The organism is Paraburkholderia sp. SIMBA_027 (genome assembly GCF_046535315.1).
GTDB lineage: Bacteria > Pseudomonadota > Gammaproteobacteria > Burkholderiales > Burkholderiaceae > Paraburkholderia > Paraburkholderia tropica.
The window spans coordinates 56,687-114,357 of sequence record NZ_JAWRWY010000018.1 but is presented as its reverse complement, the minus strand read 5'-3'; the positions used below and the strand labels follow the sequence as shown (position 1 = coordinate 114,357).

Annotated in this window: 45 protein-coding genes (2 of these 45 running past the window's edge); 21 read left to right on the top strand and 24 right to left on the bottom strand. The window is 67.6% G+C overall.

The window, feature by feature from the left end; all coding sequences use genetic code 11:
* The 3 genes from SB764_RS29895 to ribA form a co-directional block, all read right to left on the bottom strand.
* Positions 1-1,289 carry the beginning of an ESPR-type extended signal peptide-containing protein gene (locus tag SB764_RS29895; protein WP_410865860.1) on the bottom strand. It extends 2,245 nt beyond the left edge of the window, so 1,289 of the gene's 3,534 nt are visible here — the first part of the coding sequence; it begins with the start codon at positions 1,287-1,289; its stop codon lies beyond the left edge, outside the window.
* Positions 1,290-1,816: 527 nt separating this feature from the next.
* Positions 1,817-2,740 carry an SH3 domain-containing protein gene (locus SB764_RS29890; RefSeq protein ID WP_311682637.1) on the bottom strand — a complete coding sequence of 308 codons (924 nt, stop codon included), beginning with the start codon at positions 2,738-2,740 and terminating at the stop codon, positions 1,817-1,819.
* Between the two features lie 65 nt (positions 2,741-2,805).
* On the bottom strand, positions 2,806-3,453 hold the full coding sequence (gene ribA / locus SB764_RS29885) for a GTP cyclohydrolase II (RefSeq protein WP_065059486.1): 648 nt from the start codon (positions 3,451-3,453) through the stop codon (positions 2,806-2,808).
* 410 nt (positions 3,454-3,863) lie between these two features.
* Between ribA and SB764_RS29880 the strand changes: the two genes are divergently transcribed.
* Positions 3,864-4,307 (top strand): CBS domain-containing protein, encoded by a 444-nt coding sequence (locus SB764_RS29880; protein ID WP_065059485.1) that lies wholly within the window; start codon positions 3,864-3,866, stop codon positions 4,305-4,307.
* Between the two features lie 379 nt (positions 4,308-4,686).
* Here SB764_RS29880 and SB764_RS29875 read toward each other — a convergent pair whose 3' ends face one another.
* The 5 genes from SB764_RS29875 to SB764_RS29855 form a co-directional block, all read right to left on the bottom strand.
* Positions 4,687-5,031, bottom strand: a complete 345-nt coding sequence (locus SB764_RS29875; RefSeq protein ID WP_183039393.1) for a DUF4148 domain-containing protein — start codon at positions 5,029-5,031, stop codon at positions 4,687-4,689.
* Between the two features lie 224 nt (positions 5,032-5,255).
* Entirely contained in the window at positions 5,256-5,918 is a 663-nt protein-coding gene (locus SB764_RS29870) for a DNA-3-methyladenine glycosylase (RefSeq protein ID WP_074986670.1), read from the bottom strand.
* Positions 5,915-7,195: a c-type cytochrome gene (locus SB764_RS29865; RefSeq protein ID WP_110328444.1), complete on the bottom strand. Its 1,281-nt coding sequence runs from the start codon at positions 7,193-7,195 to the stop codon at positions 5,915-5,917. Before SB764_RS29865 ends, SB764_RS29870 begins: the two co-directional genes overlap by 4 nt.
* Positions 7,196-7,286: 91 nt before the next feature.
* Positions 7,287-9,533 (bottom strand): xanthine dehydrogenase family protein molybdopterin-binding subunit, encoded by a 2,247-nt coding sequence (locus SB764_RS29860; RefSeq protein ID WP_065059481.1) that lies wholly within the window; start codon positions 9,531-9,533, stop codon positions 7,287-7,289.
* Between the two features lies 1 nt (position 9,534).
* Positions 9,535-9,990 (bottom strand): (2Fe-2S)-binding protein, encoded by a 456-nt coding sequence (locus SB764_RS29855; protein WP_065059480.1) that lies wholly within the window; start codon positions 9,988-9,990, stop codon positions 9,535-9,537.
* Between the two features lie 334 nt (positions 9,991-10,324).
* Between SB764_RS29855 and SB764_RS29850 the strand changes: the two genes are divergently transcribed.
* Positions 10,325-10,717 carry a hypothetical protein gene (locus SB764_RS29850; RefSeq protein ID WP_065059479.1) on the top strand — a complete coding sequence of 131 codons (393 nt, stop codon included), beginning with the start codon at positions 10,325-10,327 and terminating at the stop codon, positions 10,715-10,717.
* 46 nt (positions 10,718-10,763) lie between these two features.
* On the opposite strand, the gene prpR is transcribed toward SB764_RS29850, so the two are convergent.
* Complete coding sequence (gene prpR / locus SB764_RS29845; protein WP_410865859.1) at positions 10,764-12,761, bottom strand: propionate catabolism operon regulatory protein PrpR; 1,998 nt, start codon at positions 12,759-12,761, stop codon at positions 10,764-10,766.
* A gap of 200 nt (positions 12,762-12,961) precedes the next feature.
* Here prpR and prpB point away from each other — a divergent pair, with 200 nt between their 5' ends.
* The 4 genes from prpB (at position 12,962) to prpF (ending at position 19,069) form a co-directional block, all read left to right on the top strand.
* Positions 12,962-13,852 (top strand): methylisocitrate lyase, encoded by an 891-nt coding sequence (prpB, locus tag SB764_RS29840; protein WP_065059477.1) that lies wholly within the window; start codon positions 12,962-12,964, stop codon positions 13,850-13,852.
* Positions 13,853-13,904: 52 nt separating this feature from the next.
* On the top strand, positions 13,905-15,071 hold the full coding sequence (gene prpC / locus SB764_RS29835; protein WP_065059476.1) for a 2-methylcitrate synthase: 1,167 nt from the start codon (positions 13,905-13,907) through the stop codon (positions 15,069-15,071).
* Between the two features lie 151 nt (positions 15,072-15,222).
* Positions 15,223-17,814: a Fe/S-dependent 2-methylisocitrate dehydratase AcnD gene (gene acnD, locus SB764_RS29830; RefSeq protein ID WP_074986673.1), complete on the top strand. Its 2,592-nt coding sequence runs from the start codon at positions 15,223-15,225 to the stop codon at positions 17,812-17,814.
* A gap of 64 nt (positions 17,815-17,878) precedes the next feature.
* Entirely contained in the window at positions 17,879-19,069 is a 1,191-nt protein-coding gene (gene prpF / locus SB764_RS29825; protein ID WP_065059474.1) for a 2-methylaconitate cis-trans isomerase PrpF, read from the top strand.
* 106 nt (positions 19,070-19,175) lie between these two features.
* On the opposite strand, the gene SB764_RS29820 is transcribed toward prpF, so the two are convergent.
* Complete coding sequence (locus tag SB764_RS29820) at positions 19,176-20,039, bottom strand: peptidoglycan DD-metalloendopeptidase family protein (protein WP_410865858.1); 864 nt, start codon at positions 20,037-20,039, stop codon at positions 19,176-19,178.
* An 855-nt stretch (positions 20,040-20,894) separates the two neighbouring features.
* Between SB764_RS29820 and SB764_RS29815 the strand changes: the two genes are divergently transcribed.
* Complete coding sequence (locus SB764_RS29815) at positions 20,895-21,995, top strand: OpgC domain-containing protein (protein WP_065059615.1); 1,101 nt, start codon at positions 20,895-20,897, stop codon at positions 21,993-21,995.
* 360 nt (positions 21,996-22,355) lie between these two features.
* Positions 22,356-23,183: an alpha/beta hydrolase gene (locus tag SB764_RS29810; protein ID WP_065059614.1), complete on the top strand. Its 828-nt coding sequence runs from the start codon at positions 22,356-22,358 to the stop codon at positions 23,181-23,183.
* Positions 23,184-23,265: 82 nt separating this feature from the next.
* On the opposite strand, the gene SB764_RS29805 is transcribed toward SB764_RS29810, so the two are convergent.
* Positions 23,266-24,333: an AI-2E family transporter gene (locus SB764_RS29805; RefSeq protein WP_065059472.1), complete on the bottom strand. Its 1,068-nt coding sequence runs from the start codon at positions 24,331-24,333 to the stop codon at positions 23,266-23,268.
* A gap of 482 nt (positions 24,334-24,815) precedes the next feature.
* On the opposite strand from SB764_RS29805, the gene SB764_RS29800 reads away from it, so the two are divergent.
* The gene (locus SB764_RS29800; protein WP_065059471.1) at positions 24,816-25,124 is read left to right on the top strand and encodes a DUF3331 domain-containing protein; all 309 of its coding nucleotides are present in this window, start codon (positions 24,816-24,818) and stop codon (positions 25,122-25,124) included.
* A 233-nt stretch (positions 25,125-25,357) separates the two neighbouring features.
* Here the strand turns inward: SB764_RS29800 and SB764_RS29795 are convergent, their stop codons facing one another.
* The gene (locus SB764_RS29795; RefSeq protein ID WP_183716652.1) at positions 25,358-25,864 is read right to left on the bottom strand and encodes a thioesterase family protein; all 507 of its coding nucleotides are present in this window, start codon (positions 25,862-25,864) and stop codon (positions 25,358-25,360) included.
* Between the two features lie 271 nt (positions 25,865-26,135).
* Here SB764_RS29795 and SB764_RS29790 point away from each other — a divergent pair, with 271 nt between their 5' ends.
* A complete protein-coding gene (locus SB764_RS29790) occupies positions 26,136-28,739 on the top strand; it encodes an adenosylcobalamin-dependent ribonucleoside-diphosphate reductase (protein ID WP_183716629.1) in 2,604 nt (867 codons plus the stop codon).
* 27 nt (positions 28,740-28,766) lie between these two features.
* On the opposite strand, the gene SB764_RS29785 is transcribed toward SB764_RS29790, so the two are convergent.
* Positions 28,767-29,678, bottom strand: a complete 912-nt coding sequence (locus SB764_RS29785; protein WP_074986677.1) for a LysR family transcriptional regulator — start codon at positions 29,676-29,678, stop codon at positions 28,767-28,769.
* 148 nt (positions 29,679-29,826) lie between these two features.
* Here SB764_RS29785 and SB764_RS29780 point away from each other — a divergent pair, with 148 nt between their 5' ends.
* The 3 genes from SB764_RS29780 (at position 29,827) to SB764_RS29770 (ending at position 34,217) form a co-directional block, all read left to right on the top strand.
* A complete protein-coding gene (locus tag SB764_RS29780) occupies positions 29,827-31,590 on the top strand; it encodes an acyl-CoA dehydrogenase family protein (RefSeq protein WP_410865857.1) in 1,764 nt (587 codons plus the stop codon).
* A 10-nt stretch (positions 31,591-31,600) separates the two neighbouring features.
* Positions 31,601-32,797, top strand: coding sequence for a CaiB/BaiF CoA-transferase family protein (locus tag SB764_RS29775; protein ID WP_321870496.1), 1,197 nt, complete (start codon positions 31,601-31,603; stop codon positions 32,795-32,797).
* Positions 32,798-32,909: 112 nt separating this feature from the next.
* Positions 32,910-34,217: an MFS transporter gene (locus SB764_RS29770; protein ID WP_065059613.1), complete on the top strand. Its 1,308-nt coding sequence runs from the start codon at positions 32,910-32,912 to the stop codon at positions 34,215-34,217.
* A gap of 20 nt (positions 34,218-34,237) precedes the next feature.
* Here SB764_RS29770 and SB764_RS29765 read toward each other — a convergent pair whose 3' ends face one another.
* The 4 genes from SB764_RS29765 to SB764_RS29750 all read right to left on the bottom strand — a co-directional run bounded on the left by SB764_RS29765 (position 34,238) and on the right by SB764_RS29750 (position 39,797).
* The gene (locus SB764_RS29765; RefSeq protein ID WP_410865856.1) at positions 34,238-36,268 is read right to left on the bottom strand and encodes an EAL domain-containing protein; all 2,031 of its coding nucleotides are present in this window, start codon (positions 36,266-36,268) and stop codon (positions 34,238-34,240) included.
* Positions 36,269-36,519: 251 nt separating this feature from the next.
* On the bottom strand, positions 36,520-37,383 hold the full coding sequence (locus SB764_RS29760) for a hypothetical protein (protein ID WP_410865855.1): 864 nt from the start codon (positions 37,381-37,383) through the stop codon (positions 36,520-36,522).
* A 475-nt stretch (positions 37,384-37,858) separates the two neighbouring features.
* Positions 37,859-38,803, bottom strand: a complete 945-nt coding sequence (locus tag SB764_RS29755; protein ID WP_410865854.1) for a 2-hydroxyacid dehydrogenase — start codon at positions 38,801-38,803, stop codon at positions 37,859-37,861.
* A 91-nt stretch (positions 38,804-38,894) separates the two neighbouring features.
* A complete protein-coding gene (locus SB764_RS29750) occupies positions 38,895-39,797 on the bottom strand; it encodes an AraC family transcriptional regulator (RefSeq protein ID WP_234775109.1) in 903 nt (300 codons plus the stop codon).
* Positions 39,798-40,172: 375 nt separating this feature from the next.
* Between SB764_RS29750 and SB764_RS29745 the strand changes: the two genes are divergently transcribed.
* Together SB764_RS29745 and SB764_RS29740 are read left to right on the top strand one after the other, a co-directional pair.
* Positions 40,173-41,225, top strand: a complete 1,053-nt coding sequence (locus SB764_RS29745) for an NAD(P)-dependent alcohol dehydrogenase (protein ID WP_065059463.1) — start codon at positions 40,173-40,175, stop codon at positions 41,223-41,225.
* 307 nt (positions 41,226-41,532) lie between these two features.
* Entirely contained in the window at positions 41,533-42,489 is a 957-nt protein-coding gene (locus tag SB764_RS29740) for a LysR family transcriptional regulator (protein WP_080180686.1), read from the top strand.
* Between the two features lie 85 nt (positions 42,490-42,574).
* On the opposite strand, the gene SB764_RS29735 is transcribed toward SB764_RS29740, so the two are convergent.
* Positions 42,575-43,363, bottom strand: a complete 789-nt coding sequence (locus tag SB764_RS29735; protein ID WP_410865853.1) for a C39 family peptidase — start codon at positions 43,361-43,363, stop codon at positions 42,575-42,577.
* Positions 43,364-43,655: 292 nt separating this feature from the next.
* Here SB764_RS29735 and SB764_RS29730 point away from each other — a divergent pair, with 292 nt between their 5' ends.
* On the top strand, positions 43,656-44,510 hold the full coding sequence (locus SB764_RS29730; protein ID WP_065059462.1) for a helix-turn-helix domain-containing protein: 855 nt from the start codon (positions 43,656-43,658) through the stop codon (positions 44,508-44,510).
* Here the strand turns inward: SB764_RS29730 and SB764_RS29725 are convergent.
* Together SB764_RS29725 and SB764_RS29720 are read right to left on the bottom strand one after the other, a co-directional pair.
* Entirely contained in the window at positions 44,507-46,375 is a 1,869-nt protein-coding gene (locus SB764_RS29725; protein WP_183716626.1) for a hybrid sensor histidine kinase/response regulator, read from the bottom strand. The two genes, SB764_RS29730 and SB764_RS29725, sit on opposite strands and share 4 nt — an antisense overlap.
* A gap of 7 nt (positions 46,376-46,382) precedes the next feature.
* Complete coding sequence (locus SB764_RS29720) at positions 46,383-46,952, bottom strand: molybdopterin-dependent oxidoreductase (RefSeq protein WP_082991861.1); 570 nt, start codon at positions 46,950-46,952, stop codon at positions 46,383-46,385.
* A gap of 378 nt (positions 46,953-47,330) precedes the next feature.
* Here SB764_RS29720 and SB764_RS29715 point away from each other — a divergent pair, with 378 nt between their 5' ends.
* On the top strand, positions 47,331-48,278 hold the full coding sequence (locus SB764_RS29715) for a phosphoribosyltransferase (RefSeq protein ID WP_074986683.1): 948 nt from the start codon (positions 47,331-47,333) through the stop codon (positions 48,276-48,278).
* A 9-nt stretch (positions 48,279-48,287) separates the two neighbouring features.
* Here SB764_RS29715 and SB764_RS29710 read toward each other — a convergent pair whose 3' ends face one another.
* On the bottom strand, positions 48,288-50,003 hold the full coding sequence (locus tag SB764_RS29710) for an ATP-dependent helicase (RefSeq protein ID WP_074986684.1): 1,716 nt from the start codon (positions 50,001-50,003) through the stop codon (positions 48,288-48,290).
* A 187-nt stretch (positions 50,004-50,190) separates the two neighbouring features.
* Here SB764_RS29710 and SB764_RS29705 point away from each other — a divergent pair, with 187 nt between their 5' ends.
* Together SB764_RS29705 and SB764_RS29700 are read left to right on the top strand one after the other, a co-directional pair.
* Positions 50,191-50,817: a glutathione S-transferase family protein gene (locus SB764_RS29705; RefSeq protein ID WP_074986685.1), complete on the top strand. Its 627-nt coding sequence runs from the start codon at positions 50,191-50,193 to the stop codon at positions 50,815-50,817.
* Positions 50,818-50,884: 67 nt separating this feature from the next.
* Positions 50,885-51,511: a Fur family transcriptional regulator gene (locus SB764_RS29700; RefSeq protein WP_410865852.1), complete on the top strand. Its 627-nt coding sequence runs from the start codon at positions 50,885-50,887 to the stop codon at positions 51,509-51,511.
* 169 nt (positions 51,512-51,680) lie between these two features.
* Here the strand turns inward: SB764_RS29700 and SB764_RS29695 are convergent, their stop codons facing one another.
* The 3 genes from SB764_RS29695 to SB764_RS29685 all read right to left on the bottom strand — a co-directional run bounded on the left by SB764_RS29695 (position 51,681) and on the right by SB764_RS29685 (position 54,865).
* Positions 51,681-52,094 (bottom strand): response regulator, encoded by a 414-nt coding sequence (locus tag SB764_RS29695; RefSeq protein WP_074986687.1) that lies wholly within the window; start codon positions 52,092-52,094, stop codon positions 51,681-51,683.
* 286 nt (positions 52,095-52,380) lie between these two features.
* Positions 52,381-53,931 (bottom strand): cryptochrome/photolyase family protein, encoded by a 1,551-nt coding sequence (locus tag SB764_RS29690; protein ID WP_244145821.1) that lies wholly within the window; start codon positions 53,929-53,931, stop codon positions 52,381-52,383.
* A 223-nt stretch (positions 53,932-54,154) separates the two neighbouring features.
* Entirely contained in the window at positions 54,155-54,865 is a 711-nt protein-coding gene (locus SB764_RS29685) for a TetR/AcrR family transcriptional regulator (RefSeq protein WP_176081492.1), read from the bottom strand.
* 219 nt (positions 54,866-55,084) lie between these two features.
* Here SB764_RS29685 and SB764_RS29680 point away from each other — a divergent pair, with 219 nt between their 5' ends.
* Together SB764_RS29680 and SB764_RS29675 are read left to right on the top strand one after the other, a co-directional pair.
* Complete coding sequence (locus SB764_RS29680; RefSeq protein ID WP_183039456.1) at positions 55,085-56,611, top strand: MDR family MFS transporter; 1,527 nt, start codon at positions 55,085-55,087, stop codon at positions 56,609-56,611.
* Between the two features lie 299 nt (positions 56,612-56,910).
* Positions 56,911-57,671: the 5' portion of an MFS family transporter gene (locus tag SB764_RS29675; protein ID WP_065059453.1), read on the top strand. It continues 544 nt past the right edge of the window; only the first 761 of its 1,305 coding nucleotides appear in the window; its start codon is at positions 56,911-56,913; the stop codon falls past the right edge of the window.

Here is a 57,671-nt window from a genome sequence, read left to right as displayed (position 1 = left end):
GCGTCGCTGCTGCCCGCCGCCACGTTGCCGGCGACGAGATTCGTGATGCGCGTGCCGCTCGCGCCGCCGAGCGTGACCGTGGCGCGCGACGTGTCGTCGTAAGCAACGAAGCTGTTCGTGGCGTTGCCGTTGCCGTCGACGTCGAGGCCCGCCGCCTTCAACTGGCCGAGGTTGATCGCGTCGCGGTCCGCCTTGCCATTGGCGACGTTCGACAACACCGTGCCCGCGTCGGCGCTATCGAACGTAATGCGCGTATGCGCGGACGTGTCGTATTTCACGCCGTCCACCGAACCCGTGATCGCCGTGCTTTCCACCGCCTTCAACGCCGTGCCGACGTCGCCATAGGTCTGGTTGCCCAGTACATAGCTCGGCGCCATGACCGAGCCGTCGCCGCCCACGCCCGCGCCGCCGCCGAGCGCGCTCGTCACGCCCTTGAGCTGCGCGACGTTCACGGCGTCCGTGTCGCTCTGGCCCGCCGCCATGTTCACGATGCGGCGCGTGTTCGCGAGGCTCGGCAGCGTGGTCGCAACATTGTCCGCGTCGTAGACGACGTGCGTTTGCGTACCGTCACTGCCAACCGATACGGTATTGGCCTGATTCGCCACGGAGCCCGCGCCCAGCGCCACCGAATCGTTGCCCATCGCACGCGACTGAATGCCCAGCGCGAGGCTGGCGTTGCCGTCGGATTGCGTGTTCGAGCCCATGGCGATACTGCCTGCGCCATTCGCCCGCGCCATATCGGTTGGCCCCGTCGACCCTGACGCATTGGCAATACCCCTGACCTGCGCGTACCAGGCGGCGGTCCTGAATGCGGTGGTCAGGCCGGTCGTGTCGACGCCGGAATTGGCGGCCGTTGCCATCAGCGAAGCGCCTTGCGGAGCGGCCGCGGCCATTTCGACCGGGCTCGCAGGAGCCGACGACGACGCAGCGGCCAACGCGGCAGCCCCTGTGCCCTGAACGCCCAGCGAGGCGAGCAGCAGGGCGTTCTGCACGTCGCTCGTGCCAGCGGGCGCGAGCGCGCCGAAGTTCGAACTGATGTTCGCGTTCTCGCTCCCCCTCGCGGCCTGCTCGTTCGCCGCCATGCCGAGCAGCGCCGTGGCGCCTTCCGGCTGCGCGTCCGCAGCGTTCGCCGCGAGCGCGATGCCACCCAGCCCGAGCAACGCAACGGCCTGCGCCGCGTTCACCACGCCTGCCTTCACGCCGCCGCTGCCATGACTGCGTGCGTTTTCCTGCACGGCCACCCACGCGCCAGCCGACTCGTTCCAGACAGATCGATAAGCCTTGTTCATACGCTTCCTTGGTCGTTTCAATGGGGCTGACGTGGAACCGCCTCAATCGGGCAACTCCACGCTTCTTTACTTCGGAATCCAAAACGTATAGCTGTGACCTGGCCGCACACGACGAACCGACGTGTGCCAGACACTCTCATTCTTGCTTCAACCGACGCGGGAAATCACCTGGCCGAATGGCTAATGTTGCCGACACCCTGAGCACGAACACGCGAACGGCCAATCAGGCTCGACGAGGGAAACGTCGCCGGACAGGCCATTCAACGGTTGCCGGATCAAGCCAGATCAATCCAGATCAATCGCATGCCTAACTGATTTGACTTGAATCCGGACACCGGCGACTTCGTGCACCGCCAGCGTATGAGATAAAAATCACCCGTCTAAGGTATTCGGCCCCAATCGGGCGGGCCACACGAAAACTCTTAAAAAGCATCTCGAACGAGATAAAACGCGCCCCGCCTTGCGCCGATAAAGCAAAACGGGCGCTCACATCGAGCGCCCGTTGCAGGGTGGAAAGCGTTGGCGGATCAGTTCTGCTTGCGTTCGTCGCCGTGTCCGCCGCCCTGGCCGGACGGATGACCGCCTTGCGGCGCTTCGGGCCGGCCGGCGGGCGGACCGGACGGACGGCCCCCGCCCTGCGGCGGACCGCCGGGACCCGGCGCGCGATTGAACGCAGGCTCGGGCGGACGCCCCGCATTGGGCTGCTGCATTTGCGGACGCGGCGGCTCGGCCGGACGCGCTTGCGCGGGACGCGGCGCTTGCGGAGGCATCTGCGGCGCCTGCTGAGGCGCCCGCGGCGCTTCGGTGCGCTCGCCCCCGTTCATGGGCGGACGGCCGGCATTCTCCGGCGGGCGCGCATTCCCTGGCGGCGGGCCGCCTTGCGGACGGCCACCGCCCTCGGGCATGCCACCCGGCGGCCTGGCTCCCGGCGGCGGACCGCCGTTGCCGGGCGGACGCCCCCCGCCAGCCTGCGGCGGCGGCAACGGCCGCGCGGGGCCGCCATGCCAGTTCGGCGCAGGCGGACGCGGACCATAGCCCGGCGGCCGCGCATGCGTCCAGCGATCGCGCTCGCCGTACCACGGACGGTCGCGATAGAAGCTGCCCCAGTACGCGCCAATCGAAAAACTCACGATCGGCAGCCCGATGGCCGCGCCATAACCGGCGAGCGGCACGTAGCTGCCCTGATACGGATATGTCAGATAGCCGCCGTAGACCCAGCCACGCACGCCCTCGGCGCCGATATCGCACCAGGAGTAATCGCTTACGCAGCCGAACACCACGACCGGCTCGCTCGGCCCGACTTCGCTCACGACGGGATAGTCGCCGGACGGCCCCGCGTAGAGATCGACCGGCTCGCTGGTGTAGGCCTGGGACTGCGCCTGGGCGGCGGGCGCCGCGATCGCGAGGCCGGCGGCCACGCACAGCGCCATCTTCATTGGAATGGTGGACATGCTCCCCCCTTTTTGTTTCGACTCATGCCGAGCGGATAGCATATTCCGTTCCTGAAATTCGTGCCTTACTCGTTTTCTTCGAAGTAATGCCCGAATTTCACCTGCTTCGTGCGGATATAGCGCTCGTTTTCCTCGCGCATCGGAATCGCCAGCGCGACGCGTTCGATCGTCGGAATACCGTGCTTCGAGAGCGTGTCGAACTTGTTCGGATTGTTGCTCATCAGGCGCACCGACTTGACCTTCAGCAGGCGCAGGATCGCCGCCGCCGAATCGTATTCGCGCGCGTCGTCGGGCAGGCCGAGATCGAGGTTCGCTTCCACCGTATCGCGGCCCTGCTGTTGCAGCTGATACGCGCGGATCTTGTTCGACAGGCCGATGCCGCGCCCTTCGTGGCCACGCAGATACAGCAGCACGCCGCGGCCTTCCGCCGCGATGTAGCGCAGCGCGAGATCGAGCTGTTCGCCGCAGTCGCAGCGGTAGGAACCGAACACGTCGCCGGTCAGACATTCGGAATGCAGGCGGGCGAGCACCGGCTCGCCGCTGCCCACGTCGCCCATCACGAGCGCAACGTGCTCGGCGCCGCCATCCTTTACCCGATAGACGTAGGACTCGAAGGTGCCGTAACGGGTCGGCAGGGTCGCGCTCGCGTCAAGCACGACGCATTCGTTGGCGTTATCGCCGTCCGCGCAGGACGGCTCTTGAAGCGTAGGCATGATGTGGAACAGAGGTCTGGCAAAAACCGGCGCGAAGCCGGACTGGAGTTAGGAACCGGAGTGTACCGCCAATTGCGGCGCGCCGCCCCGCATGGCCGCGCCCGCGCCAGTCGGCTGAAGGGCTCGCCTGCGGGCGGCATCCGTGCGTGCGCCGGGCCGTCCGCGCGAACGGAGGCGCGCAAGGCGCCGCAAAACGCTCTGCGCCCTGCCTCAATCCGTCGCGCATCGCCGCCGGGCCGCACGGCGGGCGGGCGCACACTTCGCGCATACCCCGACGGCTCCGCCGCGCCCATCCGCCTATACTGGAATGGCTTTCATGGCTTTCGACGAAGGCACGCACGGCGCAGCTCTCTCGCCTGCGCCGCACCAGGCAATGACCGAAGACAAGAAGGACGAACTGGAGTCGCCCTATGACGAGCGTTGCACAGGTACTCAAATCCAAGCCGGAACAGGTGGTCTACACGATTGCCGCTGACGATTCCGTCTACGACGCCATCCGCCTGATGGCCGACAAGCAGATTGGCGCGCTGGTCGTCACCGACGGCCCCGATATCGTCGGCATCGTCACGGAGCGCGACTACGCGCGCAAGATCGTGCTGATGGACCGCTCGTCAAAGACGACGGCCGTGCGCGACATCATGAGCCCGCACGTGCGATTCGTGGAACTCGATCAGACCACCTACGACTGCATGGCGCTGATGACACAGCGACGCATGCGCCACCTGCCGGTGTTGGCGGACGGCGAGCTCGTGGGCATGGTGTCGATCGGCGACCTCGTGAAGGAGATCATCGCCGAGCAGCAGTTCACCATCGAGCAGCTCGAGCACTACATCACCGGCGGTCCCGGCACCTGACGCCTTACAGCGCTTCACCCCGCCCTTGCGCGCAAACGCACGCAAACGCGCACGCGCACGCGCACGCGCACGCAAACGCAGGCGAACGCACACCGACGCACGCAGCAAAAAAAGCCCAATCCTTCGCGGGTTGGGCATAAGCCACCTTGCGGCGGCGGAGGTTCCACGCATGAAAAAACGCGCGATCTCTCGCGGGTCGGCGCGGCGGCTCGTTGCGCCGCGCCGGCTCGCCGGATAGGGGTGCTGGACACTTATCCAGTCATGCGGCTCGACGCACCACCGCGCGCCGGATCAATCCCGACGCCGCGGCGTGGCGATCTGAACGGCTTGCGTCGATGAATCGACGTGACTGAGCGGAGGTTTACCGCTCAGTTGCAACTCAATTCCCGAAGTAAATCGACTGCGACGGCGCCAGATGGGCCGGTTGACCCGACTGCGTCGAACCCGCGGGGGCGCCGCCATAGCTGGTATCGGCAACCGGCTGCTGAGTCCGGGCCACATCCTGCTGCTGCGCGACGCGCGCTTCGGCCGCCTGAATGTCACGCGGATAAGTGGCGTCGTTCGACGTCGCCGGGTTATAGCCTGCCTGCTCGATCTGGATGAGTTCCTGACGGACTTCCGCGCGCGTCTTCGGCGCGTTGGTCTGGTCTTGAGCGAACGAGAGTGCCGGAGCGGCGAGAAGCGCGGCGATAGCCGCGGCTTGAATGAGCGTACGGGTATTCATGGTTACTAACCTCCATCACTTGTTTTCAGGTCGGCGTCTAACGGCACATCTGGCGTTCGCCGACCAGTGACTTCAGTTTATTGAGACAGCAGATCAGGGGAAATACCTATTTCCCCAAAATACAGTTTCGTTCTTGACAACAATACAGGCCGCGCAACAATCCTCGAAAACGGGGTGGAATCCTATCTTTCCGGTCCGACTTTCGGATTCCATACGGAACCGCGTCACGCCGGTACGAGCAGCTTGCGCGGCCCGCTCACATACGGGCTGCCGATGGCATAAAAGCGCAGCGGAAGGTGCATCTCGCGCGACAGCCCGATGCGCGTCGTCGCACCGATGGCGAGCGATGCAGCCGCGTGCGCCGCGTCGCGGTCGCGGCCGATCCACAGCCCCTTGCCGCCGCACAGATCGACGCCGTCGAACGCCGCGCCGACGCCGAACGCCTGCGTGAGCCGTCCCGGCCCGCGCGCGAGTTCGCGCAGCGGCGCATCGGCGCGCCGCGCGGCCATCGACGCCAGCCCTTCGAGGGGCTCCACGGCGCGAAACAGCACGCCCGCGCCCACGCCGGCCGCCTCGCTCGACATGTTGAGCATCCACGAGACGCCGTACGTGAGCCGCACGTACGCGTGCCCGCGCGCGAGAAACAGCGACGCGTTCCAGCCGCGCGGACCGATGAACGCGTGCCCCGTCGAATCGCCGACCGGATACGCCTCCACTTCCACGAGCCGTCCGCTCACTCGGCCTTCGGGCAGATCGTGGACCAGATACTTGCCGACCATGAAACGCGCGAGCGCCACGGTATCCACCGGCAGTTCGTCGCGCGCGAGCGCCACGATGGAACGCGCGGGCGGCGCGGCGTCGCTGACACCGCCCGCGCGCCGCGTCACCGCGCCGCCTCGCTCGACTGCGTCGCGCCGCGCAATTTCGCGACATCCGCCGCGCCCACCGCACCGCGCTTGTTGTTCCAGCCCGCGCGGATAAAGCTCAGCACGTCGGCGATCTGCTGGTCGCTGAGCTGGTCGCGATACGCGGGCATCGGATACGGCGCCGGGATGCCCTGGATCACGAGGTCGCCGGTGCCGTTGAGCGTGACATTGATGAGCGACGACGCGTCCTTTTCCAGCACGTTCGGATTGCCCGCCAGCGGCGCGAACATCGGCGCGAAACCGCGTCCGTCGGCGCCGTGGCAGTGCATGCAGAACGCCGTGTAGACGCGCGCGCCCGCATCGTTCGCGGGGCGTCCGAGCGACACCTTCGTCGCCTGCGGATCGTACGCATAGGCGGGCGCGCCGTCGCCGCCCGCGGGCGGCAGCGATTTCAGATACGCGGACATCGCCTGCACATCCGCGTCGTTCATTGCCTGCGTGCTGTTGTTGATGACGCTCGTCATCGCGCCGAACGCCGACGCGTGCTGGTTCGCACCCGTCTTGAGGAACTGCGCGAGATCGGCCTCGCTCCAGCGCCCGAGCCCGGTGTTGTGCTCGCCCGTCAGATTCGACGCGTACCAGTTGTCGAGCAGCGCGCCGGTAAGGAACGCGTTGCCGCTCTCGTCGAGCGCCTGCTCGTTGAAGCCGACGCCGCGCGGCGTGTGGCACGAGCCGCAATGGCCGAGCCCTTGCACGAGATACGCGCCGCGATTCCATGCGGCGTCCTTGCCCGGCTTGTCCTGGTACGGGCCCTTCTTGAGGAAGAACACGTTCCAGATCTTGAGCGGCCAGCGCATGTTCATCGGCCACTTGATGTCGCTGTCGCGGTTGTCCTGCTTCACGGGCTGCACGCCGTGCATGAAGTACGCGTAGAGCGCGGCCACGTCGTCGTCGCGCACCTTCGCATAGGACGGATACGGCATCGCCGGATAGAGATTGTGGCCGTCCTTCGCCACGCCCTCGCGCAGCGCGCGCGCGAAATCTTCCTGCGTATAACCGCCGATGCCCGTATCCGGATCGGGCGTGATGTTGGTCGTGTAGATGTGGCCGAGCGGCGTGCTCATCGGCAGGCCGCCCGCGAACGGCTTGCCGTGCGGCGCGGTGTGGCAGGCCGCGCAGTCGCCGGCCGCGGCGAGGTAAGCGCCGCGCTGGATCAGCGCGCTGTCCGCGGACGTGGCGTTGTCCTGCGCATGCGCGAACTGCGGCGCGAGCGTGCAGGCGAGCGCGGCAAAGGCCATGCGCGCGACGGAGCGCACGGTCGAACGGACAGCGGAGCGCACGACGGGCGTCATCGAGGCGGTGTGGATCGTTTTCATCGTCGTCGCCTCCTCAAGCCGTTTTCGTGTTCATGAGCTGACGGCCCACCGGCAGCTTGCGCAGCCGCGTGCCGGTCGCCGCATAGATCGCGTTCGTGACCGCGGGCGCGAGCGCCGCCGTGCCCGGTTCGCCGATCCCGCCCGGCGCTTCCGTGCTCGGCACGATATGCACCTCGATCACGGGCGATTCGTCGATGCGCAGAATCCGGTAGTCGGTGAAATTGGTCTGCGTGACGCGGCCGCGCTCGATCGTGATCTCGCCATACAGCGCCGCCGTGATGCCGAACACGATGCCGCCCTGCACCTGCGCCTCGATCGTGGTCGGGTTCACGACCATGCCGCAATCGACGGCCGCGACCACGCGATTCACGCGCACCTCGCCGTCGGTCACGGTCACGTCGGCGACCATCGCGAAGAAGCTGCCGAACGCGTGCATCACCGAGACGCCGCGCCCTTGCCCCTTCGGCATCGGCGGTCCCCAGTTGGCCGCGCGCGTGGCGACGTCGAGCACGCCCAGCGCGCGCGGCGACTTGCCGAGCAGATTGCGCCGATAGGTCACGGGATCGGTTTTCGCGGCCGCCGCGCATTCGTCGACGAAGCTCTCGACCACGAAGGTGCCGCGCGTCGGGCCAACGCCGCGCCAGAACGCGGTCGGCACCGTATGCGGCTCCTGGCGCACGTATTCGATCAGCTGATTCGGCAGGTCGTACGGCAGATCGACGGCCACTTCCACCGCGTCGGGATCGACGCCGTTCTTGAACGCGGGCGGCGCGAAACGCGCCATGATCGACGAGCCGACGATGCGGTGCTGCCACGCCGCCGGCTTGCCGTTCGCGTCGAGCCCCGCCGAGATGCGGTCGTAGTAATACGGCCGGTACATATCGTGCTGGATGTCCTCCTCGCGCGTCCAGAATACCTTGACCGGCGTGCTCACCTGCTTGCCGACCTTGAGCGCCTGGGTGATCGCATCGACTTCCAGACGCCGCCCGAAACCGCCGCCGAGCAGATAGTTGTGCAGCACGATCTGCTCGGGCTTGAGACCGGTGACGGCCACGCCCGCATCGACCGCGCGCGTGGGCACCTGGGTGCCGACCCAGATCTCGCAGGCATCGGCGCGCACGTGCACGGTGCAGTTGATCGGCTCCATCGTGGCGTGCGCGAGAAACGGCTGCTCGTACACGGCGTCGACGCGCGTTTTCGCGCCGTTGAACGCCTGCTGCACGTCGCCGTCCTTGCGCGCGACCGCGCCCGGCTGCTGCTGCGCCGCGTTCGCCAGATCGCCGACGATCTGCCGCATCGACAGATTCGCCGCCGCGCCTTCGCTCCATTCGATCACGAGCGCCGCCGCGCCGCGCTTGGCGGCCCACGTGTGCGCGCCGATCACGGCCACGCCGTTGTCGATCTTGACGATCTGCGTGACGCCCGGAATCTTGCGCGCGTGCGTGTCGTCCACGCGCACGAGCGTGCCGCCGAACACCGGACAATTGACGATGGCCGCGTAGACCATGCCGGGCAGCCGCACGTCGAGGCCGAACAGCGCCGAGCCGTCCACCTTCTCGGGTGAGTCGAGGCGTCGGGTCGGCTTGCCGATCAGCGTGAAATCCTTCGGGCTCTTGAGCGCCACGTTCTGCGGCGCCGGCAGCTTCGCGGCGGCGTCCACGAGTTCGCCGTAGGCGGCGCGGCGGCCGCTCGCGTCGTGCAGCACCTGGCCGCTCTTCGCGTGGCAACTGGCCGGATCGACCTGCCATTGCTGCGCCGCCGCCGCGATCAGCGCGGCGCGCGCGGTCGCGCCCGCCTGGCGCATCGGCTCCCACGCATAGCGGATCGAGGTCGAGCCGCCGGTGAGCTGACCGCCGAGCAGCGGATCGGTGAACAGTTTCGCGTCGGGCGGCGCGTGATCGAGCGTCACGCTGTCGAGCGGCACTTCGAGTTCTTCGGCGATCAGCATCGGAATCGACGTGTACACGCCCTGCCCCATCTCCACCTTCGGGATGATCAGCGTGACCTTGCCCGCGCGGTCGATCTGGATGAACGCGTTCGGCTCGAACACGCCCGACTGCGGCGTCTCGTTGCCGTCGCCGCCGACCACCGAGCGGCGCGCGGCGCTATCGCCCTGCGCGCCCGCCGAGAAGCTGAAACCGAGCAGCAGACCGCCGCCCGCCGCCGCGCCGAGCTTGAGAAACGCGCGGCGCGAAACCTGCGATTGAGCGGCGCGCGCGTGCGCCACGCCGTTTTGCGCGTCGAGAAGACCTTGTGACATCTCAGGCCTCCTTCGCGGCTTGTTTGATCGCCGCGCGGATGCGGCTATAGGTGCCGCAGCGGCAGATGTTGCCGGTCATGGCGGCGTCGATGTCGGCATCGCTCGGGTTGGGATTCGCCGCCAGCAGCGCCGCCGCCGACATCACCTGCCCGGACTGGCAGTAGCCGCACTGCACCACGTCGATCACGCGCCACGCCTTCTGCACTTTCTGGCCCGCGGGCGTCGCGCCCACGGCTTCGATCGTCGTGATCTTGCGGCCTTCGAGCGCCGCGACGGGCAGCACGCACGAGCGCACCGCGACGCCGTCGAGATGCACGGTGCACGCGCCGCATTGCGCGATGCCGCAACCGAACTTCGTGCCGGTCAGGCCGACGATGTCGCGCAGCACCCAGAGCAGCGGCATGTCGGGTGGCGCGTCGATCGTGTGGGTTTCGCCGTTAATGGTTAACGTCGTCATGGGGGCGGCTCTCCGGTGTGGGGATTTGTCGGTTATCGTCGATCAATCGAAGGCCTGGCGCGCGCGTTGTTCCGGTGCGCCGCGCAAATCGCGCGGACGTGGCACCGAATGCACGCCCTGCGGCCTGGCGAGGATTCGCGGAGTGTAGCGCCGACTTTAAAGACCTGCCGACAAGCGTGTCGTCGAGACGTCGGAGCACCGGCGGCCGGCAAGCGTCGGCGCATGCGCGCCGCATCATCACGACACGCAGGCGGCCCTTGCGCTACCATCGATTAATTCAAGATTGCGACGGCGCCTGCGCGCCGTGTCGCCCACTTTCGAAGGAGCCGCCACGATGGACGAAGCCCGCGCGATTCAATTTCTCAACGAGATCCGCAAGCCCCTGCTCACGCTGCACAAGGCCATCCTCGACCACGAGCGCGCCGAGTACGAACGCGAGTTCGGCGCGACCACGCCCGCGGCCTTCTTGCAGGCGCTGATCAACGGGACGGGCTATCGCTGGCTGACGCCGTTCTCCACGGTGATCGCCAACGTGGACGAAACGCTCGACGCCAAGGACGCCAAGCCCGAGGACCGCGTGGGCGCGGTGGAAGGCGTGTCCGGGCTGTTCTCGGGCGAGGAATCGAAGGAGTTCTACGAGCGCTATCAGGCGCTGCTGCAAAAGAGCCCCGAGGTGCTGCATCTGCACGGCGCGGTCGCGCAACTGCTCAACGGCATCAAGAACTGAGGCCGCGCGGCGCGCCTGGGTTGCGCGCGTCAGTTAGCGCACACGATCAGCGCTTCGCGGCCCGCAAGCGCCGCCACAGCGTGGTCTTGCTGATGCCGAGCTGTTCGCACACGCGCTCGCGATCGCCGTCGCAAGCGTCGAGCGCCGCGCGAATTTCGTCGGCCTGCGCGCTCAGGGTGCGCTCGCGCAGCGTCGGCGGCGCGTCGCCGGATTCAGGCGGCGTATCGATGCCGACGTCGCGCGACGCATCGCCCGCCGACGCCTCGCGCGGCGCGGCCAACACTTCCGGCGCGATCGCGCGCAACACCTCGGGCGTGATCACGTCCACATCGGAATCCGCGAGTTCCACCACGATCCGCTCGACCACGTTCTGCAACTCGCGCACATTGCCGGGCCACGCATGGCGTTCGAGCGCGCCGCCGATCGGCGCCAGCGCTCGCGCCGCATCGTCCTGGGTGCGGATTCTGAGCGCCACGCGCGGTTCGCGTCGCGCCGATTGCAGCAGCAGTTCGGCGGCGAGCGGCTCGATATCGGCATGCCGTTCGCGCAGCGGCGGAATCGCCAGATTCAGAATGTTCAGCCGATAAAACAGGTCCGCGCGAAACGCGCCGGTCTCGATCTGCTCGGTCAGCGCGCGATGCGTCGCGGCCACCACGCGCACGTCGACGCGCGTCGGTTCCGTCGCGCCCAGCCGCACCACTTCGCGCTCCTGCAACACGCGCAGCAAGCGGCTCTGCAATGGCAACGGCATCTCGCCGATCTCGTCGAGAAACAGCGTGCCGCGATGCGCCGCCTCGATCAGCCCGACCTTGCCGCCGCGCCGCGCGCCCGTGAACGCGCCCTCCTCGTAGCCGAACAGCTCGCTCTCCAGCAGCGCCTCCGGAAACGCGCCGCAATTGATCGCGACGAACGGAAAATCGCGCCGCGCGCTTTCGCGATGCAGCCCCTGCGCGACCACCTCCTTGCCGGTGCCGCTTTCGCCGCGGATCAGCACGGTCGCATCCGATTTCGCGTAACGCTGCGCCAGTTGCCGCACGCGCGCGATGCCGGGCGTCGCGCCGCTCAGATCGGCGATGCGCCAGCGCGCCACGAACTGCTGCGTGCGCTGCCGCGAGCGCAGCGTGCGGTCGAGCCGCTCCACCGCGCGCGATTCCTGGAACGTCAGCACCGCGCCCGTGGTCACGCCGTTGTCGACCAGCGGCCCGCGATGCACGACATAGCTCACGCCGCGCACGGTTTCGAGCGATTCGCCGTCGGCGTCGGGCAGCGTGAAGGCGATGTCGGGCGCGAGCGCGGCGAGCGGCTGCCCCGCCGCCGCCGACGGATCGATGCCCAGCACGCCCGCGAGACGCTGATTGATCGCCTCCACGCGGCCGCGCGCGTCGAGCGCGACCACGCCGTCGCGCAGATGCTGCAACACGCTGTCGAGCCGCTGACGCCGCTGCGTCTCGCGCCACGTGGCCTGCACGACTTCGAGCGCGTTACCGAACGCCGCATGCACCGACGAGCGCGAATAGACGAAGAACGGCACCAGCCCGAGCCGCGCCGCGAGATCGTTGACGAGACCCGGCCCGACCACCGCGCCCACGCCGCGGTCACGCAGATCGAGCACGCAGGCCTCGGCGTCCTGCACAGTGCGATACGAGGCGAACACCACGTCGATGCCATAGGCGCTCGCGAAACGCCGCACCTCGCTGGGCGTCTCGCCATACGTGACGAGCGCGACCAGATCGGCCTCGCGGCGCGCGCGGGCGAGCGCCTGCATCACGTCGAAACCGGTGGGTTGCACGAGCACGACGGGCAAATCGACGCGCGACTTCAGATACGTGCCGTTCGAGCCGGCCGCCACCACTACGTCGGGGCGCTGGCCCGGAGCGGCGGCGGCGATCTCGGCGGCGGCCTCCTCGAAGCCGCGCGGCACCACGCGCAGGTCGGCGCGGTCGTCGTATTCGCGCGCGATGTCGCGGAACAGGTCGCGCAGGCGGCTGATGCCCATCGCCCAGACGCGCGGGCGGAATTCCGAAGGTGCGGGAAAGCGGTTCATGAGTGGGTTGCGGCGGATTTCACGAGATTCTTTTCATTATTGCGCTTCTATTTCAAATTTGAAATCGACATTTCACTTGTGAAATCGGGGCGTGAGCGACACGCGCCGCGATCCGGCGCAAAATCAACGCGTTAGCGGCAGGCCTTCGCGCTGGCACGGTATCTGCAGTATCTGCGCCCGTTCCCTCGGAGAATCAACACATGAACAGCAAATCCCCCTCGAGCGCCGGCGCGAAATTCCGCGCCGCCGTGGCTACCGAACACCCGCTGCAAGTCGTCGGCGCGATCACCGCCTACGCCGCGAAGCTCGCCGAGCAGACCGGCTTCAAGGCCGTCTATCTGTCCGGCGGCGGCGTGGCCGCGAACTCGCTGGGCGTACCGGACCTCGGCATCAGCACGATGGACGACGTGCTCATCGACGCGCGCCGCATCACCGACGCGGTCGACATTCCGCTGATGGTCGACATCGACACGGGCTGGGGCGGCGCCTTCAACATCGCGCGCACGATCAAGTCGTTCATCAAGGCGGGCGTGGCGGCCGTGCACCTCGAAGACCAGGTGGGCCAGAAGCGCTGCGGTCATCGCCCGGGCAAGGAAGTCGTTTCCACCGACGAAATGGTCGACCGCGTGAAGGCCGCCGTGGACGCGCGCACCGACGACCAGTTCGTGATCATGGCGCGCACCGACGCGGCCGCCGTGGAAGGCATCGACGCCGCAATCGAGCGCGCCATCGCCTACGTGGAAGCGGGCGCGGACATGATCTTCCCCGAAGCGATGAAGACGCTCGACGACTACCGCCGCTTCCGCGCGGCCGTGAAGGTGCCGATCCTCGCGAATTTGACCGAGTTCGGCTCGACGCCGTTTTTCACGACCGACGAGCTCAACAGTGCGAACGTGGACATCGCGCTCTACTGCTGCGGCGCGTATCGTGCGATGAACGCGGCGGCGCTGAACTTCTACGAGACGGTCAAGCGCGACGGCACGCAAAAAGCCGCCGTGTCGACCATGCAGACGCGCGAGGATCTCTATAAGTACCTCGGCTATCACGCTTACGAAGACAAGCTCGACGCGCTGTTCGCGGCGAAGAAGTAAGCGGCGCGCGCCGCCCCCAATCATTCGAGACATCCAGAAAGAGGAAGACATCATGAGCGAAACGGACAACACCACGCAGGCCGCAGGCGGTTTCAAGCCCAAGAAGTCGGTCGCGCTTTCGGGCGTGGCGGCGGGCAACACGGCGCTGTGCACGGTCGGCCGCACCGGTAACGACCTGCACTATCGCGGCTACGACATTCTCGACCTCGCCACCGCGTGCGAGTTCGAGGAAGTCGCGTATCTGCTGGTGCACGGCAAGCTGCCGAACACGGCCGAACTCGCCGCGTACAAGACGAAGCTCAAGGCGCTGCGCGGCCTGCCCGCGAACGTGAAGGCGGCGCTCGAATGGGTGCCGGCCTCCGCGCATCCGATGGACGTGATGCGCACGGGCGTCTCCGTGCTCGGCACGGTGCTGCCCGAAAAGGACGATCACAACCTGCCGGGCGCGCGCGATATCGCCGACCGCCTGATGGCCTCGCTCGGCTCGATGCTGCTGTACTGGTATCACTATTCGCACAACGGCAAGCGCATCGAAGTGGAAACCGACGACGACTCGATCGGCGGCCATTTCCTGCATCTGCTGCACGGCGTGGAGCCGTCGAAGTCGTGGGTCGATGCGATGCACGTCTCGCTCAATCTGTACGCCGAGCACGAGTTCAACGCCTCGACCTTCACGAGCCGCGTGATCGCGGGCACGGGCGCGGACATCTACTCGGCCATCACGGGCGCGATCGGCGCGCTGCGCGGTCCGAAGCACGGCGGCGCGAACGAAGTGGCGTTCGAGATCCAGTCGCGCTACGACGACGCCGATCAGGCTGAAGCCGACATTCGCGCGCGCGTCGAGAAGAAGGAGGTCGTGATCGGCTTCGGCCATCCGGTCTATACGATCTCGGACCCGCGCAACAAGGTGATCAAGGAAGTCGCGAAGAAGCTCTCGAAGGAGCAGTCGAATCTCAAGCTGTTCGAAATCGCCGAGCGCCTCGAATCGACGATGTGGGACGTCAAGAAGATGTTCCCGAACCTCGACTGGTTCAGCGCCGTCTCGTACCACATGATGGGCGTGCCGACCGCGATGTTCACGCCGCTGTTCGTGATCGCGCGCACCGCAGGCTGGAGCGCGCACATCATCGAGCAACGCATCGACAACAAGATCATCCGTCCGAGCGCCAACTACACCGGCCCGGAAAACCTGAAGTTCGTGCCGATCGGCAAGCGCTGATCCGCTCCGCCAGTCGTCCGGACGGCATAGACCATACGGACGACTGCACGACGGCGGCGCGCATGCGTAGAGTGATGGCGTGAAGTCGTCGCCTGCGCCGCGCGCCGCGGCAATCCGCTGCAACCCTACTCAAACCATTGGTCCCCAAGCCGTGAATACCGCCCATCGCAAAGCCCTGCCCGGCACCCGGCTCGATTACTTCGACGCGCGCGAAGCCGTCGAGGCCATCCAGCCCGGCGCCTGGGACACGCTGCCGTACACCTCGCGCGTGCTCGCCGAAAATCTCGTGCGCCGCTGCGACCCGGCCACCCTCAACGCCTCGCTCGCGCAGCTCGTCGAACGCAAGCGCGACCTCGATTTCCCGTGGTATCCGGCGCGCGTCGTCTGCCACGACATTCTCGGCCAGACCGCGCTCGTCGACCTCGCCGGCCTGCGCGACGCCATCGCCGATCAAGGCGGCGACCCCGCCAAGGTGAATCCGGTCGTGCCGGTGCAGCTGATCGTCGATCACTCGCTCGCCGTGGAGTGCGGCGGCTTCGACCCGGACGCGTTCAAGAAGAACCGCGCGATCGAAGACCGCCGCAACGAAGACCGCTTCGACTTCATCAACTGGACGAAGAAGGCCTTCAAGAACGTCGACGTGATCCCGCCCGGCAACGGCATCATGCACCAGATCAATCTGGAGAAGATGTCGCCGGTGATCGGCACCCACGACGGCGTGGCCTATCCGGACACCTGCGTGGGCACCGACAGCCACACGCCGCACGTGGACGCGCTCGGCGTGATCGCCATCGGCGTCGGCGGCCTCGAAGCCGAGAATGTCATGCTCGGCCGCGCCTCGTGGATGCGCCTGCCCGACATCGTCGGCGTGGAGCTCACGGGCAAGCGCCAGCCCGGCATCACGGCCACCGACATCGTGCTCGCACTGACCGAATTCCTGCGCAAGGAAAAGGTCGTGGGCGCGTATCTGGAATTCCGCGGCGCGGGCGCGTCGAGCCTCACGCTCGGCGACCGCGCGACCATCTCGAACATGGCGCCCGAGTACGGCGCCACGGCCGCGATGTTCTTCATCGACGACCAGACGCTTGCGTATCTGCGCCTCACGGGCCGCGATGAAGAACAGGTGAAGCTGGTCGAGACTTACGCGAAAACGGCGGGCCTGTGGGCCGATTCGCTCGCGCACGCGCGGTACGAGCGCACGCTCACGTTCGATCTGTCGAGCGTGGTGCGCAACATGGCGGGGCCGTCGAATCCGCACAAGCGCCTGCCCACGTCCGACCTCGCGGCACGCGGCATCGCCGGACAATGGGAAGAAACGCCGGGCCAGATGCCCGACGGCGCGGTGATCATCGCGGCCATTACGAGCTGCACGAACACCAGCAATCCGCGCAACGTGATTGCGGCGGCGCTGCTCGCGCGCAATGCGAACGCGCGCGGCCTCACGCGCAAGCCGTGGGTCAAGAGCTCGCTCGCGCCGGGATCGAAGGCCGTGGAGCTGTATCTGGAAGAAGCGAAGCTGCTGCCGGATCTGGAGAAGCTGGGCTTTGGCATCGTCGCGTTCGCGTGTACCACGTGCAACGGCATGTCGGGCGCGCTCGATCCGAAGATCCAGCAGGAGATCGTCGACCGCGATCTGTACGCGACCGCCGTGCTGTCGGGCAACCGCAATTTCGACGGCCGCATTCATCCGTACGCGAAGCAGGCGTTTCTCGCCTCGCCGCCGCTCGTGGTGGCGTATGCGATCGCGGGCACGATCCGCTTCGACATCGAGAAAGACGTACTCGGCACCGACCCGCAAGGTCAGCCGGTGTTTCTGAAGGACCTCTGGCCGAGCGACGAGGAAATCGACGCCATCGTGGCGCAGAGTGTGAAGCCCGAGCAGTTCCGCAAGGTCTACGAACCGATGTTCGCGGTCACGGCGGCGAGCGGCGAAACCACCGACCCGCTTTACGACTGGCGCGCGCAAAGCACCTACATCCGCCGTCCGCCGTACTGGGAAGGCGCGCTCGCGGGCGAACGCACGCTGCGCGGCCTGCGTCCGCTCGCGGTGCTCGGCGACAACATCACGACCGACCACCTGTCGCCGTCGAACGCGATTCTGCCGAATAGCGCGGCGGGCGAATACCTCGCGAAAATGGGCTTGCCCGAAGAGGATTTCAACTCGTACGCGACGCACCGTGGCGATCACCTGACGGCGCAGCGCGCGACGTTCGCGAATCCCACGCTCGTCAACGAAATGGCCGTGGTCGACGGCGCGGTGAAGAAAGGTTCGCTGGCGCGCATCGAGCCGGAAGGCCAGGTCGTGCGCATGTGGGAAGCAATCGAAACCTACATGGACCGCAAGCAGCCGCTCATCATCATCGCGGGTGCGGATTACGGCCAGGGATCGTCGCGCGACTGGGCGGCCAAGGGCGTGCGCCTTGCGGGCGTGGAGGTGATCGTGGCGGAAGGCTTCGAGCGCATTCACCGCACCAACCTGATCGGCATGGGCGTGCTGCCGCTGGAGTTCAAGGCGGGCACGAACCGCACGACGCTCGGTATCGACGGCACGGAGACGTTCGACGTGCGCGGCGAGCGCACGCCGCGCGCCGAGCTGACGCTGGTGATCAACCGCAAGAACGGCGAGCGCGTGGAGGTGCCGGTGACGTGCCGCCTGGACACGGCGGAGGAAGTCTCGATTTACGAAGCGGGCGGTGTACTGCAACGCTTTGCGCAAGACTTCCTGGAATCGACGCAAGCCTGACACGCCCCTCTCCCCCGGCCCCTCTCCCAGGGGAGAGGGGGGCACAATTCGACACGGGATTTTTATGAGCCATCAACCCCAGATCAAGATTCCCGCCACCTACCTGCGCGGCGGCACCAGCAAGGGCGTGTTCTTCCGCCTGCAGGATCTGCCCGCGGCCGCACAACAACCCGGCGTCGCGCGCGACCGGCTGCTGATGCGCGTGATCGGCAGCCCCGACCCCTACGGCAAGCAGATCGACGGCATGGGCGGCGCCACCTCCAGCACGAGCAAGACCGTGATCGTCGCGAAAAGCGAGCGCGCCGGCCACGACGTCGACTATCTGTTCGGCCAGGTCGCCATCGACAAGGCCTTCGTCGACTGGAGCGGCAACTGCGGCAACCTCTCGGCGGCAGTCGGTCCGTTCGCGATCAGCAGCGGTCTCGTCGATCCCTCGCGCGTGCCCGACAACGGCGTCGCCGTCGTCCGCATCTGGCAAGCCAACATCGGCAAAACCATCGTCGCGCACGTGCCCGTCACGAATGGCCAGGTGCAGGAAACCGGCGATTTCGAACTCGATGGCGTGACCTTCCCCGCCGCCGAAGTGCAGCTCGAATTCCTCGACCCCGCCGCCGAGGAAGAAGGCGCGGGCGGCGCGATGTTCCCCACCGGCCATCTCGTGGACGACCTCGAAGTGCCCGGCGTCGGCACGCTCAAGGCCACCATGATCAACGCCGGCATTCCCACCATTTTCGTGAACGCCGAAGCCATCGGCTACACGGGCACGGAATTGCAGGACGCAATCAACAGCGACGCCGAGGCGCTCAAGAAGTTCGAGACCATCCGCGCGTACGGCGCGCTGCGCATGGGCCTCATCAAGCAGCTCGACGAAATCGCCACGCGTCAGCACACGCCGAAGATCGCCTTCGTCGCGAAGCCGGCGGCGTACACGGCGTCGAGCGGCAAGCGCGTCGAAACTGCCGACGTCGATCTGCTGGTGCGCGCGATGTCGATGGGCAAGCTGCATCACGCCATGATGGGCACGGCTGCCGTGGCCATCGGCACGGCGGCGGCCATTCCGGGCACGCTCGTGAATCTCGCGGCGGGCGGCGGCGAGCGCAACGCGGTGCGCTTCGGCCATCCGTCGGGCACGCTGCGCGTGGGCGCCGAAGCCAGCCAGCACGAAGGCGAATGGACCGTCACCAAGGCCATCATGAGCCGCAGCGCGCGCGTGCTGATGGAAGGCTGGGTGCGGGTGCCGGGCGACGCGTTCTAAGTCGCGTTTGCCGGAAGCGCACGATCACCGTTCGCGGCAATAAAAAAACCGCCCTGATGCAGCAACGCATCAGGGCGGTTTGTGTTTTTCGGCGCGACGCGCGATTTCAGCTCTGCGGCGTCGGCAGATACGGCATCGGATCGACCGGCTTGCCGTCGCGGCGCACCTCGAACAGCACCGCCACGCGGTCGTTGTTCTCGTTGCCCATTTCGGCGATCTGCTGACCCTGATGCACCATGTCGCCCGTCTTCACCAGCAGGCGGCGATTGTGCGAATACGCCGTCAGAAAGTCCTTGTTGTGCTGGACGATGATGAGGCTGCCGTACTCGTTCAGACCGGTGCCCGCATACATGACCTTGCCGTCGGCGGCGGCGATCACCGGATCGCCCGGCTTGCCTGCGATCTCGATGCCGCGCGTCGTGCCCGCCGCGAACGGCTCGACCACACGGCCCTGCGCGGGCCACACGAGCGTCACGCTGCTCGCGTGGCGCGCCACCTCGGCAGCCACGGCGCGGCTTTGCACGGTGTTCGCGGGTGCGGCGTTGCCCGGCGCGGCGGCCTGCACCGTGATCGTCTGCTTCGAGACGATCTTCAGCGACTGGCCCGCACGCAGGCGGCTATTCGACTTCAAACGGTTCCACGCCGACAGGTCCCGGACCGAGACGTTGTGGCTCGACGCAATGCGCTGCAGCGTGTCGCCGCGGCGCACGCGCACGTAGGTGGTCTTCGTGACGACGCGCGTGACCGGCGCGCTGGCGGCGGCTTGAGCCGCCTGGGCGGCGCTGGCTGCCGCGCCAGACGCGGGCGTGGCCGAAGCCGACGGGTCGGGTTGCGGCTGCGACGTCGGCGGGGTTTGCTGCTGGTCAACGTTTGCGCAGGCGCCCAGCAAAACGGCCAGGCCCACACCGGCGAGACCGGCACGCAAGCGAGACAGACCGTAGGTCCACTGACCCTGACGATCTTCGAACATGTTTTAGCTCCTTGTGCTGCGCGGCGGCTTGCGTCGTCCGGGTGGCATCGTGCGGTTTGCAGCGTCGTCGCGCGCTCCCGCCTCTCCTGGCCAACCCCGGACGCTCGCGTCCAGCCCGCTTCCATCTGCATTCAAATTACGTGCTTCTTCAAGCAAAACGCTCCAACCGTCGTACAAAAGTCGCACTACGGCTCAATAGCGTCCTTCCCGAAACACCCGGCATTGTAAAGCGCGCTTCACATATATCAGGGCTGCGACAACACTCTGATACCTCTGATACAACTCGCCCGACCCAGCGTCGTCGAAGCCGCTCGCGCGGCGACGCAAAAAACCGGGCATTCCCCAGCCAACGCCCGTCAGACGGCCTTCTCCGCCTTCTGGACTCACAACGGGGGCGCACAAATAGCGCCAGTTCACGGTGTAATCTCTTTTGCATATCGGCAGGAAATTCGAGAACTTGAACCGGCTTGCACGCTGAAAGCCCTTTGAAAATTAAGGTAGTATTGCCTTCAACGAGCGTCAGCGCGCCTGTCACGGGAACCCTGAGGCGTCCATCCGGTCTTTTCCTGGGACTCGCGCGTTGCCGCGCCCTCCCGGTTTGCGCCGCGACGGCCCTGGCGGCCGCCGTCAACGAGGCGAACTGGCCCCGCCAGGCTGACCAGGCTGTTCTCCGCCCGGCGCGCCAACGAGGCCACCGCTTGCGGGTGCCTGCCGTCGCTCATCAACGCTTGCCGCCGGCCTCGCCGCGCCTCGCCGTTTTTTTTCGCAGCACCTATTTTTTGCATGCGCCAGTCCGGCCGTGCGCGCCGTCCGGCGGCTCCGGACCCCGCGCCGCTCGCGTCTGGCGCCGGATCCATGTCACAGTCATCCAATCGTCTCGTCGAACTCGACTTTTTTCGCGGACTCGTCCTGCTCATCATCGTCGTCGACCATATCGGCGGCAGCATTATTTCGCGCGTGACGTTGCACGCCTACGCGCTCTGCGACGCCGCCGAAGTGTTCGTCTTCCTCGGCGGCTACGCCACGGCCACGGCCTGGGCCGCGCTCTGCGCGCGCCGCACCGAGGCCGCTGCGCGCCAGCGCTTCGTCAAGCGCGCCTTCGAGATCTATCGCGCGTTCGTGGTCACGGCCTTGCTGATGCTGCTCGTCACCGCCATCCTGACCGCACTGAACGTCGACGCCCCCAATCTCGCGACCACCGATCTCGACGACCTCATGCTCGCGCCCGGCACCGCGCTGCGCGACATCGTGCTGCTACGCCGTCAGCCTTATCTCGCGGGCGTGTTACCGATGTATGCATGCTTCGCGCTGGCCGCGCCGCTCGCGTTGCCGCTCGCGCGCACGCGCCCCTGGCTGCTCGCGGCGATCAGCCTCGCGCTGTGGGGCGTCGCGCCGCATTTCACGCCGTATCTGCCGCATGTCGCCGACGTGCACTGGGACTTCAATCCGCTCGGCTGGCAACTGATGTTCATGGCCGGCGTGATCGCCCAGGCGCAGCCGGTGTTCCAGAGCGTGACCGCGCGGCCGAAGCTCGGCACCGTCGTCACGATGCTCGCGCTCGCCGTGGTCGGGGCGGCGGCCATCTATCGCCTGCACCTCGGCAACACGCCGCTCGACGGCGATTTCAAGCGCAATCTCGCCTGGTTCCGCGCGCTGAACTTCTTCGGCATCGCGTGGCTCGTCGCGCACATGATCCGGCTCGGCTGGGCGAAGCGCCTCGCGACCTCGCTGCCGTGGGTGGGCCTCGTGGGCCGCAAGGGCATGCTCTCGTTCGTGGCGGGCGCCGTGATCTCGCTGACCGTGGACTCGGTGCTCTACTGGTACACCGACGGCTATCTCGACGTGCCGCTCGGCCTCACCGCCGACGCCGTGGCGCTCACCGCGCTGTTCATCGTCGTGCGCGCCGCCGATCCGCTCAAACGGCTGCTGCCCTCGCGCGCGAAGGCGTCGGCCTGAGGCGGGCGGCGGCCGGGCGCGCGCGTCGTCGGCGCGTCGCTCACGCGTCGTTCACGCGCCGTCGGCCGTCACGCGAATATCCTCCGCTTCCTGGCCGCGCGCACCGCTGCTAGCATGATCACCCCGCGCCGCAGGCGTGCCTTCGAGACCGGCTTTCCCGTCATGCGCAGCTCCTTCCGCCCCGCGCCGTTCGGCTCGCTGTTCAATGCACGCTTTGATGCGGCCACCGCTGCGAACTCCAACGCGCGCGCCGATACGCCATCGGCCTCGCTCCGTGCCGCGCAAGGCGTCGCTTGCCGAGCGACGCGCCGCCTGACGCGCGCCCTCGCCCGCATGGCGACGACGACGGGTTTCGTCGCGATGACGTCGTCAGCGGCGTTCGCGGCGCTGGCCGCCACGCCGACCCTCGCGGCGGCCAGCACGATCGCGGTGCGCACTTTCCACGCCGCTGCGCTCAATCGCGAGTGGCCGTACGTGGTCTATCTGCCGAGCGGCTATCGCGCCGACACCGCGCGCTATCCGGTGCTCTACCTCCTGCACGGCAACAATGGCGACGCGATGGACTGGATCACCCAGGGCGACCTGCAAACCGCCGCCGACGCGCTGATCGCGCGCCACGAGATTCCGCCCGTGGTGATCGTGATGCCGCAAGGCGGCACCGACTGGTACGTCGATCGCAAGGAAAAGATGGAGACGGCGTTCTTCAACGACCTGATGCCCGAGATCGAACAGCATTTCGCAGTCGAGGACGACCGCGGCGGCCGCGCGATCGGCGGCGTATCGATGGGCGGGTTCGGCGCGCTGCGCTACACGCTCGAGCATCCCGAGATGTTCTGCGGCGCGTTGCTGCTCTCGCCCGCGATCTATTCGGGCGATCCGCCGCCGGCCTCGTCGGCTCGGCGCGTGGGTGTGTTCGGCGATCACCAGTTCGATCCGCACATCTGGCGCACGCTCAACTATCCGGCGCTGTGGAGCGGCTATTTCGGGCGGCCGTGGCGCGTGCCCTTCTTCATCGCCTCGGGCGACGACGACCTCGTGATCCAGGCCGAATCGTCGCTGCTCTACACGCGGCTGCGCGAGGCGGGCAATCCGGCGGCGCTGCGCATTGTCGACGGCGGACACGTCTGGCCGGTCTGGCGGCAGTTGCTGCCCGCCGCGCTCAAGTACGCGCTCGCCTGCGTCCACTGAGGACGGCCAAGGCGCGATCGACGGATCCGGCGCGTGACGCGCTCATCGCTCGCCCGCCGCGCCTTCACGCGTCGCCCAACCCTCACTCCGCCCAGTTCGCCCACAGCACCATCAGCACGGTCATCAGCGCCGGGCCGATGAAGATGCCGATCAGGCCGAACGTGGTCGCGCCGCCGAGAATGCCGAACAGCACGAGCAGAAACGGCAGGCGCGTGGAATTGCCGATCAGCACGGGCCGCACGAAATGCTCGGCGACGAACACCACCACGAAGCCCCACACGGCCAGCGAGACCGCCGCGACCACCGAGCCCTGCACGACGAGCCAGAGCGCCGCGAGGCAGAACACCACGGGCGCGCAGAACGGCAGCATGGCCGCGACCGCCGTCACGGTGCCGAGCAGCGCCGCATGCGGCACGCCGCCGATCAGATAGCCGGCCCCCAGCAGCACGCCCTCGCCGAGCCCCACCACCACGAGCCCCGTGACCGTCGCGCGCACCGCGGAGGCCATGCGCTGGAGCAGTTGCGCGCCGTCCGCGCCGAACGCGCGGCGCGCGCCGCGCATCACCGTGCCCGACAGCCGCGGTCCGGCCTGGAAGATCACGAACAGCGTGACGAGCATGAAGCCGAAGGTCACCGACGCATGCAGCGCGCGCGCGCCGAAGTGACGTCCGAACGAGACGATCGCGTCGCCGTGCAGGTTCTTCATCGCGGGCGACGCCTTCAGCGGCTGCGCCAGATTCGCCTGCCACCAGTCGCTCACCTGATGGCTGCCGAACGGCAGACGCGAGACGACGTCGGGCACCGGCACGCCGTTCTCCTGCGCGGTGCGCAGCCACTGGTAGAGGTCGTGCGCCTCGCCGCCGGCCTGGATCGCCGTGATCGTGATCGGCAGGACGACCAGCAGCGCGACGGCCAGCGTCAGCACGGTGGCGAGCGAAGTCGTGCGGCCCTTGAACAGACGGTGGCGCTCGACGGCCTGGTAGGCCGGCCACAGCACGATGGCGACGACGCCCGCCCACGCGACGGCCGGCACGAATTCGCGCACGACCCACAGGGCGACGAGGACAAGCGCGGCGAACAGGGCCGCCGAGGCGACGCGCTGGATTTTTTGCTCGTTTGCGGAGTTCGGAGCAGGCGGGCGATGAATCATGTAACCTCGGGGGCAATTCGACAGGACGGCTCTGGCAGCCATGCAAGCAAGGCCTGCGCCGCAAGCGGCAAAAAATCACCAGAACGCATAAAAGCGCGCGTAGAACAACGCGCCGCAGCAAGCCGCCAGCATAAGGGCGACAGACCAAAACACGAAATGAGGGCGGCCGGCGCGCAGGTCAAGTGCCCTTGGCGGCACCTCGAACGGTACGTCAAACGCCGCTTTCCAGTCTGATCCCTACGCCGCCCAGGCGTTCCACCCCCGCCTTTCTCGCGCATTTCGATGTCGCGCCACGCACAACACTGCGTTGCACAAATTCGAGATGTCGGACTTTGATCGCCCGCAAACCCCCATTCCTTCGTCAAACGCATGGTGTCGCAGGGCAATTGTTGCCGATTTTGGAATGGTGTTTCAACGCCGACACAATGGCACTTGGCGTCGCAGAGGACTACATTCGCGGCATCCCACTCACGGAGCCGACAATGAAAAAGAAAGCGTGTCTCGCGCTTGACGGTGCCAACGGTGAACGCATTGAGATCCTCGAGCAGACGGATTCAGCGCTCGTCATCCGCTGGGTCGAACCCGGCCGCTGCCATTATGGCGAGCAGCGCTGGCGACGCCGCTCGGCGCATACCTCGGGAACCTGCGCCGTGTCGCGTCGCAAGATCCGCCGCGGTGACGCCGTGTTCAAGCCGGCTGAACGGCCGGCCCCGCTGAATGCGTCGGTGATGATCGCTGCGGAAGTGTTCGGCGACCTCGTGGCCAACGTGCCGTTCAGCGAAGCGGCCTGACGCGCCGCAAACGGTCGAAAGCCGACCGGAGGCGCGCGAAAGCGGACCAAGGCATTAGCAGTCATTATCGTAACAATCGCGCATCGATTGGATAACAATCGTGCACTGATCGACGAATCGACACGGCGCCACTCGCGCCATGCGGGCTCAACGCTTCCCTGCGCACCGGCCGCGCTCACCGGTCGATTCAGGCCGATCGAGCTTCACCCCGCCGCGTGCTGCGGCGCCGCATCTCACGACGAGACCGCGGCCGCCCCGGGCGCCAGCGAAATGGACCGGCCGGCGTAACGCGCCACCCGCCCCACCGACTCGCCGCGCAGCGCAGCCACGCGCGCGAGCACGTCGGCATCGAAGGGCGCCGCCCGCGGACCCGCGCGATCGACGTGCAGCAACACCTGCTCGCTCGCCGACACGATCGTCTCCCTTTCGTCCCCGGCGAACATCTCCAGATAGACGCGCACGCGCTTCGCGTCGTGCTCCAGCACCGAGACCTCCACGCATACCGGCGTGCCCGCCTTGATCTCCCGCACGTAGTTCAGATGCGCCTCCAGCGTGTACATCGAGCGCCCGCGCGCCTCGCGCTGCGCCGCGTCGAGCCCGATGGCGTCGAGCAGCGCATCGGTCGCGAAGCTGTAAATCAGCATGTAAAAGGCGTCGCGCAGATGGCCGTTGTAATCGACCCATTCCGCGCGCACCTGGTCCCGATAGACCACGCCAGGCGCCGTCGTCTCCGTCATCATTGCTCCTTGTTGCGGCAGTTTTCCGGTGTCGGCCAGTGTAACCGCATGGTCGGCGTGCGCACCCGCGCGCCAGCCTGGCCGCGTCGCGCTGACGCTGCGCACGCGCGCCGCCGCTGCGGTAAGGTGGACCTTATGCGCCTCTCCTGGTGACGCGATGCGGCACCGCTTCCGGACCGCCGAATCACGCGTGTCCGGACCGGCGTGCCGCTGCACCCCGCCCCGTAACCGCAAACGCGCCCGGCACGCCGCGGCGCCCCGACAGGATCCGGTCATGGCAGAAAACACTCCGCCTCTCTCCCGCGCGGGCCGTCCCGCGCCACAGCCGTTCTCGCTCGACGTGATGCTCGAAAAGTACGCCAAGGGCGACGAGCAGAGCGCCGACGACATCTATCGCCGCGTCGCGCGCGGCGTCGCCCAGGCCGAGCCGCCCGCGTTGCGCGCCGAGATCGAAGCGCGCTTCCTCGACAATCTGCGCAACGGCGCGCTGGGCGCGGGGCGCATCATGAGCGCGGCGGGCACGGCCATCGAATCGACGCTCATCAACTGCTTCGTGCAGCCGGTCGGCGACAGCATTCAGGACACCGACGACGAAGGCCGCCCTGGCATCTACGTCGCGCTGTTGCAGGCCGCCGAAACCATGCGGCGCGGCGGCGGCGTGGGCTACAACTTTTCGGCGATCCGTCCGCGCGGCGCGCTGGTGAAATCGACCGGATCGAGCGCTTCCGGACCGTGCAGCTACATCGACGTGTTCGATGCCTCGTGCCGCACCGTCGAAAGCGCCGGGTCGCGGCGCGGCGCGCAGATGGCGGTGCTCGACTGCGATCATCCGGACCTGCCCGAATTCATCGAGGCAAAGCATTCGAAGGGACGCTGGAACAACTTCAACGTCTCGGTCGCGGTGACCGATGCATTCATGCGCGCCGTCGAAAACGACGACGTCTGGCAGCTCGTGCACCGCGCCGCGCCCTCGCCCGCGTTGCGCGCGGCGGGCGACCTCAAGCAGCGCGACGACGGTCTCTGGGTCTATGCCGAAAAACGCGCGCGCGCGCTCTGGGACACGATCATGCGTTCGACCTACGACATGGCCGAGCCCGGCGTGGTGTTCATCTCGCGCATGAACGAAGACAACAATCTGCGCGCGCAGGAAACCATCCGCGCGACCAATCCGTGCGGCGAGCAGCCCTTGCCGCCGTACGGCTGCTGCAATCTCGGCCCACTCGATCTGACGCGCTTCGTGAAGGCGCCGTTCGCGCAGTTGCGCGGCGCAAAGCATGCGAGCGCGAGCGCCGCCGACCACAACTTCGACTGGGACGCGCTCGCCGCGCGCACCGCCACGCAGGTGCGTTTTCTCGACGACGTGCTCGACGTCACGCTCTGGCCGTTGCCCGAACAACAGGCCGAAGCCGCTGCGAAACGGCGCATCGGCGTGGGCTTCACGGGACTCGGCGACACGCTCGTGATGCTCGGCATCCGCTACAACACCGAAGAAGGTTGCGCGTTCGGCGCGCGCGTCGCGCGCACGATGCGCGACGCGGCCTATCGCGCCTCGGTCGAACTCGCGCGCGAGCGCGGCGCGTTTGCGCTGTTCGACGCGAACACCTATCTCGCGCCCGGCACCTTCGCCTCGCGCCTGCCCGACACGCTGCAAGACGAGATTCGTGCGCACGGCATCCGCAACAGCCATCTGCTGTCGATCGCGCCGACGGGCACCGTGAGTCTCGCGTTCGCCGACAATGTCTCGAACGGCGTCGAGCCCGCGTTCTCGTGGACCTATCAGCGCACGCGCCGCATGGCCGATGGCGGCAGCGAAACCTTCGCGGTCGAAGACCACGCGTGGCGCGTGTATCGCGAACTCGTCGGCGAGACCGGCGACATGAATGCGCTGCCCGACTACTTCGTGAGCGCGCTGCAAATGAGCGCGCAGGACCACGTGCAGATGATGGCGGCCGTGCAGCCCTACGTGGACACGTCGATTTCGAAAACCGTGAACGTGCCCGCCGATTATCCGTTCGAGGACTTCGAAAATCTCTATCTCGATGCGTGGCGGCGCGGGCTCAAGGGTCTCGCCACCTATCGGCCGAACGAAACGCTCGGCGCGGTGCTCCACGTCACGCCCGCGGCCACCGAGACGCCCGACGACGCGCAAAGCGATGCGTTGCACGACCCGCTGCGCGTGGCGATCGACCATCGGCCAAGGGGCGAGTTGCCCGCCGTGATCGAGAAGATCGAATACCTCACGCAGACGGGCAAGGTCTCGCTCTACGTGGCCGTATCGTTTCTCGAAGTGACGGGCCAGGTGGGCGGCGAACCGGTGACGATCGAGCGGCCCATCGAGTTCTTCATTCCGGTGGGCCAGCGCGACGAGTCGCAGCAATGGATCACGGCGACCATGCGTTCGCTGTCGCTCGCGGCGCGCGGCGGTTTCGTCGCGCGCAATCTGCAGGATCTGCGCAAGGTGTCGTGGGATCGCGGCCAGGTGCGTTACGGCGAGACGCAGCGTCTCGACGGCAAGCGCACGCCGCTGTGGCACGACTCGGAAGTCGCGGCGATCGCCTATGCAATCCAGCAGATTCTGCACCGGCGCGGTTTTCTCGATGCCGAGGGCCGCCAGGTGCCGACGCGTCTGCTCGCGCAGCGGCGCGCCGAAGCGCGTCTCGCGTCGCCGCCTGCGTCCGGCGCGGAGGGAAACGATGCAGCGGCGCGCGCCGGCGATCAGGTGCTCGACGGTCCGAATGCGCTGCCCGCCGACGCCTCGCTCGCCGCGCCGCACGCGATGCTCGGGCGCAAATGCGGATCGTGCGGCGCGAATGCCGTGATTCGCCGCGACGGTTGCGATTTTTGCACGGCGTGCGGGGAAATCGGGACGTGCGGATAACACGCGCGAGCGAAGGGCGCGGTCCGCTCAGATCGCGCCCGCTTTTTCTCCCGCTTTCTCTCCCGCCTCGCCGCCCAGATACCCCGCGAACCCCGCCACGATCCCGTTCGTCTCGCCCGCCCGCGCGAGCTTGAGCACCTGCGATTCATACGGATTGCTCGACAACGGACGAAACACCGCGCGCTCGCCGCCCATTTTCCCCAACGCGGCGGGCACGAGCGCGATGCCCATGCCGAACTCGACCATCGTCACCACGGTCTGCCAGAGCCGCGCTTCGTGGCGGATCTGCGGACTGAAGCCCGCCTCCACGCACGTCGCGATGATCTGATCGTGATAATGCGGCGACACCGAACGCGGAAACAGAATGAACGGCTCGCGCGCGAGCGCGGCAAGGTCGATACGCCGCCGCTTCGCGAGCCGGTGGCCCGCAGGCAAACAACACAGAAACGGCTCGGAAAACAGCGTCTGCGACTGCACCTCGGCCGGAAAGCGCCCCCAATGCGCGAAGCCCAGATCGATCTGCAAACGCTGCAACGCGTGCACCTGTTCGATGGTGTTCATCTCGCGCAGCACGACCTCCACGGCCGGATGATCGGCTTCGAAACGCCGCACCGCCTCGGGCAAGCCGCGATACAGCATCGAATTGACGAAACCGATGCGCAGCCGCCCCGCCAGCCCGTGCGCGGAACGCTCGGCGATGCGGCGCACTTCGTCGGCCTGTTCGAGCAGACGGCGCGCCTCTTCGAGCAGCACGAAACCCGCGTTGGTCAGCGCGACCGCCTTGTTGCTGCGTTCGAGCAGTTGCACGCCCAGTTGCTCCTCGAACTTGCGGATGTCGAAGCTCAGCGCGGGCTGCGAAATAAAGAGCCGCCGCGCGGCGCGGCCGAAATGCAGCTCTTCGGCCACAGCCACGAAATAGCGCAATTGCTTGAGTTCCATCGCGGTGTCTCCTCCGCTTGCCCGTGTTATCGATAGATGGCGCTTATCGTACAGGACATCGTTTGTATTGGACGGTTATCGTTGCCACTCCTATTCTGGACTCACTACGGCGCCAAGCGCCCGTCCGAAGAACAGACAGGAGACATCGATGAGCGTATCCCCCGCCGCGCAAGCCAGCGGCGCGTCCAACATTCCCGACAGCCGCGGCATCAACTTCTTCAGCAGCGACCCCGGTCTGGCCCCGCTCCTGCGCAGCTATCTCGGCGACACGGCTTTCGCGGCCATCGAATCGCAACTCGCCACGCTCGGCCAGCGCGCCTCCGACGAACTCGACACGCTCGCGCTCTCCGCCGATCACCATCCGCCCACGCTGCAGCATCGCACGCGGCGCGGCGAGGCGATCCAGCACATCGACAAGCATCCCGACTACGTCGCGCTCGAACGCGTGGCGTATGCCGAACTCGGTCTCGCGGCGATGAGCCATCGCGAGCACGCGCCCGCACCGCTCGTGAAATACGCGCTCACGTACCTGTTCGTGCAGGCGGAGTTCGGCCTGTGCTGCCCCGTGAGCATGACCGATTCGCTCACGCGCACGCTGCGCAAATTCGGCACGCCCGACCTGGTCGCGCGCTATCTGCCGATGCTCGCCTCGCAGGATTTCGACACGCTGTTTCAAGGCGCGATGTTCATGACCGAGCAGGCCGCCGGTTCCGACGTCGCGCGCATCGCCACGCGCGCCGTGCCGGAACCGGACGCGAACGCGAACGGCACGCAAAGCTGGCGCCTCTACGGCGACAAATGGTTCTGCTCAAACGCCGACGCCGATCTTGCGATGGTGCTCGCGCGCGTCGACGGCGCGCCGGCCGGCATCAAGGGTCTCGCGCTGTTCCTGCTGCCGAAAACGCTGCCCGACGGCACGCGCAACGCGTATCGCATCGTGCGCCTCAAGGACAAGCTCGGCAGCCGTTCGATGGCCAGCGGCGAGATCGTGCTCGACGGCGCGCAGGCCTACCTGATCGGCGAAGTCGGACGCGGCTTTCATCAGATGGCCGACATGATCAACATGTCGCGGCTGTCCAACGGCGTGCGCGCCGCCGGTCTCATGCGCCGCGCGCTCACCGAAGCGCTGCACGTCGCGCGCCATCGCGAAGCGTTCGGGCGCAAGCTCATCGACATGCCGCTGATGCAGCGTCAACTGCTCAAGATGATGCTGCCCGCCGAGCAGGCCCGCACGCTGTTCATGCGCATCGCCACGCTGTTGCCGCGCGCCGATCAAGGCGACGAACTCGCCGCGAAATGCGTGCGCATCCTCACGCCGCTCATCAAGTTCCGCGCCTGCCGCGACGCGCGCCGCGTCACCGGCGACGCGATGGAAGTGCGCGGCGGCGTGGGCTATATCGAGGAATGGAGCGACGCGCGCCTCGTGCGCGACGCGCATCTGGGCTCGATCTGGGAAGGCACGAGCAACATCGTGGCGCTCGACGTCGCGCGCGCGGCGAAACGCGAAGGCGCGCTCGATGCGCTGGGCCGCCACGTGCGCGCCGAACTCGCCGAAGCCGGTTTGCCCGAAGCCAGCACGTCGCTGTTGCGCGCAGCGTTCGAGCGGGCGGCGGCGGCGCTGGAGAGCGTGGCCGAATGCGGCCGCGACGAGTCGGTGCGTCAAGCCGCGAGCGCGCTCTATCACGCCACCGCGGCGGCCTTCATGGCCTGCGAGGCGGTGCAGATCTCGCGCGGCGGCGCGCAGGATTATCGCCGTCTCGCGCTCGCGCATCTGATCGTGCAACACAAGCTGCTGCCGCGCGATCCGCTCGCGCTCGACGACCGCGACGCGCACGCCACGCAACGGCGCGCGCTCGTCGACGAACAGCCGCTGCCGCTCGCGGACGCGATGCAACTGCTGCCCGCGCAGTGAGGCGAACGTCATGACGACTCTCAACGTGAAAGGCGCGCTGCACGGTTTGCGCGTGATCGATCTGAGCCGCGTGCTGGGCGGCCCGTACTGCACCCAGGCGCTGGCCGATCACGGCGCCGACGTCATCAAACTCGAACCGCCCGATGGCGATGAAACGCGCGGCTGGGGGCCGCCGTTCGTCGGCGACACGGCGTCGTACTACGTGGGCGTGAATCGCAACAAGCAAGGCATCGCCGTCGATCTGTCGCGCGAGGAAGGGCGTGCGATTCTCTGGCAACTGCTCGAAGGCGCGGACGTGCTGGTCGAAAATTTCAAGCCCGGCACGCTCGCGCGCTGGGGCATGGATTACGCGCGCGATCTTCAGCCGCGCTTTCCGCGCCTGATTCATTGCGCGATCTCCGGTTTCGGCCCCGACGGTCCGCTCGGCGGCCTGCCCGGCTACGACGCCGTGATCCAGGCGATGGCCGGACTCATGAGCGTGAACGGCGAAAGCGACGGCCCGGCGCTGCGCATCGGCCTGCCGATCGTCGACATGGTAACGGGTCTGAACGCGCTTGCGGGCATTCTGCTCGCGCTCGCGGAACGCGAAAAAAGCGGCCACGGGCAATCGGTCGATATCGCGCTGTACGACTGCGGCGTGTCGCTGCTGCATCCGCATCTGCCGAACTGGTTCGGCAACGGACGCACGCCGCAACGCAGCGGCAACGCGCATCCGAACATCGCGCCTTACGACAGCTACGCCACCGCCGGTGCGCCGATCTTTCTCGCCGTCGGCAACGACCGTCAGTTCGCGAAACTCTGCGCGCATCTGGGCGTGCCCGATCTCGCCGACGATCCGCGTTTCGCCGACAACCGCAGCCGCTGCGCGCATCGTCCCGAGTTGAAAGCGGCGCTCGAAGCGCGGCTCGCGCAGCACGATTGCGCGCCGCTCGCGCGCGATCTGATTCAGGCGGGCGTGCCGTGCGGGCCGGTGCAGACCGTCGATGCGGTGGCGGCGCATCCGCATACGCTGCATCGGCAGATGCTGGTGGAGATGCCGGGCTACCGCGGCACCGGCGCGCCCGTGAAGCTCTCGCGCACGCCCGCGACCTATCGCAGTCCGCCGCCCGCGCTCGGCGGCGACACGCGCGCGGTGCTCGACGCGCTCGGCATCGACGTCGACACGCAGCGCAAGCTGTTCGAGGCGGGCGTGGTGAAGGGCTCGTAACCATCGCATCACGCGCACAAAACACGCGTAAAACAGGCGTAAAAAGCGCAACCGATACGGATCAAGACCGGCCCAAGCCGGCGCAACCCGACTAATGGAACTGGAGAGAGACATGACGAGCCTTCCCGCGCGCCAACCCGCGCGCGCTTCGCTAGCCGCCTTCGTCGGCACCACCATCGAGTGGTACGACTTTTATATTTACGCCACCGCCGCCGCGCTGATCTTCGGCAAGCTGTTCTTTCCCGCACACGATCCGTTCTACAGCACGCTCGCCTCGTTCGGCACCTTCGCCGTGGGCTTTTTCGCGCGGCCCTTCGGCGGGCTCGTGTTCGGACATCTGGGCGACCGCATCGGCCGCAAGAAGGCGCTCGTCGCCACGCTCGCGATCATGGGCGTCGGCACCGTGGGCATCGGTTTTCTGCCGACTTACGAAAGCGCGGGCGCACTCGCGCCGGCCTTGCTGGTCGCGCTGCGCATCGCGCAAGGCATCGCGATCGGCGGCGAATGGGGCGGCGCGGTGCTGATGGCAGGCGAGCATGCGCCGAAGGACAAGCGCACATTTCTCGCGTCGTTCGCGCAGCTCGGCAGTCCCGCCGGTCTCATTCTCGCGCTGCTCGCGTTTCGCAGCGTCGCGCATCTCGATCACGCGGCGCTGTTCGCGTGGGGCTGGCGTCTGCCGTTTCTCGCGAGCGCGGTGTTGCTCGTGGTGGGTTTGCTGATCCGCTCGGGCGTAAGCGAATCGCCGGAATTCGAAGCGCTGAAACAGCAGGCGCGCACCGCGGCCATGCCGATCGTCGAAGTGCTTCGCGACAGCTGGCGCGGCGTGCTGCTGTGTCTCGGCGCGAACGTGATCGGCGTGGCGGGCGCGTGGTTCGTCAACACCTTCATGCTCAATTACACGACGCAGACGCTCGGCCTCGACCGCACGCTGATTCTCGATTGCCTGTTCGTGGTCGCGTTCATCCAGTTCTTCACGCAACTGGCGTCGGCGTGGTTCGCGCAGCGCGTGGGCGCGGGGCGTTTTCTCACGCGCGCCGCCGCGCTGGCGATGCTCTCGCCTTATCCGATGTTCGTGCTGGTTGCCACGGGCAAGCCGGTGGCGATCGTGATCGGCATTGCGATTGCCGTGATGTGCATGTCGAGTTCGTATGCGGTGATGGCGGGCTTCATGACGAACGCGTTTCCGGTGCGCACGCGCTACTCGGCCATTTCGATTTCCTACCAGTGCTGCGCGGCGCTCGCGGGCGGACTCACGCCGCTCGTCGGCACCGTGCTCGCGCACGCCTATCCTGGCCAATGGTGGCCGCTCGCGCTGTTCTACAGCGCGCTCGCGGCGGTGTCGCTCGTGTGCATCGCGGTGCTGCAGCGTCGGCAATCGTCGTCCGCGCCCGCCGACGTGGCCATCGCGCTGCCGGAATAAGCGCGCGATGGTGACGGCCGTCACGCCGCCAGCGGCGCCGCCGAAATCGCGCGCATGAGGCGCCCGAGCGCCGCCTGCCACGCCTCGCTGTGCCGCCCGCCCTTCACGACCGCGTGCAGCATGTCGCGCTGCAAGGCGTCGCGCTCCGCGCCTGCCGGCAAGATGTCGCCGAAGCTGATGAGCGCATCGGCGAGCGCCGTGCGCGCGGCGGCGTCGTCCGAATCGAGCAGGCCGCGCGCCGCCTCGGGCAGCGTGGCGAGAATGAACACGCGCTCCTCCCACACCACGAAGCGCGCGAGTCGCGTGAGCACGCTTTCGCCGACCGGCGCGACGGACACGCGCGCCGCGCCGCCGATCCAGCCGAGCAGTTCGTCGGCGGGCATCGGCCGGGCGATCTCGTAGCCTTGCGCGCCATCCACGCCGAGCAGCGCGAGCGCCTTGAGCAGATCGGCGGAATCGACGCCTTCGGCCAGCACGAGCTTGCCGAGCGAATGGCCGAGGCGCGTGATCTGATACACCACGCGCAGCGCGTCGAGCGCCGCATCGCCGGCGATATGCGCGATTTCGCGGTCGATCTTGATCCAGTCGAACGGCAATTCGCGCAACCGCGCGAGGCCGCTATGGCCCGAGCCCAGATCGTCCTGCGCGAGCAGCACGCCGAGCGCGCGAAACTTGCCGAGAATCGCGCGCTGTCCGTGGCTCAGCGAAATCGATTCGTTTTCCAGAACTTCGAGCGTGAGCCGCCGGCTCGGGCACGCGTGCGTTTCCAGCGCCTCGCGCGCCGCGTCGAAATAACGCAGATCGTTGAGCGCGGCGGGCGGCAGATTGACCGAAATCTCCAGATCGTGCCCGGCCGCGAGCCAGCGCGCGCGGTCGTCGAGCGCCTGGCCGAGACCGCGCGCGAACAGTGCGAGCAAATCGTCGGACGACAGCGCGAAGAGGAACTCGTCGGGCGTGAGCAGACGCTCGCCGTCGCGCAGGCGCGCGAGCGCCTCGACCTTGCTCACCTGGCCGTTGGCGAGCGTGAGGAGCGGCTGGTAATGCATCTCCAGCGCGCCGGTGCGCACGAGCGCGGCCCAATGCTGGCGCACGCTGACCGGCACCGCGCCGCCATGCAGGCCGTCGTGGGTCTGCAACCGCGAGGCGACGCAGCTGAGCAGCGTCTGCAGCAATTCGATGAAAGCGACCTGGTCCGGTCCGACGAAACCGCCCGGATACGCGCTGAACAGCATGACGATGGCGATCGGCGCATGCCCCGGCGCGGCGATCGGAATCGCCACCGACGAGCGCAGGCCCTCGCGCGCGGCCACGTCGCGCCAGCGCTCGACGAGCGGATCGGTCTGATAGTTGACCACGCGCTCGGCGTGGCCGCTGCGCCAGGCGCGCCCCACCGCGCCCTGCCCGTCCGGATGATCGGCGCGCACGCTGATCTCGTGGCCGTGCGCGGTCAGCACGGCCACGAGGCCGCCTTCGCCGCTGCCGCCCGCGCCCGCTTCGAAATGGAAGATGCCCGCTTCGTCGGGCCGCCCGATCGTGCAGGCGGTCACCTCGTCGTGGCCGCCGAGCACACTCACGAGCTGATCGATGAAATGCGTATAGCTGCCCGCCTCCCAGACGATGCGCGTGATGCGCTGAAGCACGTCCTGCTGCGAATCCTCGACGGCCTGATAGGCCTTGAGCTGCCAGGCCGTGTCGCTGGTGAGGCGGCGCGCGTAGAGCGACAGCGCCTGGCCGCCCATATCGCGGCCAATCAGCTTGTAGAGCAGTTCCTGGAGAATGCCGCGGCTGCGCACGAGCTCTTCCTTGTCGAGCCCGACCACGGCATGAATGCGGCCGATGCGCATCGCCATCGCGGCGTGCTCCTTCGAGCTCAGGCCGGGATCGGCGAGTGCGAGCAGATTCTGGATCTGCCGGTCCTTGAGGTGCGCGAGTTCTTCCGCCGACAGCATTTCGAGGATGCGCCGGGACTTGGGCAAGCGCGCCAGCTCCTCGTAGAAGCGGTTCACCACGAGGACGGCTGATTTCCGCAACGCCTCGATCAAAGTTTGCATGCGCCCTTCTGCCTGTTGGATCCCTGCCGGGAAGTCGGCCCTCCGCGCGGCGCGCAAAGCGGCGAGCGAAGAAAGTTACCGCTCCAGGCTGAATCATAAGGCATGCATCGCCGGCCGGCCGTGGCCTGCCGTACATAGCACGTGGCGCGAGCGCACCGCCGATGGCGTTTTCCGCCGCGAGTTTGGCGGAGCATGACGCAAATTCCGGCGTTGCGCGCCACATCGCGCGAGACGCCGTGAGCCGCGCTCGCCTACTTTCCGAAGGTCATGTTCAGACCGGCGAAGATCTGCCATTTCGGCACGCCCGCCCCCGAATGCGCGACGGAATATTGCGGTTCGACGAACACGTTGTAGATCGTGCCGCCCGCCTTCCACGCCTTGCCGCCGCCGAGGCCCACGGGAATGTACCAGGCGCCGTGCTGAAGATCGAACGTCCAGATGCCGGTCGAGCGGATGTACCAGCCGCCCGGCAGATTGAAGATGCCGAAGGGCTGCGCCGTGAGCGACTGCACCGTGGGCCGTCCGCTTTGCCCGGCGAACGAATGTTGCCACTGCACCAGCGCACCGACGAGCCGCGCGCGCGACGCGTTCACGACCACCGCCGCGAGCCCCGCCTGCCACTTGCCGGTGCCGAGCGTGGGATCGGTGGCCGTGGGCGCGGTGACGAGCGGACCGATGCCGATCTGCGTCGCGCCCTGGCTGACGAGAAAGATGTCGAACAGGTTGATATCGCCGAGACCGGTGTTGTAGCCGCCGGACGGATCGGGCCGCGTGCTGACCGGCGCGGTCAGCCGGAGGATCTGCGGCACCGGCACGAGGCCATTCGGCCCGATCGGCAGCGTGCCGCGCAGCAGCAGATCGTTCGTCACGGCGCTCGAGCCGTAGAGCGACGGCGCGAACATGTTCTGCACATTGAGCGATGCGGCGAGGTTCAGCGGGTTGTTGCTCTTGTTGGCGTCGTCGGCGGTGTTGCTCGGCGGGCTTTGCGCGTATGCCGGCATCGAAGCCTGCGCGGCCGCCAGCGTCATCGCCAGGGTCATCGCCAGGGTCATCGCCAAGGTCGGGCCGAGCGCCGCCGCGCGCCGCCGCGCCTCGAATAACGTGCTGCGTTTCATCTGTCGTCCCCCAGAGTCGTGCGCCGCGGCCGTTGCGCGGCGCTTCGTGTCCTTCTTGTCCTTCTTGTCCTTCGTGTCGCTACCTGCGTCATGCCGCTGCGGTGTCCCGCGCGGCTCGTGGCGTTCAGCCCGCCGCAAGCGCATCGGGCAGCGTCCGGCTACGGTCGAACCACGGCTGCAACGGCCCGCATAGACGGAAGATCGTGAAACGCGCGTTGCCCGGGATCGTCTGCGCCCGCTTCGACTCGCGGCGCGCAAGGGCGACGCGATGCCGAGCCAGTATGACGGAAAAGGCGAAAAAACAAGTCGGAGTATGTCGCCCGATGGGGCGGACGGCCATGCGCTCAGTCAAGCACCGGAACGCCCGGCGCAGCGCGCACGCGACTTTATGCGGTGCACATGCACAGGCGCACGATGCCGCGCATCGGCGACGCGGTTCAACCCAGCGAAGGCGAAGGCAAAGGCGAAGGCGGGATCAGAGCGGCGTCACGAGCGCCTCGCCCGCGAAATGGCGCGTGGCGTTATCGATGAAATTGCGCACGGTGGCCGCGCGCACGTCGGGCGACGTGCCGGCCGTGTGCGGCGTGAGCACGATGTTGTCGAGCGCGATCAGCGCCTGCGGCGGCTCGGGCTCGCCTTCGTAGACGTCGAGGCCCGCGCCCGCGAGACGGCCTTCGCGCAATGCCGCGGCGAGCGCGGCCGTATCGACCACGCTGCCGCGCGACACGTTGACGAGAAAACCTTGCGGCCCCAGCGCGTCGAGCACCGCGCGATCGACCAGATGTTCGGTCGACGCGCCGCCCGGCGTCGCGACCACGAGGCAGTCGCTCCATTGCGCGAGCGCCAGCGTCGAATCGAAATAGCGCGCGCTCACGCCGCCGCGCAGCGAGCGGTTGTGATAACCGACCGGCATGTCGAAACCCGCGGCACGCTTCGCGATCTTCGCGCCGATATGCCCATAGCCGAGGATGCCGAGCTTGCGCCCCGTGAGCGTGGGCCGCATCGGCAGCGCGTCGCGCCAGACGCCCGCGCGGCAGGCGGCGTCGAATTGCGGAATCGCGCGCAACGCGGCGAGCAGCAGCGCGATCGCGTGGTCGGCGACGCAATCGGCGTTCACGCCCGCGCCATTGCTCAACGCGATGCCGCGAGCGCGCGCGTGATCGAGTGCGAGGTTCTCGTAACCCGCGCCCAGCGCCGCCGCGAATTCGAGCTGGGGCATCGCGTCGATCTCGTCCGCCGTCAGTCCCGTGGTGCCGTTCGTGAGCACCGCGCGCACCGTGGCGCCCTCGCGCGCGAGCGTGTGTTCGCGCTGCGGCGCATCGGGCGCGTACAGCACCTCGAAGTGCGCGGCGAGCGTGGCGCGGTCGGTGTCGGTGAGCGGGATCAGCACGAGCAGGCGCGGCTTCGAGACGGCGTTCATATCGACCTTGGGGTTCGTTACGTCAGGTTAATTACGCTACGTTTTTGTGCGGCAGTTTCAGATCATTCGATATCCGAATCAATTTCCGGAATCAAAGCGCCGACACGTACCGTTGCACCACTTCCACGCGCGGCGCGACCGCTTCGGCGGCCACGCGCGCGCGGCGCATTTCGTCGGCGGGCGTGCAGCCGAACAGGCGCTTGAATTCGCGGCTGAACTGCGAGGCGCTTTCATAGCCCACGCGCACGGCTGCCGCGCTTACGTTCATGCCGTCGTGCGTAATCAGGAGACGCGCGTGATGCAGGCGCGTGGTCTTCACGTATTGCATCGGCGAGGTGGACGTCACCGCCTTGAAGTGCGCATGAAACACCGCGAGGCTCATGCCCGCCTCGGCGGCGAGCGTCACCACGTCGAGGTCGCCGCGATAGTCGGTGTGAATGCGGCGCAGCGCCTTGGCGATGCGGCCGAAATGCTGCTGATGCGTGAGCGCCGCGCGAATCGCGTCGCCCTGCTCGCCCGTGAGCACGCGATAGCAGATCTCGCGCACGATCGACGGCCCGAGAATGCGCGCGTCCGCGGGCTGCGCGAGCGCTTCGAGCAGACGCAGCACGGCGTTCGACAGCGGTGCGTCGAGCGGCGTGGCATAGATGCCCGCCGGCTCGGAGACGGCGCTGCCGCGCGTGTCGTTGAGCGCCATCAGCAGCTCGGCGACCATCGTCAGATCGACGCGCACCGAGATCGCGAGAATCGGCTTCTCGGGCGAGGCTTCGGTTTCGCATTCGAACGGCAGCGGCACCGAGAGCACGAGATATTGCTGCGCGTCGTAGATGAACACCTGATCGCCGAGAAAACCGCGCTTGCGGCCCTGGCAAACGATGAAGATGCTCGGCTCGTACATGACCGGCTGGCGCGGATGGCTCTGGCTGCCGCGAAACAGGCGCACGCCGTCGAGCGGCGTCTGATGCGCGCCGTCGCGCTGCGTGAGCTGCATCATCAGCTCGACCACGCCTCGCTGCGTGGCGTCGTCGGCGTGCACCACGGGCGCGGCGCTCGCGCGCGAGACCAGCGGCGTCGAAATGACCGGCACGACCGGCGCGACGGGCTCGATTTGTGCTGTTTTCATGGCAGTTGCGCCCCAAAATTCATCGGGACGGAAAGAGAATCAGGCTTGCCAATCTATCACCGAATGCGCACGCGCGTGGATCGCCAGGAGAATCAGGCAAGTCTTCGATAGATTCAGGTATTCCCTGGGTGGGGCGCGATCCTTACGATGGGAACCCTGCCGCAACACCCCCGAGCGTGACGCCATGAGCGTTGCGCTTTGGCGTTTGCGCCTGCCTAGCCACTCAGTCTCAGGAGCCACCTCACTATGTACCAGACCTACGGATACGCCGCACAGGACGCCGGTTCGCCGCTCGCCCCGTTCGAATTCCAGCGCCGCGACCTGCGCGAACTCGACGTGCGCATCGACGTGCTGTACTGCGGCGTGTGCCACTCCGATCTGCACCAGGCGCGCAACGAATGGCGCAACACGATGTTCCCGGTGGTGCCGGGCCACGAAATCGTGGGCCGCGTCGCCGAAGTGGGCACGGGCGTCACGAAGTTCAAGGCAGGCCAGCTCGTGGGCGTAGGCTGTCTCGTCGACTCGTGCCGCACCTGCGCGAGCTGCGGCGAAGGCCTCGAACAGTATTGCGAAAACGGCTTTGTCGGCACCTATAACGGCAACGACCGCGTGAGCGGCGAAGTCACCTACGGCGGCTACTCGACGCAACTCGTGGTCGACGAAGCCTTCGTGCTGCGCGTGCCGGAGAACCTCGACGCCGCCGCCGCCGCGCCGCTGCTGTGCGCGGGCATCACCACCTACTCGCCGCTGCGCACGTGGGGTGCCGGTCCTGGCAAGAAGGTCGGCATCGTCGGTCTCGGCGGCCTCGGCCACATGGGCGTGAAGCTCGCCCATGCGATGGGCGCGCACGTGGTGCTGTTCACCACCTCGCCCTCGAAGATCGAAGACGGCAAGCGCCTCGGCGCCGACGAAGTCGTGATCTCGAAGGACCCGGAGCAGATGAAGGCGCATCTGAACAGCTTCGACCTGATCGTGAACACGGTCGCCGCGCAGCACGACCTGAATCCGTTCATCGAACTGCTCAAGCGCGACGGCACGCTCACGCTGGTGGGCGCGCCCGAGCACGATCACCCGTCGCCGCAAGTGTTCAACCTGATCTTCAAGCGCCGCCGTCTTGCGGGCTCGCTGATCGGCGGCATCGCTGAAACCCAGGAAATGCTGGACTTCTGCGGTCAGCACGGCATTACGTCCGATATCGAAATGATCAACATGCAGGACATCAACGACGCCTACGAGCGCATGCTCAAGAGCGACGTGAAGTACCGCTTCGTGATCGACCTCGATTCGCTGCGCAAGTAAGCGCGCATAGACGTTACGCCTTGCCCCGCCGGGCCGTCCGTTCGGACGGCCCGCCAGCCCTTCCGCATCGAGGCTTTCGCGCCTCACGCAGCACCTGGCCGCACCTGCGGCACCGCATTCGAGCCGGCGCAGTTTTACGCCGACAAACCGGAATCGTCCTGCAACCGCCGCGCGTCTGATCCGCGAGACGCCGGCTTCGCGACGCCTTTGGCCGCACGACTGTGGCGACCAGGGCGCGCCGCTCACCTATTTGCAGCAGCCCCGCGGAATTCGCTCAAGCCGTACCCGACCCATCAGGAGCTCGCCCGTGATCGACCGCATCCAGGCGATGCGCACGTTCGTCCGCATCGTCGATACCAACAGCTTCACCAAAGCCGCGCAATCGCTCGATATGCCGCGCGCCAGCGCCACCACGCTGATGCAGAGCCTCGAAGCGCTGCTCGGCACGCAACTGCTCGTCCGCACCACGCGCCGCCTTTCGCTGACGCCCGAAGGCGCGGCCTACTACGAACGCGCCTCGCAGATTCTCGCCGACATCGACGAGGCCGAAGCGAGCGTGCGCCAGACGCCCGGCGCCATCGGCGGACGCCTGCGCGTGGAAATGCCGGGGCTGATCGCCAACGCGATCGTGCTGCCCGCGCTCAATGAATTCCACGCGCGCTATCCGCAGATCGACCTCGTGATCGGCGTGAGTCTGCGCAACGTGGACCTCGTCGGCGAAGGCGTGGATTGCAGTATCCAGCTCGGCGAAATGCCCGATTCGGGTCTCGCCGCGCGCCGTCTCGGCCTGCTGGAACACGTCACCTGCGCGAGTCCCGCGTATCTCGAACGGCGCGGCGCGCCCGCCACGCTCGACGATCTCGCGCAGCATCCCGTCGTGAATTTTCTGTCGCCGCTGACGGGGCGTCCGTACGAGTTCGACTTCGAGGTCGACGGCAGCCCGACCAAGGTGAAGGTGGACGGCTTCGTGCATGTTTCCGACGAATTCGCCTACCTGACCTGCGGGTTGCAGGGCTATGGGCTGATCCAGCCGCCGCTGCTCGCGGCGCAGCCGTATCTCGACAACGGCACGCTCGTGGAGGTGCTGCCGCAGTGGAAGCCGCTGCCCACGCCGGTGTCGGTGGCGTTCGTGAAGTCGCGTCAGCTTTCGTCGCGCGTGCGCGTGTTCGTCGACTGGCTCGCCGAGCTGTTCGAGGACGCGGGCGCGCTCAATCGCGATCTGTCGCGCGTGCGTCAATTGCTGGAGGGATTGCAGCCGGCTTGATGCGCCGGTTCGATGGGTTCGCCCGCGCGCGCGGCGCGATGTGCCGCCGCGTGCGTTTGGGTGTCAGTGCTGCATCGCGGCGCGCTCACGCCGCGCGCGTGAGCGCCATGCCGCGCCGCGCGTGAAAGCGCGTGACGGTCGAGTACGGCAGCCAGGCGTCGGCCTGATACGGCGCGACGCCCGAGGGATTGTGGAACCAGACGCCGTCGTCGTCGCGGCCGTGCACGAGGATCAGATGACCGCCCTGCTGGGCGTTGTCGCGCTCGGGATAGCGGATCTCGGGGCTCACGGAGACGATCGCGAGCGTGTCCGGTCCGAGCCGCGCGGCGCTCGCCTCGATGCCCTCGTCGGTCATCACCTCGACGCGCACGCCGTAGGCCGACTCGGCCCACTCGGCGAACGGACGGTAGATCAGGCCGTCCACGCCGCCGTCTTCGCGCAGGCGATAACAGCCGTGGCGCAGCGCCTCGTCGAGCATCGCCGCGCGCGGCGCGTGGGCAATGCCCCAGTAATCCAGCGCCGATTCGAAACAGGTCAGGCCGCACAGGCGCTTCGCCCAGAAGCGGTAGTCGCCCGGCTGCGCGAAACCGCTCGCGCGCCATGCCGGGTCGTCGCAGGGATCGGCGTCGTCCTCGACGATGCGCGCCACCCACTCCGGACTGCCCCACTGGCTGTAATACGGCACACCATGATGGCGCAGCACGGCGCCGCGTGCGGCTTCGCGCCGCGCTTCTTTCGTCTGGTCTTTCGTCTGGTCTTTCGTCTGGTCTTTCGCCTGGTGCTTTGAATCGGCCCGCGCATCGGGCTGCCCGTCGCGCGTCACGACTTCGTTCGCTGCGCCGGTCACGCCGGCGTTCACACGTCTTTCGTCCATACAGGCTCGCTCCGGCTCGTTGATCGAGGCAGGCGGCCACGCAAGCGGCCCGGCCTGCCGATTTCGCGTAAAACACCCATTGTCGCAGAGGCGCCCGCGTCGGCGCATGACCCCGGGCTTACGTCGTCCCTGCGATGGCCAACATTTGTATACAAAAACGATGAGCCATTTGTTAAATGATGCGTTTAGAATATTGTGCGCCCGCCTGACGGCCCGTCGATGTTCTGGCCGTCATGCCCCTGGCACACGATAACAAACCACCTCCTTCGATCACCCCCTTTTTTATCGCCGTATGTCGAACGTTGCACACTCAACCGATTCGGCCACGGTCGCTGAGCGCGTACGCGAGCTGATGAGCCGTCACGGCATTGGTAAACGTCAGCAAACGACCGAGCTATGCCGGATTCTCGATCTGAGCTTTTCCCAGGGGCACCGCAAGCTGCGCGGCAACAGCCCGTGGACGCTCGCGCAAATCAAGAAGGTGGCTGAAGCATTCGGCGAACCGGCGGGCCAGTTGTTCGGCGGCCAGTTGCTCGATCCGGGCATGGTCGGCGCGAGCGCCCAGGAAGCGCTGCTGTGCGTGAGCGCGGCGGAACTGCCGTGCACGGCGTGGATCGGCGCGCCCGTGGAGCCGGGCAGCCGCCCGGACTTCGTCGCCTATGAAAAGCAGGGCCAATGGCGCGTGGTGCGCCCCGACGGCGCGCTCTACCAGAACGCGCGCGACGTGCACAAGATCGAGATTTATCCGCGCCGCGCCGAAGCGGACAAGCCGCTGATCGCCGTCGTCGACGACGATCAGGCTTCCGCCGACAACCTGCGCGACTATCTGGAGCACAGCGGCTACACGGCCCACGCGCTCTACGGCCTCGCGGCGTTCGGCGAGGCGCTGGAGCAGCACGTGTTCGACGGCGTGGTGATCGACTGGCTGTTCGGCAATCAGACCGCCGCCGACGCGATCCGCCAGGTGCGCGCCTCCGAAAACCCAGAAGCGCCCATTTTCGTGCTCACCGGCGAACTGCTGACGGGCAAGGCGAGCGAATCGGAAATCAGCCAGGTGGTGCGCCACTACAACGTGGCCTGCTACGAAAAACCGGCGCGCATGGCGATCCTCGTCGCCGATCTCGGCAAGCGTCTGAACCGCGCCTAGCCCGGCATGCGCGCCTCGCGCGGCGCGCTGAGCGCCCGCTGCAACGCCGCGCGCAGCACTTCGTAATGCAAGGGCTTGGCGAGCGCCGCGAAAAAGCGGTTCTCGCCTTCGACAGCCATGCTCGCCAGCGCGGCGACGTCGGCGCTCACGGCGATCACGCGCGGCGACACCGCCCGCCGCCCGCCCTTGCGCGCCTCCAGGCCGGCGAGAAATGCGTAACCGTCGCGGCCCGGCATGTGCAGATCGAGCAGCACCACGTCGCAGGGCGACTCGGCGAGCAGCGCCAGCGCGCTGTCGGTGTCGCCCGCCGCGCGCGTCGCGTAGCCCATGTGCGTCACCATTTCGCAGAGCGACTCGCGCACCAGCGGGTTGTCGTCCACCACCATCACCTGTGGCGGCGCCCACAGCGCCTGGATCGGCGTCGCCTCGGGACCGGCCTCGGGCGCTTCGATGGCGGCGACCGGAATCGTCACCGTGAAGGTCGTGCCCTCGCCCACGCGGCTATCGGTGTCGATATGCCCGCCGAACAGCTCCACCAGCCCGCGCACGATCGCGAGCCCCATGCCCGCGCCCTCGTAGCGCCGCGAGCGCGATGTGTCGAGCTGCGTGAACTCCTTGAAGATCAGCGGAATCTGCGCCGCCGCCACGCCCGGCCCGGTGTCGCTGACCTTGATCGCGAGCGTCTGCGCAGGCGCGGTCGAGGCGCGCGGCAGCACGCCCGGCGCCGGCCCGCTCAGTGCGAACTCGATGCTCACCGAGCCGCGCTCGGTATAGCGGATCGCGTTGGTCACGAGGTTGTTGGCGATCTGGCGGATGCGGTGCGGATCGGCCAGCACGCAGCGGTGCGCGCCGTGCCACGCGTGCGCGAACGCCAGCCCGCGGGCGCGCGCGGCCTGCTCGTTTTCGTCGACGATCGATTGCAGCAGTTCGCGCGGATCGAACTCCTCCGGACGCAGTTCGAGCTTGCCCGCGCCGAGCCGCGCGTAGTCGGTGAGGTCCTTCATCTGCGCTTCGAGCTGGCGCGCGGCGGTTTCGAGCCGCCCGATCACCTTGCGGTCCGATTCCGAATGCGAGTGGAAGCCGAGCAGTTCGATCGACGAGACGATCGCATGCAGCGGCGTGCGCAACTCGTGGCTGATCATGCCGAGGAACGCGTCCTTGGCCATGCTCGCCTCGCGCGCGGCGCGGGTCGCCTGGTGCTCGGCTTCGAGCGCGGCGTGCTGCTGCCGGATCAGGCGCGTGCGCCGGTAGCCGTTCATGACGAGCAGCGCGGCGGCGGCGGCCGACAGCACCAGCAGCACGAGGCCCGCCGCGAACAGTTCGCGGCGCTTGGCGATGAAGTCGCGGCGGATCGCCTCGCGTTCGGTCACGTCGGCGAAGCGGCGGTTCAGCGCGAGATCGGTCACGGCGCTCCAGCGCGCGTCGAGCGCTTCGAGCATCGGCACCGCGCGCTCGGGACGCTCGGACAGCATGGCGATTTCGGCGTCGAACGGCGCAATGGTCGCATCGATCGCGTCGAGGTCCTCTGCCTGGCGCTTCATCAGCGAAGGCGTGGCGACGAGCGAGCGCGTCGAGCCCTTCATCACGTTGAGCTTCGATTGCAGGACTTCGTAGCGCAGCCGCACCTTGTCGATGTCGCGGTCGATGCCGTCGGCGTAGATCAGCAACTGGCTCTCGAAACGCGAATAGGCGAGCTGCATCTGCGCGGCGTCCCAGTACAGGCCGTCGTAGTTGCCGGTGAGGCGCTGCACCACCTGCGGATTGAGCAGGTTCGCGTAGAGCAGATAGCCGACCGCGGCGAGCGGCGGCGCGAGCGCGACGACCCAGATCAGTACGTGCAGGAAGCGGCGCAGCGGGCGTTGCATGGCGGTGTCAAGGCTTGATGGTCATCGACACGATCTGCCAGGCGAACTTGGCGTCGCCGGCCGCGCCGTCGAGTTCGAGCGGAAACTGGTCGCGCGGATAGATCAGGAACAGCGGGCCGAAGTCGCTCACCTTCAGGCGCTTGCCGTTCATCGCATAGGCCAGCACCACGCCGTAACGGCGCGCGTCGGCGACCGGCACGACGCAGGTGTAGTCGTCGATCGTGTGGATCTCGATCTGGCTGCCGTAAGCGCCGACGGTTTTCAGCACGTCGGCGAGCAGCGGGCCGGTGAAGGTCGAACGCGGCGTCCAGGTCGTCGACGTGGAGATCGCGTGCGTGGGCAGCGCGAGCAACTGCTGCTCGCTGAAATGATAGGCGTCGTGCGTGGCGTTGTTGGTGACGCGCACCTGGCCGTTCACGTCGAGCTTCAGCCCGCCGCCGGTCGCAGTGGACGCAGCGGACGCCGCGAACGCGGTTCGCGCCGGCAGCGCGGCGGCGGCCAGCGCAGCCGTGAAGGCCGAGGCGAGCGCGCCGGTGAAACGCCGGCGCGCGGGACTGGCGGGCTGCGCGGGGTGCATGAACCGCGTGGACGGCACAGCGTGCGGCGTGCCCTGGAACTCGCCGTGCGGCGCGTCTTGCGCCGCATCGTGCCGGACAGCCGGCCGGTCATCGGGATACTGCATCTGCTCGGGCCCCCTGGCGCATCGAATCGTCATCTGGTCGTGTGGTGCGCTGGCGCGCGCCGCCGGTCTGCATAGGCCGGCAAGCATAGGCATAATATCGTCAAACATTGACCCGACAATAGACGGCGCGTTCGGACGGCTTGCACGCTTTTGCGCCTATGTGCGCGCGAGCTTCCCCGCAACGGAGCGCTACGGACCGCAACAAGCCGCAGCGGTCCGCAACGGTCTGCAACGCGCCGTCTCACCTGCCGCTTCAAGCGCCGCTTTGCCCAAATGAACAAACCCGTCGTTCCGCTCACCTACGAACAGCTCGACCAGTGGGTCGAATCGCTGCAGCCGCTTCTCGTCGAGGAAAATTTCGCCTGTGTCGTGGGCATCCTGCGCGGCGGCGCGCCGCTCGCGCTGATGGTTTCGCATGCAACCGGCGCGGGCGTCGCGTTCCTGCGCTACACGCGCGAAACGCGCGAGGTGCGCTGGGATTCCACGCTGCCGATGCCCGAGCCGGGCGCGAAAGTGCTGGTCTGCGAGGACATCGCCGGACGCGGCCATACGCTCGTCGACTGCATCGCGTTCCTGCGCGAGCACGGCCTGCAGGTGCGCACGCTCACCGGCGCGTACGACGACCTCTCGCGCCTGCGCCCCGACTATTCGATCGACGCAAGCGGCTATTTCGCGCTGTTCCCGTGGGAGCGCCAGGCCTACACCGACCGCTATCGCGCCGACTGGGTGCGCGAGGGCGCAAGCGAAGGCTCGCGCATGGCCGACGACCACGAATACGCGGTCTACGCGATCGACCTCGACGGCATCCTGCTGCCCGACATTCCACTCGCGCGCTACGACGAAGACCTCGACGGCGCGCTCGCCGAACGCGACGCGCTGGTGCCGTTCGAGCGCATTCCCGACATCGACCTCAAGCACGCGCGCGCGATCATCACGGGGCGCCCCGAACTCGACCGCGAGCGCACTCAGGCGTGGCTCGATCGCCACGGCTTCGGCCATCTGGAACTGGTGATGCGCGCGCCCGGCGAGCACGACGAGTCGGTGCAAGGCGCGGCCACGCACAAGGCCGCGGCCGCCGTGCGCTGCGGCGTCACGCATTTCATCGAGAGCGATCCGGTGCAGGCGATCTTCATCGCCCAGCGCGCGCCGCTGCTGCGCGTGATCTGGTGGAACGCCCAGGCGCGCAGCGGCACGCTGATCGGCGCCTCGGCCTGGGGTTGAGCGCGCCGCCTAGCCTTCCTTGCCGCCCGTTCTGAGCGCGGGCGCAAGCGGCTCGTGACCGAGCAGGCGCGCCGCGCGCGGCGACGCCACCACGATCAGCTTCATGGTCGCGCGCGTCGCGCCCACGAACAGCTTGCGCACCGCGCGTTCGTCGAGCGTGTCGAAATCGACGTCGGTGAGAATCACGCACGGCGCCGACTGCCCCTTGAAGCGATAGATCGAATCGAGCAGCAGGTCGCCGTCGCGATACTGCGGCACGCCGAACAGGTCGTACTCGCCCGTGAAGCTGCGCAGCCGATGCGGCCCCAGATGATCGAGCGCCGTGAAATGCGAGTGCTCGCGGCCGCGAAACGACAGCACCACGATGTCCTGCTTGCGAAAGCCGAGCGCCAGCGCCTGCGTGACCGCGCGGCGCGTCGCGGCCACCACGGTGGATTCGCCCTCGCCTTCGTCCGTCGCTTTGTCCGTCGCTTCGTCCCACGCGAACACCGTCACCTCCGAGCCGCCGAACGGACTGGCCGCCGACAACCCGGCGAGCGCGGGCACCGTCGCGCCCGCCACGTCGCGCAAGAACGCGAGGATGTCGCGCGGACTGCGATAGTTCGTGGTCTCGCGCAGCACGGTCCAGCCCGGCAGCGCAACCGGCTCGCGCACGTAGAGATTCTGCAGCGGATCTTCGAGCCACCACCATGCCGCGCCCGGCCGCAACAGCCGCGCGAGCGCCTCGACCCACGCCTGCTGAAAATCCTGCCCCTCGTCGACGATCACGACGTCGAACTGCCAGCGCGCGTCGATCGGCGTCTGCGCGAAGCGCTGCTCCAGCGTCTCGAACACGTTCGCGCCCTCGAAATCGGGCACGTGGCCGCCGTCGCGCGCGACCCAGTCGCAGAGCTGGTGATAGTTCGCCACCTTCACCTCGGGCGGCGCGACTTTCGCGATGTGATCCGCGAGCGGCCGGTTGAAGCAGACGTAGAGCGTGCGCTGACCGCGCGCGAGCGCGTCCTGCATCACCTGCAACGCGAGCTGCGTCTTGCCCGAGCCCGCCGTGCCGATCACGCGCAGCCGGAACGGCGCGAACTCCAGCCGCCGCGCCCAGGTGGCGAGCCCGCCCGCAAGCCGCGTGACGAGCGTGCCCGCCGCGCCCACGAGCGCGCTGGCGTCGGGCGTGAGCGCGAGTTCATCGGCGAGAAAATGGTGGACCTTGGCGGCGCTCGGCAGACGCGCTTCGTCGGCGGGCAGCGCCTCGCGGATGATCGCCGCGAGCTGCCCCTTGCGCGTGGCGTCGACGATGCGGGCCGGATTCACGCCCGCGATCGCCGGATCGCGCACCACGTGATCGGGGCAATAAAAGAGTTCTTCGAGGTGATAGGTGCCCGCGCCGAACGCCGCCGTGAAACGCCGGTGCAGCCCTTCCATGGTGCGCGCGAGCGCCACCGCGACGTTGCGCTCGGTCTGCATGTACGCCTTCACGAGACCGTCTTTCGTTTCGCGCAGAAAGCCGGTTTTCTGCTCGACGATCATCACGCGCCCCGACGGACTGACGATCGCGAAATCGGCTTCGCCGAACACCGAAAACCCTTCGGCGAGGCGCGTCCAGTGCACGCCGTGATAGACGGTGTAGCCCGCCGGCAAGCCGCGTTCGAGCAGCGCGAGCGTCTCGCGTTCGCGCGCGGCCGCGCCGGTGGCTTCGAGATGCTGCCAGTCGTCGGGGACAATCCGGGCCATATGCGTTTCTCGTCACGTTGTGCAGCGGCTATTCTACGTAATGCGGCCCGTGCGGCGCGCGCGCGAAAATCGCGCGCCCGATCGTGTATCGTGGCGAACCCGGCCGACGCGCGCCCTGCGCGCCGCGCGCATTTTTTTCACGCTGCAATTCACGCAGCGATTCACGCTGTCAAGGAGAGTGGTCCAGATGATCAAAATCTGGGGACGCGCCAATTCGGTGAACGTCCAGAAAGTCCTGTGGTGCTGCGACGAACTCGTGCTGCCGTTCGAGCGCATCGACGCGGGCGGCAAGTTTGGCCGCCTCGACGAACCCGCCTATCTGTCGATGAACCCGAACGCCAAAGTGCCGACGCTCGTCGACGGCAATTTCGTGCTGTGGGAATCGAACGCGATCCTGCGCTATCTGGCGATGGAATACGGCCCGTCGAGCCTGCTCTACCCGACCGAGCCGAAAGTGCGCGCGGGTATCGAGCGCTGGCTCGACTGGTCGATCGGCACGCTCGCGCCCGCCGAACGGCCGCTGTTCATCGCGCTCGTGCGCACGCCCGCGGACAAGCGCGACGCCATTCAGATCGCCGCCGACCTGGAGAACGTGGCCGCGCAATGGACGCTGCTCGACCGCCATCTGCAAGGCCGCTTCTTTCTGGAGAACGACCGCTTCTCGCTCGCCGACATCGTGCTCGGGTCGTTCGCGCGGCGCTGGTTCGGGCTCGAAGGCATCGAGCGGCCCGCGCTGCCGAACCTCGAACGCTGGTATCAGCGGCTGGCGCAGCGCGAGGGCTTCCGCAAGTACATCGGCTTGCCGCTGAGCTGATCGCCGCGTCGCGCGGGCTCCGGCGGCGGGCCGGGCGCGCGCGCGACGCGACCCGTATAATTACGGCATGAAGACAGCAAAACCGTCCCCGGATAGCGCGGCGCCTCACTCGCACGAGGCGCACGCGGCGCATGAGCCTGCGCACGACCATGACCACGATCACGCTCACGCGGCGCACGATCATCGTCATGCTCCGGACGGCGCGTCGCTCGACACCGCGCTCGAAATGGCCGAAGCCTATTGCCGCGAGCGCGGCGAAAAGCTCACGCCGATCCGCCGCAAGGTGCTCGAACTGCTGCTCGCCTCGGGCCGCGCGACCAAAGCCTATTCGCTACTCGACGAAATGCGCCAGATCCATCCGGGATCGGCGCCGCCCACGGTGTATCGCGCGCTCGACTTTCTGCTCTCGGCGGGCCTGATTCACCGCATCGAATCGATCAACGCGTTCGCGGTCTGTCACGACCTGACGCAATGCCAGCACGGCATTCTGGTGGTGTGCCAGCAATGCGGCAACGTCACCGAACTGCACGAGCCCAAGCTGCGCCAGGCGCTGGTCGCGCAGATCGAAGCGGCGGGCTACCGGCTCTCCGGCGACGGCATCGAACTCAAGGGCGTCTGCGCGCAATGCCAGGCGGCCGAAGTCTCGGCCGCCAAACCGGCCGCCGCGCCGCCCTCCGAGACCACGCACTCCTGAGCGCGTTCGCGCGGAACGTCGGACCCGTTCGCGGTTCGACGTTTTCCCGCATTTCCACCGTCAATGGCTGCGACGCCGCACACGCGCCCACCTGCGGCGCGGGGGCCGCGTGGCGTGTCGCGCGCGAGCGGCGGCGCCGGGCTTCACCCCGGCTGGCCGCTCGACGCGTTCAGAAGGACGACTGGCGGGCGTCGATCGCGTCGCTGAGCAACGCGACCAGCGCTTCCGGCTTGGCCGGTTTGGTCATGAAATGCTGGAAGCCTTCGCCGATGCTGCGCAAACGCCAGCTCTCTTCGGTGTGGCCCGTGAGCGCCACCGCGACGGCCGGCGCGTGATCGCCGCGTATCTCGTGGTCGCGCAGACGCTGGATCAGGTAGAAGCCGTCCATCGCGGGCAGATCGAGATCGCAGACCACCGCGTCGGGAAGCAGCCGGAGCGCTGCTTCGACACCGGTTTCGGCGTCCTCCACCGCAACGACGCGGGCTCCTTCGGCCTCCAGCAGCGAGGCGAGCGAGTCCCGGCTTTGCGGGTCGTCTTCGACCAGCACGATGGTCGTCTGGTCGAGTTTGTGTACTGCGTTCATTGTGTTTGCTTGAATGCCGTTCTGTCTGTTTCGCGAGGTGCGCCAGCCGTCGGCTGACGCGCGTCGCGCTGCGGGCACTGCGCCCCGGGGACTCCCAGGGCCGCCCATATAGAGCAATATTGATGCCGCGGGTTCAGTGCGCCGCGCACAATAGACCCTTGCGCGGTCAGGCGCATGACAAACGCGCCTGTGCGCCTTGCGCCCGCTGACTGCGCGCCAGCCGTGGACGTGCCAGGGCGCGCGCATGCCCGCGCATCGATCCCCGTTCCAACGCTTATTCCAGCGCTCATTCCGCTGATTTCCGTGCGGTCTTGCCCCCGCCCGGTGCAGCCTTCGGGCCCGATTTCCCGGTCTTCGCGAACGCTTCCAGCGCCCGCGCGCGCGCCACATCATGTTCGACCACCGGCAGCGGATAGTCCGTGCCCAGCCGCACACCCGCCGCTTCGAGCGTGGCCGCGCTCGCCTTCCAGGGCTGATGGATCGCGGCGTCGGGCAGCTTCGCGAGTTCCGGCACCCATTGGCGCACGTACGCGCCGCGCGGATCGAACTTCTGGCCCTGCAAGACCGGATTGAAGATCCGGAAATACGGCGCCGCATCCATGCCCGAACCGGCGACCCACTGCCAGTTGGCGGGATTGCTGGCCGAATCGGCGTCGACGAGCGTGTCCCAGAACCACTGTTCGCCCTCGCGCCAGTCGAGCAGCAAATGCTTGGCGACGAACGACGCCACCACCATGCGCACGCGATTATGCATCCAGCCCGTGTGCCACAGCTCGCGCATCCCGGCATCGACGAGCGGATAGCCCGTCAGGCCGCGCTGCCACGCGCGCAGCCCCTTGGCGTCGCGGCGCCACGGCATGGCGTCGAAATGCGCGCGCAGATTGCGATCGGCGAGATCGGGCCAGTGAAAGCGCTGGTAATAGCAGAACTCCCGCCAGCCCAGCTCGCTCGCGAACTTCTCCGCGCTTTCGGCGCGGCGCGCGGGCGAGCCCGTTTTTGCTCCCCCTTTCACGCCATGCTCGGCGGCCTTGAGCGCCGCGAACGCCTGGCGCGGCGAGATCGCGCCGACGCGCAGATACGGCGACAAGCGGCTCGTGGCGGCGTGGGACGGCGCGTCGCGCTCCTCCGCGTAAGCCTCGAAATCGGTGCCGAGGAACGCCTCCAGGCGCTCGAACGCCGCTTCCTCGCCGGCGGGCCACGCCTCGCGCATGCCGCCCGCCCAGTCGGGTTTGCTCGGCGTGAGCCCGAGATCGTCGAGTTTCGATGCGCGCTGGGTAAGACGTGCCGGTAGCGATTGAAAATTCAGCCGATCCGGCTCGGGCGCGGGCGGCGGCGGATCGCCGATGCGCCGGCATGCGCGCCAGTAAGCCGTGAACACCTGGAACGGTTCGCCGGACTGATTGAGGATCGTCCACGGTTCGGCGAGCAGCGCGCCGTTGAAGCTTTCGGCGGTGAGGCCGCGCTCGCGCAGACGCGTCTTGAGCGCCGCGTCCGATTCGCGCTCGTGGACGCCGTATCGGCGGTTCCAGAACACGCCGGTCGCGCCGCTCGCTTCGACGAAGTCTTCGAGCGTGGCGGCTTCCGCGCCTTGCAGGATCACGAGCCGGCCGCCGCGCTCGCGCAGCGACGCATCGAGCGCCGCCAGCGACACGTGCAGCCACCAGCGCAACGCGGCGCCGGGCGCGCGTTCGCCCGCGGCATCGGGATCGTGGATATAGACGCAGATCAGCGGCTGGCCCGTCTCGGCGGCCGCGGCCAGCGCGGGCTGGTCGGAGAGACGCAGATCGTCGCGAAACCAGACAATGACGGGAGCGGGAGTGGATTTTTTAGCGGTCAACCGGACCTCGAGCGTGTGACGTGCCGCGCCGCCAGGCCGCGCATGGCGCAGACATACGACGTTTAGGGGACGTGCGTACGACCTGCGCGCGATGCGTCCGGACCGGACGGCGCTCGGGTGCCGCAGCGTACCACGCGCGGCGGCGCGCCAAGCGGGCATCAAGTGGGCAAAAAGCGAACGACAGGGAGGCGGGCAGCGTCAACCGCTCGCCCCAACCGCTCCACTAAGCAGGACGTATGCCGTGCGTGATGAGCGCGACGGCATGGCGCGCGATTTCCTCGGCGCCGATGCGGTGCGGCACGGGTGCATTGCGCCAGAGCGGCGTGGTGGCGAGCGGCAGCAGCGTGAGCCCGAGCAGCGACTGGAACAGCAGCGACGGCTCCAGATCCGCGTTGAGCTTGCCTTCGCGCTGCCAGCGCTCGATCGCCGCGTGCGCCTTGCGCTGATTGTCGTGGCCGAAACGCTCGTGCATGCGCTGGCGCAGCAGACCGCCCTCGCTGATGACCTCGCGCACCCACAGCGGCGCAAACCACGGATGCGCCTGCCCCACTTCGACGAAGCGCCGCGTCAGTTCGGTCAGCGCGGCGAGCGGATCGTCGGGATGCAGGTCGAACGAGCCGCCGAGCGCGGTGCGCAGCGGCACGAAACGCTCGTCGATCAGCACGTCGATGAGCTGGTCGCGCGTCTTGAAGTAGTAGTGAACCATAGCGGGCGTGACGCCCGCCTCGCGCGCGATCGCGGCGAGCGTGGTGTCGAGGATGCCCTGACGCGCGAACAGCGCGAGCGCCGCGGCGATCAGGCGTTCGCGCTGCTCTGCGCCGCCCGCGCCGCCGCTCGGACGGCCGGGGCGCTTCGGTCCTTTCGGCGCTTTCGCTTCCTTTGCGCCTGACGGCGAATCCAGCGAACGGTCAGCAGCAGTGTCAGCAGTCGTCATGGTGAATCGCAAAATCGAACCCACGCGAACAATACACGAGCGCGTCGATCGTCTACAGGGAAGGCACGGAAAAACAGGGCGGGAAACCGCCGGTAACGAACCGGTTACGAATCCGTCTTTGACCGGCCTTGAGAATTGTCCTAATATTAATCTTCAAGTTAATTAATTTCAAGATCGATCCCGATCATGAAAAACGCGACGAAGGACGCGAGACCGCCGATGGACTCCACTGCGCAACATCCCGCCACCGCTCACGCCGGGCCGGCCGACCAGAGCGGCGGCCACCCGCCGATCCGGCTGCTGTTTCCCGCGCTGCTGCTCGTCATGCTGCTGGCGGCGCTCGACCAGACCATCGTGTCGACGGCGCTGCCGACCATCGTCGGCGAACTGGGCGGCCTCGACCGGCTTTCGTGGGTCGTGACCGCTTACCTGCTGACGTCGACGATCGTCGTGCCGCTGTACGGCAAATTCGGCGACCTGTTCGGCCGCAAGAGCGTGCTGCAGGCCGCCATCGTCATCTTTCTGGCCGGGTCGGCGCTCTGCGGCATGGCGCAGAACATGCCGCAGCTGATCGCCCTGCGCGCGCTGCAGGGGATCGGCGGCGGCGGCCTGATGGTCGTGACGATGGCCGCCATCGGCGACGTCATCCCGCCCGCGCAGCGCGGCAAGTATCAGGGCATGTTCGGCGGCGTGTTCGGCCTCGCCACCGTGGTCGGCCCGCTGCTCGGCGGCTTTCTCGTCGAGCATCTGTCGTGGCGCTGGATTTTCTACATCAACCTGCCGCTGGGCGCCGTGGCGCTCGCCGTGATCGGCGCGGTGTTCAAGCCGCGCGTCGCGCAGGTCAAGCACGTGATCGACTACATGGGCGCGGGCTGGCTGGCCGCCGCGCTCACCTGCCTGATCCTCTTCACGAGCGAGGGCGGTTCGCTGCTGCCGTGGAATTCACCGCAGCTCTGGCTCACGCTGGCGCTCGGCGTGGTGGCGGTCGCGGGCTTCATCCACGAGGAAAAGCATGCCGCCGAGCCGATCATGCCGCTCGAACTCTTTCGCGAGCGCACCTTCGTGCTGTCGAGCCTGATCGGCTTCATCGTGGGCGTGTCGCTGTTCGGCTCAGTCACGTTCCTGCCGCTGTACTTGCAGGTCGTGAAGGGCTCGACGCCGTCCGAGGCCGGCATGCAGATGCTGCCGATGATGGGCGGCGTGCTCGTGATGTCGGTGATCACGGGCCGCATCATCAGCAAGATCGGCAAGTACCGCATCTTTCCGATTCTCGGCACCGCCTGCGTAGCCGTGGCGATGATGCTGCTCGCGCGCCTCGCCATCGACACGCCGCTCACGCGCATGTATCTCTACATGGGCCTGCTCGGCTGCGGTCTCGGCATGGTGATGCAGGTGCTGATCCTCGCCGTGCAGAACACCGTGGAATTCCGCCACATGGGCGTGGCGACCTCGGGCGCGACGCTGTTCCGCTCGATTGGCGGCTCGGTGGGCGTGGCCGCGTTCGGCGCGGTGTTCTCGCACGGGCTGCATGCGCGGCTCGCCACGCTGCTCGCCGCCGATGTGGAGCTGCCGCAGCCGCTCACGCCCGACGTCATCCACCATCTGCCGCCCGCGCTGCACGCGCAGTATCTCGACGCGTTCTCGGGCGCGCTGCACACCGTCTATCTTCTGGCGGCCTGCGTGGTGGTGTTTGCCTTCGTGCTCGCCTGGCTGCTGCGCGACGTGCCGCTGCGCAAGCATTCCTGATTTTCGCGGCACGGTTCGCGGCACTTTTCACGACCTCCCTCCGCGCGGCGCGATGCTCGCGCCGCGCTCGCGTCTTCGGCGCTTCGGTTTTCCCCCCGCTCGGTCCCTTTCCTGCGCGCCTGATCGCCCCATCGCCCGATCCGCAAGTCGCCCCCGCCGCACCCAGGGCTTTCCTTACATTTCCACATCGCTTATTTACATTTAGATAAAATCGCGGGGCGCAATGCGCATCTGTACGCGGCGATTCGCGGTTCGCCCATCGTCGCGCCTCAAAAAGCACTAAAGGAAAGAGACCTCCCATGGACGTCAAGACCGAGACCGCCGTGCCCGACGCGCACGACACCCGGCGACGCGTGTTCGCCATTGTCGGCGCCTCGTCGGGCAATCTCGTCGAGTGGTTCGACTTCTACATCTACTCGTTCTGCGCGCTGTACTTCGCGCCCGCGTTCTTCCCGAGCGGCAACACCACGACGCAGCTGCTGAACACCGCCGGCGTGTTCGCGGCGGGCTTCCTGATGCGCCCGATCGGCGGCTGGCTGTTCGGCCGCATCGCCGACCGCCACGGCCGCCGCACCGCGATGATGATCTCCGTGCTGATGATGTGCGGCGGTTCGCTCGTGATCGCCGTACTGCCCACCTACGCACAGATCGGCGCCGCCGCTCCGCTGCTGCTGCTGATCGCGCGTCTGTTCCAGGGCTTGTCCGTGGGCGGCGAGTACGGCACCAGCGCGACCTATATGAGCGAAGTGGCGCTCAAGGGCCGACGCGGTTTCTTCGCCTCGTTCCAGTACGTGACGCTGATCGGCGGCCAGTTGTGCGCGCTGCTCGTGCTCGTGATCCTGCAACAGACGCTCTCGACCGAAGAACTGAAGGCGTGGGGCTGGCGCATTCCGTTCGTGGTCGGCGCGGGCGCCGCGCTGATCTCGCTCTATCTGCGTAAATCGCTCAACGAAACCTCGACGAACGAGTCGCGCCACAAGCAGAACGCGGGCACGATTCGCGGCGTGTGGCAGCACAAAGGCGCGTTCCTGACGGTGGTCGGCTTCACCGCGGGCGGCTC

What these genes read in the sequence shown, in the direction of transcription:
- SB764_RS29750 (WP_234775109.1), bottom strand. Translation starts at nt 39,797, where the DNA reads ATGATGCAGCTCACGCAGCGCGACGGCGCGCATCAGACGCCGCTCGAC.
- SB764_RS29810 (WP_065059614.1), top strand. Translation starts at nt 22,356, where the DNA reads ATGACGTCGTCAGCGGCGTTCGCGGCGCTGGCCGCCACGCCGACCCTC.
- SB764_RS29850 (WP_065059479.1), top strand. Translation starts at nt 10,325, where the DNA reads ATGGACGAAGCCCGCGCGATTCAATTTCTCAACGAGATCCGCAAGCCC.
- SB764_RS29770 (WP_065059613.1), top strand. Translation starts at nt 32,910, where the DNA reads ATGACGAGCCTTCCCGCGCGCCAACCCGCGCGCGCTTCGCTAGCCGCC.
- SB764_RS29695 (WP_074986687.1), bottom strand. Translation starts at nt 52,094, where the DNA reads ATGAACGCAGTACACAAACTCGACCAGACGACCATCGTGCTGGTCGAA.
- prpB (WP_065059477.1), top strand. Translation starts at nt 12,962, where the DNA reads ATGAACAGCAAATCCCCCTCGAGCGCCGGCGCGAAATTCCGCGCCGCC.
- SB764_RS29800 (WP_065059471.1), top strand. Translation starts at nt 24,816, where the DNA reads ATGAAAAAGAAAGCGTGTCTCGCGCTTGACGGTGCCAACGGTGAACGC.
- ribA (WP_065059486.1), bottom strand. Translation starts at nt 3,453, where the DNA reads ATGCCTACGCTTCAAGAGCCGTCCTGCGCGGACGGCGATAACGCCAAC.
- prpC (WP_065059476.1), top strand. Translation starts at nt 13,905, where the DNA reads ATGAGCGAAACGGACAACACCACGCAGGCCGCAGGCGGTTTCAAGCCC.
- SB764_RS29725 (WP_183716626.1), bottom strand. Translation starts at nt 46,375, where the DNA reads ATGCAACGCCCGCTGCGCCGCTTCCTGCACGTACTGATCTGGGTCGTC.
- SB764_RS29760 (WP_410865855.1), bottom strand. Translation starts at nt 37,383, where the DNA reads ATGAAACGCAGCACGTTATTCGAGGCGCGGCGGCGCGCGGCGGCGCTC.
- SB764_RS29785 (WP_074986677.1), bottom strand. Translation starts at nt 29,678, where the DNA reads ATGGAACTCAAGCAATTGCGCTATTTCGTGGCTGTGGCCGAAGAGCTG.
- SB764_RS29820 (WP_410865858.1), bottom strand. Translation starts at nt 20,039, where the DNA reads ATGTTCGAAGATCGTCAGGGTCAGTGGACCTACGGTCTGTCTCGCTTG.
- SB764_RS29805 (WP_065059472.1), bottom strand. Translation starts at nt 24,333, where the DNA reads ATGATTCATCGCCCGCCTGCTCCGAACTCCGCAAACGAGCAAAAAATC.
- SB764_RS29735 (WP_410865853.1), bottom strand. Translation starts at nt 43,363, where the DNA reads ATGGACGAAAGACGTGTGAACGCCGGCGTGACCGGCGCAGCGAACGAA.
- SB764_RS29680 (WP_183039456.1), top strand. Translation starts at nt 55,085, where the DNA reads ATGGACTCCACTGCGCAACATCCCGCCACCGCTCACGCCGGGCCGGCC.
- SB764_RS29860 (WP_065059481.1), bottom strand. Translation starts at nt 9,533, where the DNA reads ATGTCACAAGGTCTTCTCGACGCGCAAAACGGCGTGGCGCACGCGCGC.
- SB764_RS29720 (WP_082991861.1), bottom strand. Translation starts at nt 46,952, where the DNA reads ATGCACCCCGCGCAGCCCGCCAGTCCCGCGCGCCGGCGTTTCACCGGC.
- SB764_RS29875 (WP_183039393.1), bottom strand. Translation starts at nt 5,031, where the DNA reads ATGAATACCCGTACGCTCATTCAAGCCGCGGCTATCGCCGCGCTTCTC.
- SB764_RS29705 (WP_074986685.1), top strand. Translation starts at nt 50,191, where the DNA reads ATGATCAAAATCTGGGGACGCGCCAATTCGGTGAACGTCCAGAAAGTC.
- SB764_RS29700 (WP_410865852.1), top strand. Translation starts at nt 50,885, where the DNA reads ATGAAGACAGCAAAACCGTCCCCGGATAGCGCGGCGCCTCACTCGCAC.
- SB764_RS29765 (WP_410865856.1), bottom strand. Translation starts at nt 36,268, where the DNA reads ATGCAAACTTTGATCGAGGCGTTGCGGAAATCAGCCGTCCTCGTGGTG.
- SB764_RS29755 (WP_410865854.1), bottom strand. Translation starts at nt 38,803, where the DNA reads ATGAACGCCGTCTCGAAGCCGCGCCTGCTCGTGCTGATCCCGCTCACC.
- SB764_RS29685 (WP_176081492.1), bottom strand. Translation starts at nt 54,865, where the DNA reads ATGACGACTGCTGACACTGCTGCTGACCGTTCGCTGGATTCGCCGTCA.
- SB764_RS29730 (WP_065059462.1), top strand. Translation starts at nt 43,656, where the DNA reads ATGTCGAACGTTGCACACTCAACCGATTCGGCCACGGTCGCTGAGCGC.
- SB764_RS29775 (WP_321870496.1), top strand. Translation starts at nt 31,601, where the DNA reads ATGACGACTCTCAACGTGAAAGGCGCGCTGCACGGTTTGCGCGTGATC.
- SB764_RS29855 (WP_065059480.1), bottom strand. Translation starts at nt 9,990, where the DNA reads ATGACGACGTTAACCATTAACGGCGAAACCCACACGATCGACGCGCCA.
- SB764_RS29890 (WP_311682637.1), bottom strand. Translation starts at nt 2,740, where the DNA reads ATGTCCACCATTCCAATGAAGATGGCGCTGTGCGTGGCCGCCGGCCTC.
- prpF (WP_065059474.1), top strand. Translation starts at nt 17,879, where the DNA reads ATGAGCCATCAACCCCAGATCAAGATTCCCGCCACCTACCTGCGCGGC.
- SB764_RS29790 (WP_183716629.1), top strand. Translation starts at nt 26,136, where the DNA reads ATGGCAGAAAACACTCCGCCTCTCTCCCGCGCGGGCCGTCCCGCGCCA.
- SB764_RS29795 (WP_183716652.1), bottom strand. Translation starts at nt 25,864, where the DNA reads ATGATGACGGAGACGACGGCGCCTGGCGTGGTCTATCGGGACCAGGTG.
- SB764_RS29880 (WP_065059485.1), top strand. Translation starts at nt 3,864, where the DNA reads ATGACGAGCGTTGCACAGGTACTCAAATCCAAGCCGGAACAGGTGGTC.
- SB764_RS29745 (WP_065059463.1), top strand. Translation starts at nt 40,173, where the DNA reads ATGTACCAGACCTACGGATACGCCGCACAGGACGCCGGTTCGCCGCTC.
- SB764_RS29815 (WP_065059615.1), top strand. Translation starts at nt 20,895, where the DNA reads ATGTCACAGTCATCCAATCGTCTCGTCGAACTCGACTTTTTTCGCGGA.
- prpR (WP_410865859.1), bottom strand. Translation starts at nt 12,761, where the DNA reads ATGAACCGCTTTCCCGCACCTTCGGAATTCCGCCCGCGCGTCTGGGCG.
- SB764_RS29710 (WP_074986684.1), bottom strand. Translation starts at nt 50,003, where the DNA reads ATGGCCCGGATTGTCCCCGACGACTGGCAGCATCTCGAAGCCACCGGC.
- SB764_RS29780 (WP_410865857.1), top strand. Translation starts at nt 29,827, where the DNA reads ATGAGCGTATCCCCCGCCGCGCAAGCCAGCGGCGCGTCCAACATTCCC.
- SB764_RS29865 (WP_110328444.1), bottom strand. Translation starts at nt 7,195, where the DNA reads ATGGCCTTTGCCGCGCTCGCCTGCACGCTCGCGCCGCAGTTCGCGCAT.
- SB764_RS29715 (WP_074986683.1), top strand. Translation starts at nt 47,331, where the DNA reads ATGAACAAACCCGTCGTTCCGCTCACCTACGAACAGCTCGACCAGTGG.